This is a genomic window from Flexithrix dorotheae DSM 6795 (assembly GCF_000379765.1).
GTDB classification, from domain to species: Bacteria; Bacteroidota; Bacteroidia; order Cytophagales; family Flammeovirgaceae; genus Flexithrix; species Flexithrix dorotheae.
Genome location: NZ_KB903487.1, coordinates 115,344 through 173,014, shown reverse-complemented (window position 1 = coordinate 173,014; position 57,671 = coordinate 115,344). Strand labels below are relative to the sequence as shown.

The 57,671-nt window shown below is 36.5% G+C and carries 34 protein-coding genes (2 of these 34 cut by a window edge); 22 read left to right on the top strand and 12 right to left on the bottom strand.

Annotation, left to right across the window (positions count from 1 at the left end):
• Positions 1–181, top strand: partial view of a LytR/AlgR family response regulator transcription factor gene (locus A3EM_RS0134340; protein ID WP_083925358.1) — the 3' end only. Its footprint begins 671 nt before the window's first position; 181 of the gene's 852 nt are visible here — the last part of the coding sequence; its start codon lies beyond the left edge, outside the window; it ends in the stop codon at positions 179–181.
• 14 nt (positions 182–195) lie between these two features.
• Here the strand turns inward: A3EM_RS0134340 and A3EM_RS0134335 are convergent, their stop codons facing one another.
• Positions 196–1,446, bottom strand: a complete 1,251-nt coding sequence (locus A3EM_RS0134335; RefSeq protein WP_020532791.1) for an ABC transporter permease — start codon at positions 1,444–1,446, stop codon at positions 196–198.
• 171 nt (positions 1,447–1,617) lie between these two features.
• Between A3EM_RS0134335 and queA the strand changes: the two genes are divergently transcribed.
• The 3 genes from queA to tatC all read left to right on the top strand — a co-directional run bounded on the left by queA (position 1,618) and on the right by tatC (position 19,127).
• Complete coding sequence (queA, locus tag A3EM_RS0134330) at positions 1,618–2,664, top strand: tRNA preQ1(34) S-adenosylmethionine ribosyltransferase-isomerase QueA (RefSeq protein WP_020532790.1); 1,047 nt, start codon at positions 1,618–1,620, stop codon at positions 2,662–2,664.
• Positions 2,665–2,936: 272 nt separating this feature from the next.
• The gene (locus A3EM_RS0134325; RefSeq protein WP_020532789.1) at positions 2,937–18,008 is read left to right on the top strand and encodes an FG-GAP-like repeat-containing protein; all 15,072 of its coding nucleotides are present in this window, start codon (positions 2,937–2,939) and stop codon (positions 18,006–18,008) included.
• Between the two features lie 171 nt (positions 18,009–18,179).
• On the top strand, positions 18,180–19,127 hold the full coding sequence (gene tatC / locus A3EM_RS0134320; RefSeq protein ID WP_020532788.1) for a twin-arginine translocase subunit TatC: 948 nt from the start codon (positions 18,180–18,182) through the stop codon (positions 19,125–19,127).
• A 110-nt stretch (positions 19,128–19,237) separates the two neighbouring features.
• Here the strand turns inward: tatC and A3EM_RS0134315 are convergent, their stop codons facing one another.
• Together A3EM_RS0134315 and A3EM_RS0134310 are read right to left on the bottom strand one after the other, a co-directional pair.
• On the bottom strand, positions 19,238–20,692 hold the full coding sequence (locus tag A3EM_RS0134315) for a hypothetical protein (protein ID WP_157638231.1): 1,455 nt from the start codon (positions 20,690–20,692) through the stop codon (positions 19,238–19,240).
• Between the two features lie 368 nt (positions 20,693–21,060).
• Complete coding sequence (locus A3EM_RS0134310; protein ID WP_020532786.1) at positions 21,061–21,420, bottom strand: spore germination protein GerW family protein; 360 nt, start codon at positions 21,418–21,420, stop codon at positions 21,061–21,063.
• Positions 21,421–21,939: 519 nt separating this feature from the next.
• Here A3EM_RS0134310 and A3EM_RS0134300 point away from each other — a divergent pair.
• Genes A3EM_RS0134300 through A3EM_RS0134290 form a run of 3 tightly spaced genes read left to right on the top strand, consistent with a single transcriptional unit; the run spans position 21,940 to position 24,655 of the window.
• Positions 21,940–22,539: an RNA polymerase sigma factor gene (locus A3EM_RS0134300; protein ID WP_020532784.1), complete on the top strand. Its 600-nt coding sequence runs from the start codon at positions 21,940–21,942 to the stop codon at positions 22,537–22,539.
• A complete protein-coding gene (locus A3EM_RS0134295; RefSeq protein WP_020532783.1) occupies positions 22,529–23,389 on the top strand; it encodes a hypothetical protein in 861 nt (286 codons plus the stop codon). Before A3EM_RS0134300 ends, A3EM_RS0134295 begins: the two co-directional genes overlap by 11 nt.
• A gap of 30 nt (positions 23,390–23,419) precedes the next feature.
• Positions 23,420–24,655: a hypothetical protein gene (locus A3EM_RS0134290; protein ID WP_020532782.1), complete on the top strand. Its 1,236-nt coding sequence runs from the start codon at positions 23,420–23,422 to the stop codon at positions 24,653–24,655.
• A gap of 68 nt (positions 24,656–24,723) precedes the next feature.
• Here the strand turns inward: A3EM_RS0134290 and A3EM_RS0134285 are convergent, their stop codons facing one another.
• From A3EM_RS0134285 to A3EM_RS0134270, 4 genes are all read right to left on the bottom strand, one after another.
• Positions 24,724–26,235 carry an alpha-isopropylmalate synthase regulatory domain-containing protein gene (locus A3EM_RS0134285; protein ID WP_020532781.1) on the bottom strand — a complete coding sequence of 504 codons (1,512 nt, stop codon included), beginning with the start codon at positions 26,233–26,235 and terminating at the stop codon, positions 24,724–24,726.
• Positions 26,236–26,473: 238 nt separating this feature from the next.
• Positions 26,474–27,175: a tRNA (adenosine(37)-N6)-threonylcarbamoyltransferase complex dimerization subunit type 1 TsaB gene (gene tsaB / locus A3EM_RS0134280; protein WP_020532780.1), complete on the bottom strand. Its 702-nt coding sequence runs from the start codon at positions 27,173–27,175 to the stop codon at positions 26,474–26,476.
• An 840-nt stretch (positions 27,176–28,015) separates the two neighbouring features.
• Positions 28,016–28,651: a NeuD/PglB/VioB family sugar acetyltransferase gene (locus tag A3EM_RS0134275; protein ID WP_020532779.1), complete on the bottom strand. Its 636-nt coding sequence runs from the start codon at positions 28,649–28,651 to the stop codon at positions 28,016–28,018.
• Positions 28,652–28,825: 174 nt separating this feature from the next.
• Positions 28,826–31,120, bottom strand: coding sequence for a TonB-dependent receptor (locus A3EM_RS0134270; RefSeq protein ID WP_020532778.1), 2,295 nt, complete (start codon positions 31,118–31,120; stop codon positions 28,826–28,828).
• A 98-nt stretch (positions 31,121–31,218) separates the two neighbouring features.
• Here A3EM_RS0134270 and A3EM_RS0134265 point away from each other — a divergent pair, with 98 nt between their 5' ends.
• From A3EM_RS0134265 to A3EM_RS44550, 11 genes are all read left to right on the top strand, one after another.
• Complete coding sequence (locus A3EM_RS0134265; RefSeq protein WP_026210755.1) at positions 31,219–32,640, top strand: L-serine ammonia-lyase; 1,422 nt, start codon at positions 31,219–31,221, stop codon at positions 32,638–32,640.
• A gap of 89 nt (positions 32,641–32,729) precedes the next feature.
• Positions 32,730–33,959, top strand: a complete 1,230-nt coding sequence (locus A3EM_RS0134260) for an MFS transporter (protein WP_020532776.1) — start codon at positions 32,730–32,732, stop codon at positions 33,957–33,959.
• A gap of 145 nt (positions 33,960–34,104) precedes the next feature.
• Complete coding sequence (locus A3EM_RS0134255) at positions 34,105–35,520, top strand: RagB/SusD family nutrient uptake outer membrane protein (RefSeq protein WP_020532775.1); 1,416 nt, start codon at positions 34,105–34,107, stop codon at positions 35,518–35,520.
• 389 nt (positions 35,521–35,909) lie between these two features.
• On the top strand, positions 35,910–36,173 hold the full coding sequence (locus A3EM_RS0134250; RefSeq protein WP_020532774.1) for an OadG family protein: 264 nt from the start codon (positions 35,910–35,912) through the stop codon (positions 36,171–36,173).
• 144 nt (positions 36,174–36,317) lie between these two features.
• Entirely contained in the window at positions 36,318–38,216 is a 1,899-nt protein-coding gene (locus tag A3EM_RS0134240; protein WP_020532772.1) for a biotin/lipoyl-containing protein, read from the top strand.
• Between the two features lie 108 nt (positions 38,217–38,324).
• A complete protein-coding gene (locus A3EM_RS0134235; protein WP_245576588.1) occupies positions 38,325–39,506 on the top strand; it encodes a sodium ion-translocating decarboxylase subunit beta in 1,182 nt (393 codons plus the stop codon).
• A 99-nt stretch (positions 39,507–39,605) separates the two neighbouring features.
• Complete coding sequence (locus A3EM_RS0134230) at positions 39,606–40,370, top strand: 3-keto-disaccharide hydrolase (RefSeq protein WP_020532770.1); 765 nt, start codon at positions 39,606–39,608, stop codon at positions 40,368–40,370.
• 380 nt (positions 40,371–40,750) lie between these two features.
• Entirely contained in the window at positions 40,751–41,404 is a 654-nt protein-coding gene (locus tag A3EM_RS0134225; RefSeq protein WP_020532769.1) for a DUF7255 family protein, read from the top strand.
• A gap of 46 nt (positions 41,405–41,450) precedes the next feature.
• Positions 41,451–41,795, top strand: a complete 345-nt coding sequence (locus A3EM_RS0134220; protein WP_020532768.1) for a PadR family transcriptional regulator — start codon at positions 41,451–41,453, stop codon at positions 41,793–41,795.
• Between the two features lie 38 nt (positions 41,796–41,833).
• Entirely contained in the window at positions 41,834–42,496 is a 663-nt protein-coding gene (locus A3EM_RS0134215; RefSeq protein WP_020532767.1) for a M23 family metallopeptidase, read from the top strand.
• A 631-nt stretch (positions 42,497–43,127) separates the two neighbouring features.
• The gene (locus A3EM_RS44550) at positions 43,128–44,456 is read left to right on the top strand and encodes a BamA/TamA family outer membrane protein (protein ID WP_169513452.1); all 1,329 of its coding nucleotides are present in this window, start codon (positions 43,128–43,130) and stop codon (positions 44,454–44,456) included.
• A gap of 445 nt (positions 44,457–44,901) precedes the next feature.
• Here A3EM_RS44550 and A3EM_RS0134200 read toward each other — a convergent pair whose 3' ends face one another.
• Positions 44,902–45,126, bottom strand: a complete 225-nt coding sequence (locus tag A3EM_RS0134200; RefSeq protein WP_020532764.1) for a hypothetical protein — start codon at positions 45,124–45,126, stop codon at positions 44,902–44,904.
• Between the two features lie 536 nt (positions 45,127–45,662).
• Here A3EM_RS0134200 and A3EM_RS0134195 point away from each other — a divergent pair.
• Positions 45,663–46,622: a sensor histidine kinase gene (locus tag A3EM_RS0134195; protein ID WP_026210754.1), complete on the top strand. Its 960-nt coding sequence runs from the start codon at positions 45,663–45,665 to the stop codon at positions 46,620–46,622.
• A gap of 65 nt (positions 46,623–46,687) precedes the next feature.
• Here A3EM_RS0134195 and A3EM_RS0134190 read toward each other — a convergent pair whose 3' ends face one another.
• Together A3EM_RS0134190 and A3EM_RS0134185 are read right to left on the bottom strand one after the other, a co-directional pair.
• Positions 46,688–47,506 carry an alpha/beta hydrolase gene (locus A3EM_RS0134190; RefSeq protein ID WP_020532762.1) on the bottom strand — a complete coding sequence of 273 codons (819 nt, stop codon included), beginning with the start codon at positions 47,504–47,506 and terminating at the stop codon, positions 46,688–46,690.
• Positions 47,493–49,118, bottom strand: coding sequence for a hypothetical protein (locus A3EM_RS0134185; protein ID WP_020532761.1), 1,626 nt, complete (start codon positions 49,116–49,118; stop codon positions 47,493–47,495). Before A3EM_RS0134185 ends, A3EM_RS0134190 begins: the two co-directional genes overlap by 14 nt.
• A 526-nt stretch (positions 49,119–49,644) precedes the next feature.
• Here A3EM_RS0134185 and A3EM_RS0134175 point away from each other — a divergent pair.
• Positions 49,645–52,164, top strand: coding sequence for a M14 metallopeptidase family protein (locus tag A3EM_RS0134175; RefSeq protein WP_020532759.1), 2,520 nt, complete (start codon positions 49,645–49,647; stop codon positions 52,162–52,164).
• Positions 52,165–52,206: 42 nt separating this feature from the next.
• On the top strand, positions 52,207–53,481 hold the full coding sequence (locus A3EM_RS0134170) for an ABC transporter permease (protein ID WP_020532758.1): 1,275 nt from the start codon (positions 52,207–52,209) through the stop codon (positions 53,479–53,481).
• Positions 53,482–53,536: 55 nt separating this feature from the next.
• Here A3EM_RS0134170 and gldG read toward each other — a convergent pair whose 3' ends face one another.
• Together gldG and gldF are read right to left on the bottom strand one after the other, a co-directional pair.
• On the bottom strand, positions 53,537–55,243 hold the full coding sequence (gldG, locus tag A3EM_RS0134165) for a gliding motility-associated ABC transporter substrate-binding protein GldG (protein WP_020532757.1): 1,707 nt from the start codon (positions 55,241–55,243) through the stop codon (positions 53,537–53,539).
• A gap of 99 nt (positions 55,244–55,342) precedes the next feature.
• Positions 55,343–56,071: a gliding motility-associated ABC transporter permease subunit GldF gene (gldF, locus tag A3EM_RS0134160; RefSeq protein WP_020532756.1), complete on the bottom strand. Its 729-nt coding sequence runs from the start codon at positions 56,069–56,071 to the stop codon at positions 55,343–55,345.
• Between the two features lie 708 nt (positions 56,072–56,779).
• Here gldF and A3EM_RS46585 point away from each other — a divergent pair.
• On the top strand, positions 56,780–57,671 hold the 5' portion of the coding sequence (locus A3EM_RS46585) for a PAS domain-containing sensor histidine kinase (protein ID WP_020532755.1). Its footprint extends 749 nt past the window's final position; only the first 892 of its 1,641 coding nucleotides appear in the window; it begins with the start codon at positions 56,780–56,782; its stop codon lies beyond the right edge, outside the window.

Sequence of the window (57,671 nt, the reverse complement as noted above, 5' to 3'; positions counted from 1 at the left end):
TCAGGATTTTATTACCAGATGTCACCGGTCTTTCATCATAAATTTAAATCAGGTAGGTGAGGTAAAAAACAATGCCGGCAACCTAAAATTAATTGTGCATTTATCTAGTGGAGAAACCAGAGAAATTCCGGTCTCCCGTGCCATTAAAAAAGATATTTTGGAAAGGGTAAAAACCGGATGAGGGACAGAATTAGTTTATTTTGACCTGATGGCAATTACCGGATCAAGTCTGGAAGCAGAAATTGCCGGAATTATTCCCGAAATTATACCAATACAAAGCGAAATAGCCATTCCGATAAAGATATTGTCTAAACTCAATACGATTTCAAAAGTGTCCGTTGAAAAAATCGAGATGAAATTCACCAAAATAATTCCCGAAACCCCACCCATAAAACTCAAAAAGATGGCTTCAAATAAAAACTGAAGCAAAATAAAATAGTTTTTTGCCCCAAGGGATTTTTGAATACCAATCAGATTGGTCCGCTCCTTTACTGAAACAAACATAATGTTGGCAATACCAAACCCACCAACTAATAGTGAAAATAAACTGATAATGGAGCCTGCAAAAGTCAGAACACCAATAATATTATCAAAAAAATCGGCAATTGCCTCAGGCCTGTTCATCGCAAAATCATCCTCCTCAATTGGCCTCAATCCTCTTATGGGACGCATTAATCCTCTTATTTCATTCTCCAGCTCAATCAATCCTTTATCTTCTGTATAACCTTTTATGGTAATGGATGGGCTTATTCCTCTACTTCTGGAGGCATAAAGTTTGGTGAGTGTTTTAAAAGTAATAAAACAAATTTCATCGTTACTGGGTGCATCAAGCAAGTTCTCTCCTTGCTTTTCCAACACCCCGATTATCATAAATTTCAACCCTTTTATTTTTACTTCTTTTCCCAAAGGTTCCAAATCTCCGAAAAGATCGTTGGCAATGGTGTGACCTATTACAGCTACATTTTTGCCGCTTTCATTTTCCTGAACTGAGAAGAAACGGCCTTTTTCTACAGTGAAGTCTGATACTCTGGAATAAGATTCAGTAGTACCAAATAAATCCACATCGCCAATGCTGCTATTTTTATATTTTAAGGTTGTGCCTCCTTTCACATCCATAATAGAAACAGCTTTTGCCCAGGTAAGATTTTCAGCCAGATGCTCATATTCTTCATAGTCCGGATAAGGTCTGTTCATGTATTTCCACCAGGGATAATTAGGGCCAAAACTCCAGGGCCATTTTTCCACATAAATCACATCATTTCCAAATATGGTAAGGCTGTTTTTTATACTTTTATCCAATGTATCGACTACAGTTAGAATGGCAATAATTGCAAAAATTCCTACTGTTACTCCTAGAAGTGATAAGGTAGTTCTAAGCAGATTTTCCCTTAAGGCGTTATATGCGAAGCGAAAACTTTCCTTGAATAATCTTAAAAAAAGAATCATTATTAAATGATTGGGAATTATTAAATAGTTACAGTAGTAAATATAAAGCTAAAATTAACATAATAAGTAACAAATTGTTATCTTTGCCCCCTATTTTGGATGAGCGGTAGCTTCATTCAATAAACCCTCCAAAAGGGAAATTTTGGTTTCTAGAATTCACAATACTCCAATATGAAATTATCAGCATTTAAGTTTGACTTACCCACTGAATTAATAGCTAAATATCCAGCTGAAAACAGGGATGAATCAAGACTTTTAGTTGTAGACAGAGCAACCGGTAAATTTGAACACAAAGTATTCAAAGACATTATTAATTATTTCGATGAGGATGATGTTTTTGTAGTTAATGACACCATGGTATTTCCGGCCAGGCTTTATGGTAAAAAAGAAAAAACCGGTGCTAAAATCGAAGTTTTCCTACTCAGAGAACTTAATGAGGAATCACATCTCTGGGATGTATTGGTAGATCCTGCAAGAAAAATCAGGGTAGGTAATAAACTATATTTTGGTGATGGCGAATTAGTAGCTGAGGTGATTGATAATACCACTTCGAGAGGAAGAACAATCAGGTTTCTATACGAAGGCAAAGATGAGGAATTTTATAGAATAATTGATGAACTGGGTGAAACTCCTTTGCCAAAAGATATTGGAAGAGCTACAGAGCCAGAAGATCGGGAAAGATTCCAGACTATTTTTGCTGAGAAAAAAGGAGCCGTAGCCGTTCCTTCTGCAGGGTTGCATTTCACTCCTCAGGTTACCAAAAGATTAGAAATTAAGGGAATCAAAAGAACCCCAATTACCCTGCACGTAGGTCTGGGAACATTTAGAGAAGTAGATGTGGAAGACTTAACCAAACACAAAATGGATTCTGAGAACTTTGAAGTTCCTCAACCAACTGTGGATATGGTTAACAATGCCATTAGGGAGAAGAAAAAAGTTTGTGCGGTAGGTACAACCACCATGAGAGCTTTGGAAGCATCTGTTTCCGCTTCAAATTTGTTGAAAGAGAATTCAGGCTGGACAGATAAATTTATTTTTCCTCCTTACGATTTTAAAATTTGCAGTGGTTTAATCACCAACTTCCACAAGCCCATGTCTACCTTATTAATGATGACAGCTGCCTTTGGGGGTTATGATTTAATTATGGAAGCCTATCAGGAAGCGATTAAGGAAAAATATAAATTCCTTAGTTATGGTGATGCCATGTTGGTCATCTAATCATTAAAGATTTAGATTTTATCAATAAATATAAAGGCCGAAGTACTTCGGCCTTTTTTTATGCCCTTTTCCTTCTTCTCCTCATTTTTTCCAGCTGAAAAGGACTTGGAAAATATTTTTTATTCTAATTGTACAAATTACTAAATTTTCATCCTTCCAACTCTTCCAATCTATACGCTTCTAAGAAACAATAAAATTTATCCTTAAGCATTTACCCTTAGTATGTTAACCAGAAAAAGGTTTAACAAAGAGTTTACGTTTTCAAGGAAACCATGATTTTTTATTCTAAGCCAGATTTTTTTTCCAAGGCATTATCTTCTTATTTAAAGACTTTTCTTGCCTTTTTTTTTGTATTATTCATCTCCTCTATTTTTGGGGTAAGTTTTGCCAGCTCTGTTATTGTAAACAATCCGGGAGATAGTGGCGAAGGTACTTTTAGGCAGGCATTGCTAGATGCTGATCCGGGAGATACCATTCGTTTTGAACTGGACCTACCCAACACTATAGCGCTTACCTCAGGAGAGCTTTTGGTTGATAAAAATCTTTTTATTGATGGACCGGGAGCTTCCTTTCTTAGAATTAGCGGGGAAAATATTTCACGAGTTTTACACATAAAGTCTGGTGTAAATGTTGAAATTCATGGGCTTACCATAATGAATGGTTACACTACCGGTGATGGGGCCTCCGGAAACGGAGCAGGAATTTTGAATGAAGGCGATTTAATCCTTTACGATTGTGAAATCACTCAGAATAAAGTGGATGTTTCCATCAGTGCCGGTTCAGGAGGAGGTATTCTTAACACAGAAACCTTAACCATGCATTATTGCTTAGTTGCTGATAACCTTATTCAAACCCCGGGAAGTGGCACTGGAGGGGGAATAAAAAATGAAAGAAACCTGTCAATTTTCAATTGTGATATTTCAGCCAACCAAATTAATGCCGAGAGTGCAGGCTCAGGGGGAGGAATAAATACCAATAGCGGCCTGCATACATTAGTAATTGAAAACTCCACCATTAGGGGAAATTCAGCAAAATTTGCAGGAGGATTATACATCGGAAACAATGGGAGTTCATATCTTACCAATTGTACTGTAAGTGGAAATAACGCTGAAAATAATGGGGGAGCAATGGCAGTTTGGGGAATGGTAGAAATAAAAAGTTGCACCTTTGCCAACAACCTCAATGAAGGAATTAGATCCGCAGGAGTAAATGCCGATATTTTACTTGTCAACACCATTCTGGATAATAGCTCTGTAGGGAATTTTATTTATATCAATGGAGTTGTTAACTCTTCACATACTTCAAGTAGCGATTCTTACTATACTTTTTCCGGACCAGGAGATACCTTTGGAGACACCGAAATAAAACTGGGGCCCTTACAACAAAATGGTGGATTTGCGCCCACACACGAACTTCAGGCTGGCAGTACTGCAATTGATAACGGAGATAATGGAGAAGCTCCTGTATCTGACCAGCGAAAATACGATAGGATCAAAAATGGAACTATTGACAGAGGAGCCATAGAAATGTTTGGGATAGCTACTGAACCGGTCTCCTTCCCCAACAACTTGTCCTTTCCTTTTGTATCAACTTCCTCGCTTTTTTTGCAGTTCGATGAAGCATCTGGTTTTCCGGAAGGCTATCTTGTTCTGAGAAGATTGAGCATTACCCCTCCAACTTTACCTATGGATGGAGTGGAATACATCGAAGGAAATGTATTTTCAGGTCAAACAATTGTTTCACTTGGGAATTCAACATCTATTATAGATGATGATTTAATGTCTGACACCGAATACATTTATGACATTTTTCCTTTCAATGGAGAAGGAACAGAAATCAATTACAATACCAGTAGTCCATTAAGCCAATCTGTTACCACAGCTAAAACTCCAAGAATTGATGCCATCAATCCTGTCTCTGCTAAGTCTGATTTTGGGGATATAACCATTTCAGGGGCAAATTTTGCCAGTGACCCATTTAATAATATCGTGTTTTTGGACGGCTACAAAGCTCCTGTATCAGGGGGAAGTAGTTCCTCTGAGGTTAAGATAAGTTTACCGGAAGGTATTTCTTCAGTTTCAACCTTTACTGTAATAAATACTGAAACCGGGCTTGCAGCTAATTCTCTAAATTCAGGAACTCCCTATTTTAATTTAAAATTCGATAATGGACCAATTCATCCAGGACTTTTCAATTCGGATAATTATTCTGGTTCTTCCAATCCCCTTTGTATCGCAGCAGGAGATATTAATGATGACGGCCTGGTAGATCTTATTGCCGGAGGGAACAATCAAATTGAAATTTTTTACCGAACTTCTGAAAATGATGGATTCGAAGTTCCTGTAAGTTTTGCAGTGACTTCCAGTCCCGAGAAAATAGTCATCACCGATTTCAATCTTGACGGTTTGCTGGATTTGGTATCAGTGGGAACCGGAGATCCAGGTTATGCGGCTGTTTTTATCAGAAAACCGGATAATACTGATTTCCAGCCGGTTGAGGAATTTGATATTGTTTCCAATGCTTTTGGGTTGGGTATTTCCGACATGAATGCTGATGGATTTATGGATATTGTAGCCTCAGGAACAGGAGCAGGTGGATTAGTCTCCATCCTGTTTTGGAATGATGCAATAGGCTCTTTTGACCCTGCTTTTGAGGTTTCTTTGGGAGAGACACCCTATGGTTTGGTTACAGGGGACTTTAACAGGGATGGCTTTAATGATTTTGCCATTTCCATGGAGCAATCCACTGATAACCTGAAAGTTTATTTAAGAAATAACGAAAACACAGATTTTGATGAAGGTAATGTTTTTACCATTGGAGAATCTCCCAATACCATCAGCATAGGCGACTTTAATAATGATAATTATTTCGATGTGGTTGGTGTAAATTCGTTTAATGATGAAATCACTGTAATATTTGGAGACGGAAGTGGAAATTTTTCCGGGGCTATGCCATTCCCAACCGGAAGTTTTCCCCTGGATATGGCCATAGGAGATTACAATGGCGATGGAAATCAGGATATTGCAGTAGCCAATTCGCTGGATAATTCCGTAAGAATTTTGGCCGGAGATGGAAATGGGGAATTCCCAACTATGGAGGATTTTTTCGTAAATGACACTCCTGAGGGAATTACCACTGCAGATTTTAATCAGGATGGGAAACCGGATATTGCTACTAGTAATTCAGGGACAAGTGATATTTCACTTTTGTACACCAAACCAGAATTTGAAGTTAGAAGTATCTCCCCAAATCAAAATACTTCAAATTTACCTGTAATTACAGACAATGATATTATTATAGAATTTAACCAGAAACTGGCCCCCTCTGCAGGGCAGATTGATAACATTCCCATAAGAGGAAGGTACTCTGGCCTGGTTACAGATGTTTCAACTTTTATCAACGATTCCATTGTAAGGATAACCCCAAGGCCTTCTGTACAGGACTTTTTGCCCGGAGAAAGAGTGGATTTTACCGTTTCCAGAAAAGTACTCAACGATGTGGGAGATTCATTACAGGGAAGAGGAAGTGCTCAGTTTTTTATGGGAGCGGAAAAGGCCCCATTGCAATTTGAAGAATGGACTCCTTTTGTCACAAATGATGAACCTGTTAAAGTGCTGGCTGCAGATTTCAATAATGACCGCATTGTGGACCTGGTAACTCTAAACAAAACTGCAGAAACAGCTTCAATCGCCCTAAATGACGGTTTCGGGGATTTTTCTGATAATGGGGAAATCTCTCTGTTTAATTCCCCAATTGATTTTGTAGTTGGAGATTTCGATAATAATGGTAGCCCTGACCTTGCCTTTTTAAATAACAACACAGAGGAAATCCAAATAGAATTTAATGATGGAAGTGGTAATTTTTCGAGTGGAGACATTCTTCCCTTACCAGGAGGGAGTGACCCCAGGTTTATAACCACTTTTGATTTTGATGTAGATGGAGATTTGGATTTTGTGGTTACCAGAGCTGGAGATGAGATATTTTCAGTTTTAAGAAATGACGGCTATGGTTCATTTTTCCCCGAGGAAGAATTCCTTTCCGGGGGAAGCTTTCCTGCCGATATCGTGAATGCCGATTTTGATAATGATGGAATCTTGGATTTTGCCATTGCCAACAGAAGTTCCGATCAACTCATTATCTATTTTAAGGAAAAGGATAATAGCTTTTCACCGGTTGCTATAACAACATCCTCCATAGAGCATCTGGCTACAGGAGATTTTAATAATGATGGATTGATGGACCTGGTTTGGAGTAACAATTTAAATAATGATACCAGGGTGCATTTAAATAATGATAACCGCACATTTAATCCTCCATTTACGGTTTCAGTAGCCGGAATTCCTGCAAGCCTTGCGGTTACTGATATCGATGGAAATGGCTGGATGGACATCATTTCTGCAAACCCTGCCGAAAATAATATTTCCATTCTGGCAAATAACAGTGGTTCTTTCGAATCATGGCCTGATATCCCTGTGGCAGGCAATCCTACTTTCATTGATTTTGCCGACCTGGACGGTGACTTCACGCTCGATCTACTTGTTGCTAATTCCGGGAATAATGAAATTTCAGTTTTATTGAATAAAAAAGGACAGGTTAATATTTCTCAGGAGTCGGTAGTAAGTGAAGATATTGTTCAGGGAACTCCTAACACCATTATCAAAAAGATAAAACTGGATGTTTCTGGTAATGATGTGAGTTTCAACGAACTTAAAATAAAACTTGGTGGAAATTATGTTTCTTCCGATCTGGATAATCTAAAACTTTTTTATTCAGAAAACAGTGAATTGGATACCTTATCAGATGTATTACTAAAAGAACTTAGCACTATTCCAACAGCTGGGAATGAAATTACCTTCGATAATTTTCTAGTGAGTAACCCCATATTAGAGGAGGATTCCACAAGCTACCTATTCATTACCACCTCAATTGATTTTTCGGCAATTGTAAATAATACCGTTTTTGTAGATGCTATTTCCCTAAGCGATTTTGATTTTCCTGGTGCAGAATATTCAGGTACAGATCCTATGGTAGTTGGAGCTACTAAAACTTTTGTGGCGCCTCTGTCAGAACCGACAAACCATCTGACTGGGTTAGACGCCACCATTACCTCCGGAAGTGCCATTCAATTAACCTGGCTCGATGCCACAGGCGGACAGGAACCAGAAAAATACTTAATTGTTGCCAGAAGAAATTCAGGCACTTTCCCCACCTTTTGGGATGGAATGCAGCCTGCTCCTGATACGGTTTGGAGTGATGATAATGCGCTTGTATTTGTAACACATACGGGATTTGCTAACAGTTACGAATTTACAGGCTTAACAGCAGGCCAGACTTACTTCTTTGAATTATATCCGCTTACCAACTCAGGAGTCCATACAAATTATAAGACTGATGGAACAGTCCCTGCCATTTCGAAAACTATTTACTTAGAACCATCCACTCAGGCAGGAAATATTGTCTTTTCCAATCTGGAATCTAATAAAGTCACCTTAAATTGGATAAATGGAGATGGAACAGATCGTTTGATTGTAGCCAAGGAAACTTCACCCGTGGATGCCTTTCCATCTGATTTTTATGGGTATAACGCAGATAGTTTATTTGGTGCTGGAAATCAATTAGGTTCAGGGAATTACGTGGTTTATGATGGAACAGGTAATTCCGTAACTATTACTGGTCTCACTTCCGGAACACCATATCATTTCAGGATTTTTGAACATAATGGTACCGGGGAAGATGCAAATTATTCATTGTCCACCTGGTCTGGAAATCCTAAAAGTATTATCACCTTAAATGATGAACCTACTGAACAACCCAATGGTTTGAGTTTCGCCAATATCACACCCAATACCCTCGATTTGTCATTTACCACCCCGGGGTCAAATCCCGATGGTTATTTGGTTTTGAGAAGAACAGGAGCTTCAACTCCTCCCCAGGACGGAATAGTTTATCCTGAGGAAAGTTCTTTTGCCGGGCAAAAAGTAGTGTCGAATTCATCAGCATTCAGTACTGCAGATGACACTTTAAATCCAGGAACAACTTATTATTATGATGTGTATAGTTTTAATGGCTCAGGCCCCACAACCAATTACTACCTCAATTCTCCATTATCGGGAATTGTGACAATGCCAGCCACAGAGCCTACCGCTCAGGCAGGTTGGATCAAATTCAATAATGTTTCTTCCAACTCGATAAATGTCTCCTGGATCAATGGAAATGGAAATGAAAGAATTTTATTGATCAAACAGGGTGCTACAGTGGATGGAAGTCCTGTTGATCAAACTACCTATTCAGCCAATGCAATTATTGGAAATGGATCGGCTATTGGCTCAGGAAATTATGTAGTCTATAAGGGCACTGGCACAAGCGTAACTGTTACCGGGCTTTCAGCAGAAACAGAATATGCTTTCAGACTATTTGAACTAAATGGATCAGCAGGTACAGAAAATTATTTAACCAACACACAGACAGGAAATCCAAAAACCAGGGAAACACTTCCACTCATAAATAATATTCAGAATATTAATAATGCAGCACCTGCCGGGAATAATTCTGGTGGTCTGGTGGTTTCAAGTGGCACAGGACCCGGAGATTTTTTACAGGATACAGGAGATGAAATTTATTATGGCCATGATAATCAATTGGCCTCAGTAATAAGCTCCGATTTAACCGGAAATATTTCCAACAGATGGAACAGGACATGGTTTTTTGAAAAAACTGATATTGTGGGGAATCCCCATGGAAAAGTAAAATTTATTTTCGATTTCAGTGATGCAGGATTTGTCACGAGTCCCGATAAAGATTTAAACTACTTCTTACTTTACAGATTAGGAACTTCCGGGAATTTTGATGTCGTGCAGACGCTTGGGAAATATCTGCCTGCTGCTAATGATAAAATAGAATTTCTGCTCGATGCTCAATATGCACCGACCGGATATTTCACACTGGGCATTACCGATGGGGTCCCATTTGCCGAAAATGCCTTAAATTTTGATGGCGTAAATGATTTTGTGGACACAGGTTCCGGCTTCACCTTTGGAAATAATTTCACTGTAGAAACCTGGGTAAAATTAGACGATGTTTCCGGAGAAAATCCCATTATTGCCAAAGGCACAAACGCCACTAATGAAGAAATAAGGCTTTCCGTAATTAATGGAAGTATTTATTTCGACTGGGGAGCTTCCGGGCTTGGGAATTACGTTTCAAGCGATAATTTAATTTCTGCCGGAAAGTGGTACCACATAGCAGCCACTTTGGACATAAGTGGAAATGCCGCAAAAATTTATCTAAACGGGCTGTTAGTCGCTGAAAATTACGGGGCTACAGGACACATTTATTTAGGGGGGTCAACATTTATCGGACGATCATTTTCCGGGTATTTCGATGGGCAAATGGACGAACTAAGGATTTGGAACCATACTAAAACCGAAGCCCAAATCAGAAGTACTTTATTTGAAATGATTAGTGGAAACGAAAGTGGACTGGATGCTTATTACAAGTTTGATCAGTCGAAATGGAGAAACCTGCCTGATCACAGTTCTTGGAGCAAAAAGGGAACACTTGAAGCATCTATGTACGATAGTGATTGGGTGGCTTCAGGGGCAATGATAAAGCCTGATATCACCATAAATGGAAGTAGCGGTGCCTCAAATGCTGCTCAGGGAGAGGTAAATCATGAAGTTTATAGATTTCGGGTAGATGTGGTCAGTACAGATGCTAATCCCACCGAAATAATTGCAAATATTGAGGGAGACTTTACTCCAGGAACTGATATTTCCAATCTGCAATTGTATTATTCCGATGATTCCAATTTGGATATCACTCAGGATTCCTTACTAAAAACTATTTCAGCACCATGGCCGGGGAACACAGCTACTTTTGACAATTTTTACTTTTCCCCAATTATTCCTTCTGGTAATTCCGGTTACTTTTTTATCACTGCAGATATTCCTATTAATGCTACTATTGGGAAAACAATTTATGTTAATCTGCCCACTATCGGAGAAGTTTCATTTATTGCTGGAAATAAAAATGCAGGTACATTAAGTACAGGCGGATTAAAAACTATTATTTCTCCCTTTGAAGTTTACAATACCAATGATAATGGCAAGGGTTCATTAAGATGGGCCATCAATAATGCCAATAACAGTAATAATGAAACCATTTCCTTTAATATAGGCGGAGCTGGTCCATGGGTAATTTCACTGGCTGATACCCTTCCCACTCTCAAAAAAGAAATGATTTTGGATGCCAGTACTGAAACAAACTGGACAAAAGACAACCTGATCGTTTTAGACGGAACAAGTAATGGAATTTCAGAGGGATTGGTAATTAAATCCCCAAATGTGGAAGTTTTTGGATTTGAGTTTCATGGTTTTAACCGGGCAATTGTTGTGAAAGGAGAAAACTCTGATAACTTCAAAATCGGGGCTTTGAATAAAGGAAATGTAATCCGTAGCGGAGTAACGGGAATTGTGGTAGATCAGGCGGATTGGGGATCCATTCAGGGAAACTTAATTGGGACCTATATTGATGGAGAAACCATTGCTGCCAATTCAAATTATGGTGTATACTTATTGAATGGAGCAGAAAATAATACCATTGGAAGTGTCATCAATGGGTTGGAAAATCTGATTACAGGAAATACAGAAAAGAACATTTTCATTGAAAACTCGCCCAACAATACCATTGTGGGAAATATTATTGGAGCGAATAAAACAGGAAATACCGCCCTGGGAGGAAAAGTTGGTATACATCTGACAGGAAATTCCAAGTACACACAAATTGGAGGGAATTTAGCTGATCAAATGAACCTGGTTTCCGGCCATTCGGAATATGGTATTTTTATAGAAAGTGATTCCAATACAGTTTATGGAAATTACATTGGGACGGATATTTCCGGAATTAATAATTTGGGAAATAGTTTGGAAAATGTTCGGGTAAGAGGAAGTCACAACAATATTGGTGGAGTGGCTTTTGGAGAAGGAAACCGTATTGCTTATGGAGGAATTGGTGTAAATGTAGATATAGCAGGAGCGCAATTCAACTTAATCAGGGGAAACAATATTTTCTGTAATACCAATGGAATTAACCTTGCCAATGGCGCAAACAACAATATAAGCACTCCAATAATATCCTATGCCAATAAAACTGAAATTAAAGGAATCAGTGAAGCCAATAGTCTGATCGATTTGTATACCGATAGCCTTTCTGCCTGCACGCCTGAGCAGGGAAAATACCTGATTGGTTCTACAGTATCCGGACCTTTAGGCAATTGGTCTTGGTCAGGCAACTTTGCCCATAATCATGAAATCACGGCAATTGTTACTGATGGTGCAAAAAATTCATCTCAATTTTCTATTCCGGTTGTAGTGGATACCCTTCCCCCAAATGCACCTTCACAACCAGTCTCAGATGCAGGTAACGAAATTAATTATGCAGAAGAATCCTCCGGGTTTAATATAGAAGTAAGCCTTTCAGGAACAGGAGCTGTAGTGGGAGATAGTATAGAATTATTTTTAGATGGTAGCCATTTTCCTTCTCCTCTGGCTCAAATCATCAGTTATACAGACTCGGTTACAGGTAATGTTAATTTCCCAATTATATCAGGACAATTAGGTGATAATGGAACAAAATCCATTACGACAAGAATAATTGACCAATCCATGAATTTTGGACAGGAAAGTATACCCCTAATTCTTAAACTGGATAAGATTATTCCTCCTTTACCAGTTTTCCTTAGTTTCTCGGATAATACAGGAAGTTCTTCAGTTGACAATATTACAGCTGATAGTACACTGATTTTTAGTGGTATTGGAGAACCGAATCATTTCATCAACTTGTTTGTAGATACCAACCTCATTGGAACTTCAATTATAGATGCAGGAGGAAACTGGACTTATGACAATACTGCCAATAATTTTGCCTCAGGGGCATACACCATTAATTTTTCGGTCACTGATAGTGTGGGAAATGAAAGTACCTGGTCCAGTAACTATACTTTAATCGTTGATTTAATCCCCCCACTTACTCCGGCTATTTCCGGAATTTCTGATGATACATCCATACCGGGAGATGGTGTTACCAACGATAGAACTTTGATGATTGACGGTACAGCTGATGCCAATACCCAGGTGGAAATATTGTTGGATGCCTCTTCAATCGGCTCGGTAACCTCGGATGGGGAAGGAAGCTGGACTTTTGACTACACAGGAACTTCCCTGGCAGATGGTATCTATACTATTGAAGCTCAGGCTATAGATGAGGCTGGAAATATCAGTAGTTTATCCGCTGCTTACCAGTTTATTGTTGATTCAACCGCTCCGGCTGCACCAGTAATTACTGCAATTGCGGATGATTCAGGTCCGGCTGATGGCATTACCCTGGACTCTACTTTGTGGTTTTCTGGTACTGCAGAGCCTGCTACTTTAGTGGATATATTTTTAAATAATGTATCTATCGGTTCAACTTTAACTGACTGGTTTGGGGATTGGAATTTTGATTATACAGCAAATCCACTGAGTGTGGGGAATTATGCTTTGACTGCAAAATCAACTGACAGTCTTGGAAATGAAAGTCCGATTTCTGCTGCATTCAATTTCCAGATTGTAGCTCCGCCTACTGTTCAAGCTTCTGACATCTCATTTTCCAATATTAATCCTACTTCGGTAGAGATTTCTTGGCAAAAGGGTAATGGCGAAAAAAGAATGTTGGTAGGTTCGGAAATTTCCCCTGTAAGTGCCAGCCCGGCTGATTTTACAGTCTATACCGCCAATAGTAATTTCGGCAGTGGAGATGATTTGGGTACTGGAGAATTTGTAATTTTTGCCGACACAGGAAATATAGTAACAGTCAGTGGTTTGAATCAGGGAACAACTTATCACTTTAAATTATTTGAATTTAATGGCTCAGGAGCTTCTTCAGTCTACCTGGATACTGTTGCATTTGGAAACCCTGATAGTGTACTCACTCCGGTTACAGAGCCACTTGTTCAGGAAAGTGAATTGGTATTTTCTGGTAGAACCAGCACCTCAGCTACTATCAACTGGACCAATGGAGATGGGGCCAATCAGCTGATATTAGTTAAAGAAGGCAGCCCTGTTGATGCCATTCCATCCGACTTAACCAGTTACACCGCCAATTCTATGTTTGGCACTGGTGATCAGATTGGGTCAGGAAACTTTGTGGTGTTTAATGGCAATGGGAATACTTTAACCCTTTCTAATTTAAGTCCTGATAAAATTTATCATGTCAGAGTTTTTGGCTACAATGGTACCGGAGGAATTGTAAATTACCTCACCTCAGTTGCTATTAATAATCCTGACAGTTTTTATACACTCGCACCAGAACCAATAGAACAGGCAGGAACAGTTTCCTTCAATAATATTCAGTCCAATAGTGTAGAAGTGAATTTCAGTCCTCCAGGAAGTACTCCAGATAGTTTTATTGTTTTAAGAAGAACCGGTGCTGCAAGTGCACCAGCAGATGGAACCGCATATAATTTAGGGGATAACATTGGGGGAAATACCGTAGTTTACATCGGAAGTTCTAACAGTTTTACAGACAACTCAGTGACTCCGGGAACTACTTACAATTATGATATTTATGCTTTTAATGGAGCAGGAGAGTCAGTAAACTACTTAACTGCCAGTCCAGCAAATGGAAATGTAACTACCTTAGCCACTGAACCAACTGTTCAATCCAGTAATATTATTGCTGTGAACAGGCTTGCAGCACAAATGGAAATTTCCTGGACCAATGGAAATGGAAGTCAAAGACTTGTAGTAATAAGAGAAAATGCAGGTGTAGATTTGTTCCCGGCAGATTTTACCAGTTACTCCGCAAATTCAGTTTTTGGAATTGGGGATGACCTGGGTAATGGAATCTTTGTGGTGTATGCAGGAACTGGAAATTCTGTGACTATCACGGGATTAAACCCTGCTACCAGTTATGGGGTTCAAATTTTTGAGTTTAATGGAAATGGCATTTCTTCCAATTATTTAACAAGTTCTGCAGGAAATAATCCAAATGCCTTCCAGTCTTTATCGCTTGAACCTACTTTACAACCAGAAAACTTCACCGTAACTTCTATTCAGGATTTCTCCCTGGGTTTCCAGTTTACCCAACCACTGGTTAAACCTGATGGATATTTAGTGGTAAGAAGAACAGGAGCGAGGGTATTACCCACAAGTGGAAATGCCTATAACATTGGAGATGTTTTTAGTGGAAATACCGTAATAAGCACAGGAACAGATACTTTAATTCTGGATAACTCAGTTTCCTCAAAAACCACTTACAATTATGACATTTATGCTTTCAATGGTTCTGGAAATACCATCAATTATTTCACCTTAAGCCCATTGAATGGAACCATCACCACTTATGATACTGAACCCGGAGCACAACCGACTAACCTGGTTTTTGATACCATTACTTCAAGTTCAATATCGGGAAGTTTTACCCCAATTGCCTCCGGTGCGGATGGATTTGTGATTTTATACTCCACAAACCCAAATCCTTCCGGTACTTTGGCTGATGGCACTTCCTATTCAGTAGGGAATAATGTGGGAGATTTTACAATTGCCCAAATCAGCAACCAGACTGATTTTGATATTACCGGTTTAAACATTGATACACCTTATGCCATTAGAATTTTGGCTTATAAGGGATCAGGTATTTTTACCAATTATAAAACCGATAATCCTCTAGCCGGATCAGCTACTACTTTCAATAATAATCCTTATGAGCTGGTACTTTCAAATGCATTAATTACTGAAAATCTGCCTGTAGGATCACTTGTTGGCACATTCACTACAGGAGATATTGACCCGACTGATAGCCATACTTACAGTTTGGTAAGCGGAACCGGGGATACAGACAATTCCGATTTCACCATTACTGGAAACCAGCTACTGGTCAATAATATTTTACTTGCAGCCGATCAGGAAATTTACCAAATCAGGGTGGCAACCGATGATCCAAATGGAGGAACATTAGAAAATACTTTCACCATTACTTTAGATGAAATTCCTTTAAGCCTATCCGATTCTACTAATTTAGTTGCCGTTTATGATAGTGCTGGAATTCTTCCCTGGGATCTAAGCACAAGAGTAAAAACTTGGCAGGGAGTCACAGTAGTGGCAGGAAGTGTTACCGAATTAAACCTTTCAGGTTATAATTTAAGTCATATTCATTCCCAGGCCATTGGGAATCTGACTTCACTGGACTCTCTGGATATCAGCGGAAATAACCTTACTTTCGATTTCATTGAACCACTTGTGGGTAACTTTCCAAAGTTCAATTATATTCCTCAGGGACGATTTGGAATATCGGATACCATTGTGGTCTATAATGAAGATCCGGTAACTATTTCCATTCCTATAAAAACTTCAAATGAAAGTTATCAGTGGAAAAAAGGTGGTTTCAATCTTTCAGGAGCCAATTCAAATGGTATTTTCATTTCCAATGCCAAAAAGGAAAACTCGGGAGTTTATACTTGTGAAGTAATCAGCAGTGTGGCTTCGGGAATTACTTTAACCAGCCAGCCAATTGTTTTAAAAGTTGTAAATGTGATTAATTCCCAGGATTCACTTGCTTTACTTCAGGTAATGGATTCCATATTAACTGGTGATTTGGCAGCAGCTTTTAACCCAGAAGACCCGGCAGGATCATGGCCGGGAGTTGTGGAAGAAAATAACAGGGTTGTGGAAATTAACCTGAGTAATGAAGGGGTTTCTGGCTCCTTAAGCTCCTCTTTAGGGCAATTAACAGAGCTAAGAAAACTGAATTTATTTAACAATGCAATTTCAGGAACCCTGCCAAAAGAGATTGGTCAATTGACCAAACTAACCTACCTGGATTTAGATAGAAATGGACTTGAAGGACCGGTTCCAGAAGAAATTGGAAATTTAACCAACCTGAAAACTCTTTGGCTTTCCAGAAATGCCTTTACTTCACTGCCAGAATCTTTTGGTCAATTGATTAACCTGGAATTTTTATTCCTTCAAAATAATCAGTTGGAGACTCTCCCTGCTTCGCTTGGAAATTTAGGCAGTTTGAAAGTATTGGATTTAAGTGAAAACTTATTGGTTGAATTTCTGGATGATATGAGTGGATTGTCCAATCTGGAAAGATTGGATTTATCGCACAATAAATTGACAGAAATTAGTCCAAACTTTTCTCAACTTACAGCAATCATTGAATTGGATTTAAGCAACAATAACCTGCTTGATCTTCCGGGAGATTTCAGTAATTACCCAAATCTTCAGACTTTAAGTATTTTCAACAATAAACTCACATTTGAAGATATTGAGCCACTTGACTTGTCCGGCTCCACTTATATGTTGGGCTATGCCCCACAGAAAGCAGTAAGTCCTAATTATGATACACTGGTAGTGGTTGGTTCTCAATATAACCTTTCCATGGAAATTGGGGGGAGTAATAATGTTTATCAATGGGAAAAAGACGGAGAAACACTGGACTCCTTATTGGGAAGTGAATTCTCTACTTCAAATTTTGTTTTGGCAGAATCCGGGGTTTATACTTCCAAAGTTACCAATGATGCTATTCCGGGATTAACTATTCAAAATAAACTGGTAAATGTGTTGGCGGATTGTGGCAATCAAACCAGTGTGAATATTACCACCGAATTTGATACAACAGTTTGCGAAGGGAAAAATATTTTTATAGAACTCATTTCGGAGGAAGTAAGTGGAAGAAAATACAGCTGGAGAAGAAATGGAGAAACACTTGCACTGGCCAACGAATCGAAATATGTAGCGTATGAACCTGGAAATTACAGGGTTTTCATTACTGATGAAAATGGTTGTTCGGCTAATTCCAATATTATAAAAATCACCTCTGTTCCAACTCCGGAAATAGAAATAACCATGCTGGACAGCACTACTTTTTTGGCAAAATCATCAGCCAGTACCGGATTTTTCAAATGGTACCTGGATGGAGAATTGATTCCGAACGAGAATGATTCTATTTTGTCCGTAAGTGGATCAGGATTGTATAAAGCAGGTTTTGAAAATGAGTTCGGTTGTGAGGGTTTTTCAGAGGAAATGCCGTTTATCATTACGGCTCTGGAAGATGAAAAGCTTTCTCAATCCATTAGCCTTTTCCCCAATCCAAGTGATGGTAATATTGAATTGAGGTTTGGCAATATCGCTTCAAAAAATATTGAGGTCAATGTCTTTTCCGCTTCCGGGAAATTAATGGAAAGTTTCGTCTACGGAAATAAAGAATCCATTCAAATGGATTTGAGTAATCTTCCCACAGGAGTTTATTTCCTTAGCATAATTACCGATCAGGGTAAAGCCATGAAACGAATGAATAAGTTTTAAAAACTGGACTTTCTGAAATTTGCCTTATATTAATTTCTAAAAATTCATCCTTTGTCATTTTTGGGTTTTGTAATGGTGATTTATTTTAATCTACGGATTTATTAGAGATTAAAATAGAAATCTTTAACTTAAGCTATAATTCCAAAATATTATCAACTGATTTCTTTAATTATGGCTACTTTACCTGATCAAAAATTTGGAGAAGAACCTCATTCTCCGTCTGAAAGAGAAATGACTTTTTTAGATCATTTGGAAGAATTAAGATGGCATTTAATCCGCTCTGCTATTGCCCTAATAGTATTTTTCATCATAACCTTTTCCTTTCCAAAGTTCTTTTTTGATACGGTAATTATGGGACCATCAAAAATTGAATTTGTGACCTATACAGCTTTTTGTAATTTAAGCAGTGCAATTGGAATTCCTGACCTTTGTATTGACCAGTTAAACTTTGAAGTACAAAACAGGAAAATGCATGGACAATTTACCATGCATATATTTTATTCCTTTATTTTGGCATTGGTTTTTGCCTTTCCATACCTCTTCTGGGAGATTTGGAGATTTATTAAACCTGGCTTATATGAAAATGAAATTAAGGCGACAAATGGTGCTACTATTTTTGTTTCCCTTTTATTTTTAGTAGGAGTTTCTTTTGGTTACTTTATTGTTTCCCCAGTAGCCATTAATTTTTTGGGTAATTATCAGATTGTAGAAGGAAGCAATATCCTTAATGAAATTGACCTGACTTCCTATGTGGAAACTGTAGCCATGTTAGTTTTAAGTTGTGGCATTGCCTTTCAGTTACCAATTGTAATTTTATTTTTATCCCAAATAGGTGTGGTAAACCCAAAAATTTTACGGTCTTTCCGAAAACACGCTGTGGTGACAATTTTGGTGATCAGTGCGATTATCACCCCTCCAGAGCCTACTTCTCAGTTATTCCTTGCCCTTCCTCTTTATTTATTGTATGAATTCAGCATTTGGATTTCTGCCTGGATAGTGGATAAAGAAGCCACAAAAGAAAGAATAAATAACAACCTGATTATAAGTATCATTTGGGCTTCAGCTTTGATTGGAATTCCAGGGAAACTACAACAACAGCGGAAAGCTCAGGTATATTAATTTGGATAGCGTCTCGCTGTTTTTGAAATTGACAAAGTTCAGCGAGACGCTGAAAATCATTTTTAAGCACAAGCAGATACTTGCACTAGTTTAACTCCATACTTTTAAACCTAATACTCCGGATTCACCATAAATTTAGAAATGGTAAAAATGGTTTTACCGGAGGTCAGGTCATTTGGATTTACCCGGTCTTCTATTCCAGTATAATAGAATGTCCCACTATTGGTATGGTAAAGTTTCTGGTCAAAATAGGCATGAATTTCCAGTAATTCCTCATATTCTCCTAAAAAGAACTCGCTGAAATTGTCTGTATAATCTTTCAAACCCGAAGTTTTAAAGCGGTAAATATTATTGATTTTCTGGATAAAAGTAAGTTGCCCGTGGCTGGCTTTTATATCGGTCAGGTCAAAAGGTTCGGATGAAACCAGTTCCTCATGCGGATAGAAAATAGAATTATCCCATCTCAAATTTCCATTCTTATCAAATCCCAGCGCAAAAGTGTTGATATACTTGTAAATAAATTCACCATCTGTTTTTATACTTTCATAAGCATTGGCTGTCAGTACAAAAAAGTCCTCCGTCTTATCCACATTTTTGGGCATAATGGCATATTGAATATTCAAAGGTTTTTCCCTCGCTCGCTTTCGGTCAATTTTTTCAGCCAGACTTTCCCTTTCATCTTTTGGTAAAAATTTAAAAAAGTGCTTAAACCTCCCAAAATCATAATACTTGAGGGAATTTATTTCTCTGTCCTTCAAGTGCATTGCATATATGCCCAAGGCATTGTAACCCTCGGCCTTATTTCCATAAGCTCCAGTAATCAGCAACTCACTCTGGTTCATCACGGTAACCTGATGATTGAGCAAAAAATAGGTAGAGGGAATGTCAAAACTATAATGGAAAAGGGCCCTGCCATCCAGGTCGTAATTATTCACATAAATTTGAGGATGGATTGCACCTTTTGGTGATTTCAGGAAAAAACTTACCAGATTTTCCTCTTTATCTAGAGTGATAGAATGAATTTCAGATTTATCCCGGGAATTATGGAATAGAAAATTAGATTTCCCGGTAGCTAAATCATATCTAAAAGCCGAAGCATGATTCTGCATTTTCCCTCCCAATATCAGTTGAGTTTCTGTGGCTTCAAAATGGGTAATGGAAAAATCTTCCAGCGTATTGAATGCCAGATTTTTAATGTCTTTCTGAATTAAATCCACATCCCATAATTCAAATACTGCTTCTTTTTCTCCCAGAATATAGATATGAGTAGCTGTGCTTTTTACATCCTTTATTCTGAACCAGGAATCAATAAAAAAACTTCTCTCCCAGCTTTTTTCCAGCATAGGATTGTAACTCACTACACTCAATAGGGACTTATTTTCCTGAACACCATTTAGATACAGAAAAATGGTCCCTTCGAGACCAAGATCGATCAGACGGTAATTATTGCCTGCATTGCCAATTTCCAATTCAACTTTTTGTACCCTTTGCAATTGTGCAATTGCACCAAAGTGCATGAGGGAAAAGCCAATAAATAATAGTGGTAGTAATTTTTTCGCATACATGATATTAGATAGTTAATTTGACACAGACTTCAAGGTTCAGATTTCTGAATTATCAAAAATCATTTTACCAAAAAGTTCCTTTACCACAATCCTCAAATAAGATTTCACTTATTTTGAGCTTGTGGTATCGGGATATTGCTTTGAGATTAGCCCAAGAACCGGCTTAACCCTGATTGTTGTGAGTTGCGGTAAAAAATACGATGTGGTTTTGTTGTCATCCGAATATGAAAATTCGGCTAGTTAAAATAATACAGGCGAGTTTAAAAATTGGAATTGCCTATGAGTTAAGGTTAAAAAGCCTTACCTGAATGTACTTTTTTTTTATGCCATTTTAAATCAAATATGAGAAGACCGGTAATAATTTTATGTTAAAGGATTTTTTTTAAGACAATCCCACCAACTATTCCTAAAAGAAAGGCCTTAATGATCTTTTTTCTGTTTTCTATGGGGATAAATTTTGTTTCTTCTTCAGTAATTTCCAACATTCCAATGGGGTGTGCTGTAATTCCTCCACCCAGCCCAAGTCCCTCTCCCCGTCCTCCATTAGTTTGTTCAGTGATGTCTGAAAACTTTGTGTTTCCTCCACCTCCACCAAAACCGTAGGCCACACTGGAAACTTCTATATAAGTTTTGCCTTTTATCTCGAAAGGCTCGCCAAATACAGTTTTCACACTGGAGTTTTTCTGAAGGTTTTCAACAATTGACTGAATTAATTCTGCAGCATTCATGGGGTTGAGGTTAGATTAGTTTCAAAAAATAAAATCGGAAATTAATATGAAAAACAATATTTTGATATTTAAAAATTTGGTTTAAATCTGCCTCTTATTCTTTTTGCCTGATCAAAAAGTAACAAAAAATTAAGGCTGTGTACAAATAGCTACATTACAGTTCATTTCGCTAAAACCTTCCAAACTCGGTCAGTTTTCACAAAACTTATCTCAAACAGGAAAGATTTCTTTACGCTACATTCCCGGAAATGCTTAACGCCATTTGAGCAAGGACACTTCTTTTCTTAACTATTGGCTTAATTAAAAAAATAAACACCTTTCTCGATTCCAATTTAGTAAAAATTTCCACCCAATTTAAAACTTTTTTTCGATGGGTTTCATCATAAAAATATAAGTGGTTATAAAAAACATCACTTAGATTGCCACAACTGATTAATGATGTCATAAAATTCCTCATTTACTAAATTAGTACTGGTACTTAAACAATTCACGAAATTCAATAAAATTAATACCACTGGCGTGCCTGATCAAACAGAAACACTCATTTTAAAAGCTAAAAAAGGAGACAAGGTAGCCTTTAACCGGCTGGTTGGCGAGTGGTACAAACGTATTTATAATTTCGGATTCAAATATTTTTCGGATCATGATCAGGCCATGGACATTACTCAGAAAACATTTATTGCAGTTCATAAAAATCTGGAAAGGCTTGATAGTCCTGAAAAATTCAAAGGATGGCTATACAAAATAGCCCTTAATTATTGCCGGGAGGAGGACAGAAGACAAAAAAAGAAATGGATTTTACCATTTGTCAATTTTAAAAAGGAGAGGGAAGAATTTGTTTTTAATGCCTTTGAAAGTCAGTTGGACAATCCGGAGAAAAGTTTTCAGAAGGGAGAATTAGCCGATTTATTGGCAAAAGCGCTGAGTAAATTGAATGCAGATCAACGGGCTGTAATCATCATGAAAGAATATGAATGTTTGAAATTTAAAGAAATTGCCGAGGTGCTGAATATCTCGGAAAATACAGCCAAATCAAGGCTTTATTACGGATTAAAATCACTGAAAGCCATTCTAAGTAAATGGAATATAAATAAAGAAACTATTAATTATGAGCAATAGACCTGATCAATCGACTTTAATTTCCTATTTGTACGGGGAACTGGACGAACAGGAAAACCAAAAGGTAAAAGCTTTTCTGGAAGAGAATCCTGAAGTTTTTCAGGAATTAACCTCACTTCAAAATACCCGAAGTTTACTTTCTCAACTGGAAGATGTTCCGGTTAACCAGCCACTCATCCTGAATACAGAAAACGCTAGGTTTACCACACAAAAAAACAAACAAATTTTATGGCAAAAATGGTCTGGTGTGGCTGCTGCACTTTTCGTGATTCTGGTAAGCGTAACCATTTGGAAACTGAATTTTGCATTTGAAGACAATCAATTAAAAATCAGTTTTCAGGGCCAGAAAATTCAGAAAGCTCCTGCTATTGAAAAAGATTTGGGTAATTCGGGTCAGCAATTACAAGTACAGGAAGAATATTTAAAAATGCTCATTGCCCAGGTTTTAAAGGAAAAACAAGAAAATGAAGGGCTGGAGCTTGAAAACTGGAAGGAAAATATTCATCATGAAGTAAATGCTTTAAAACATGCATTATCACAACAAAAAATGGCAGTTCAGGCGGCTCAAAAAACTATTTCGAATCAGGAACTTGGAGAATTATTCAATCAGATAAGAGAGGATAATTATAATGCCATGGTGAAACTACTGGAATTTTCAAATGAGCAACAAAAAGTTTATGCCCAGGAAATGCTCACCAACTTCAATGATTACCTGGAAAATAAAAGGCAAAAAGACCTGGAGGTAATTGAATATGCCTTAAACAACCTCAAAACTAGGACAGATCAGAAACAGGAAGAAACTGAAATCATGATCGCCAAACTCATTACCCAGCTGAACGAAGAGCGGTAAAAATTTTAAAATTCATCAAACTAAGCAAAAATGAAAAACTTAAAATATAGCCTGATTACCTTATTTTTTTTATCCCTTTTTTCAGCTGTTTTTGCACAGGATGACAGGATGGAAAAGGATTTAAAAGTAATGGAGGAAATACTCACCGAATTATTTATGTCCAAATTTGGTGATGGAAGAAATAACCACTTTGGCGAAAAAAAGGCTGAAGCCAGTTATATAAAGGGCTACGGAATTATGCTAAAACTTCCACAAATTAGTCAGTATAGAGGATTTACCTATTCTTCCAATTATGTGATTTCCACAGGTAGAAATACAAAAAGAAATAAAGATCCTGAATATTCCTTTAAATACGATTTGGATAGTTTAACGGAGGCACACAATGCAAAAGTTATTGCGCTCATGAAGTCTTTTCTATCCCTATACGGTGATTTGGCAGGAGGGCTTAATCCTGATGAAAAAATATTTATTCAATATAATCCCAAAAATACTCCGGGTAATGGATTTAGCACTTATCATGTTTCTGGGAATCCCGATGTGATAATTGCCTCTGTGGATGATTTGGAATCTAAATCTACAGATCAAATCACTGCAGAAGTTAAATACCAGGATATTTTACAGTTTAAGTCAGGGAAACAATCTAAAGAAGCTTTTGAAAAAAAGATCAATATTAAAAGCATAGGAAAAAACAATGAGGAGCAGCTTGAATACAAGATTTTATCCAGAATATTCCAAAGTATATTTGAAAAGGAACAAGAAGGAATGTTCTCTACTTCCGGTAAGCCTTTTCTTAGCCCGCAGGAATCGGCTGTGAGTTTTCAGGTATTAAGTGGATTTGGGGTAGTTTATAAAATCCAGCTTTATTATCCTAGCCAGGTGGTGGTAAAAAATAAGGGAAATGATGATGACTTTGCCATTACAATAAAAAATGGGAATGAATTAAGTGAGAAAAGAGATCAGGAAATGGAAAAAGCCTATCCCAAATTTTTGGAAGAAATAAAATCAGGAATAGTGGAATATGGCAGAACGCTAAGGAGTGTCAATGCGGAGGAAATGTTGTTGGTTGAAGTGGAAATTCCTGCCTGTAAAGCTTGTGAAATTCCCTCCAGAGTAGTCCTGTCTGTAAAAAAATCCATTTTAGAATCCTACGATTCCAGAAAGATCAGTCTGGAAGAAGCAAAGAAGAAAATAAATATTACCCCTGCAGGTAAAGCCTCTGAAAAAAGGGAAAATGGATTTCCCGCAGTAATTTGGGACCATGATTAAAAAAAGATCCCGAAGCAAATTCAAATCTGGTTCGGGACTTTTTTTAAGTTTAAATGAGGCAACGCTTTTTAATCATTCTCAATTACATTGAGCATTTTCAGGGTAGCAGTTATCGCTGCTGAAGCCTGGTCCGAATCCAATCCTCTGGTGATAAATTCCTTGCCATTCGACCAGGTAATAATTGTTTCCACCAAGGCATCTGTTTTTCCTCCTGGTGGTATGGTTACCGTATAATCCAGCAATGTAGGAACTTCTTTTCCCAGTTTTTTATAAATCCTTTTCAGGGCCTTCATAAAAGCATCATACTGACCATCACCTGTGGAAGTTTCCTCGTAAACCTCCCCATCTATTTCTATACTTAAAGTAGCACTTGGTTTTAGGTTATGCACATGCGTAAGGCAGTAATTCTTGATTAGAATTTTCTCCTTTATAATCTCACTTCCAAGCACATCGGAAATGATATAAGGCAAATCTTCTTTGGTAATTCCCTTCTTTTTATCGCCAAGTTCCACCACTTTTTTGGTTACTTTCTGCATGGAATCAGGAGAAAGGGTAATGCCAAGTTCTTCAAGGTTCTTTTTAATACTGGCCTTTCCGGAAGTTTTTCCTAAAGCATACTTCCTTTCCCTTCCAAATCTTTCCGGAGTTAATTCACTTACATATAAATTACCTTTGCTATCCCCATCGGCATGAACACCACAAGTTTGGGTAAATACATGCTCTCCTACAATAGGTTTATTGGTCGGGATTCTTGAGCTGGAAAAAGCCTCTACCATTCGGCTGATTTTATTCAGTTTACTTTCATCCACAGCAGTTTCTTTTCTCAATTGATCGTGCAAAACAGCAATCACACTTGCCAATGGCGCATTTCCTGATCTTTCTCCTAATCCATTAACGGTAGTGTGCGTTCCTCTGGCACCTACCTGAACCGCAGCCATTACATTGGCAACAGCAAGGTCATAATCATTATGTGTATGGCAATCAAAATGAAGGTCGGGGAATCTGGTTACCACTTCTTTAAAATAAGTAGCTGTATCAAAAGGATTTAATACACCCAGTGTATCCGGCAACATGTAGCGCTTAATATTCTCATACTGAAGTCCTTCCAGCATATAATATACATAATCCGGAGAAGTTCGCATACCATTAGACCAATCTTCCAGATATACATTTACACTGATACCAAGGCTATTAGCGTATGAAATTGCAGCCTTAATTTCAGTAAGATGTTGTTCCCTTGTCTTTTTTAACTGGCCTTCCAGGTGATTCAAAGAACCTTTGCACAGTAAATTAATGACTTTTGCCCCGGCCTGATGAATCCAGTCTAAAGATTTATTTCCATCGACAAACCCAAGTACTTCAATTTTATCCAGGTGACCCTTTTCCTCCGCCCAGGCCACAATTTTCTTTACACCTTCAAATTCGCCTTCAGAAATTCTTGCCGAAGCTACTTCAATTCGGTCAACCTTAACTTCATCTAATAAGATTTTGGCAATATTTAATTTTTCAAGAGCAGTAAATGCAACACCAGAGGTTTGCTCCCCGTCCCTCAGGGTGGTGTCCATTATTTCAACTTTCATTGTGATATTATTAATCTCCTTTCAATTATGAACCCGCAGTGTTCTTTCTAGTTCTTTTATAAAATTGGTGTTTATTTATTGATCAGGTCTCCAAAAATAGTTTAAAAATTTGAGGGTAAGCAATTTATAGCTACAGACTATTATAATTAGGCTGTATTTCCCCTAAAATCAGGACCTTAAATAGAAAAGGAATCTATAACATTTATTCTCCCTTTTGTAAAAAATTCAAAATGGAATTTTAACCTAAAAGGTTTTTGCTGGACTTTTTCGTGAGAAATTCCTTTAAATAAAAAGGCTCGAAATAAGCCAGATCTGCATATTCTTTTTTTATAAATAATTCATTAGCCAGGACACCTAAATAATTTGCTGAGGGCTGAATTCCCGGTATTAAATTAAAACGGTTTTCTTTTTTCAATACCGCTTGGCATTTTTCTGCCCCATATCCGAAGTAAAGGAATTGATCTGTTTTTTTAATAAGATCATCAAAAGCATTTTCATCTATAATTATAGCCTCAACATCCTTTATCTGCTCCATTTTTAAACTATAAATGGATGCATAAACCTCCATTCTTCGGGCATCCAGCATTGGACAAAGAAGAGTGTTTTTCGGTAAAACATTTGCCATCTTAACAGACACTTCCAAAGCCATTGCCTCTAATGTAGACACAGCGATTAAAGGAAGATCCTCTGCAAAACAGATTCCTTTGGCAGTGGAAGTTCCAATTCTTAGTCCTGTATAGGACCCTGGTCCTTTTGAAACTGCCACAGCTTGTAAATCGCGAGTCGTCAATCCTGCATTACTTAAAAGTTGACTTACACAAACTGCCAATAGCCCTGCATGAGATTTTTCCTGATGCAATTCTGAATTAGCCACCAATTTCCCTTCATTATGTATAGCCACTGAACATATAGGTGTGGAAGTCTCAATACTTAAAATCATATTTTCTTTTTTTCAATAATAAATAAAAGGATGTTATCCAGCTTAAAAAAGTATTTGGGGGGAAATTTTACTATTAAGTCCCAGTAAAAACACTAAAATTCAAAAAAACAAATTTAAATCAATTTAAAACCGTATAAGCAAATATACAATTTATTTTACAAAAAGAATTTTATTAAAATAAAACTACAAAAAACAGAATATTACTTTATTAAAGTAAAACAAAATCCAATTATTTAACAGATAAATAAAGCCAACTATAGAATTTGCTTTAACAAATATACACTATCAAAATCTCTATTTTGTAACATTTAGTTAACATTAAAACCTATTTGTAACATTAAGTTAATGATTAGTTAATAATTTTTCAGCACAAGAAGTTGAAAATTGATATATGTTTGTAATGTAATCAATTGATAATCTCTTAAGCGGGTTTAAAAATTGAATACAAATTTGGATAAAGAGTTATATAAATTTATATATATATATAAAAGACATTCTTTAATCTAAGAATTTATGTTTTGGTAATAAGGATAAGGTGAAAGTAAAAAAATGCTGGTCTATGACCGGCATTTTTTTTTGCATTAAATCTACAAAAATTTGCCTTATTGAAAATATCAAGTTGTTAAGAAAAAATCCTCTCTATTACACTTCTTAAGCAAAATCAAAAAAAATGAAATCAGTGTAACGTTTACTGGTTCGGCAGGTAATCTTTAAAGTTGAGTAAGGTAAGTATTACTTTCTGGTGTGAAAGTCGACTGATAAATTCAGTACAAAATATAGAAACACTAGTGTCGGATTAGGAACAAACCAGGCAGAATGATTTCCACCTGGTTTTTTGTATTATTCAATACTTCTTGCCGGATTTCCCAGAACGATATCATTGGCATCTACATTTTGCATCACCACTGATCCTGGAGCAACCTGTGCATTCCTGCCTATTTTCACTCCCTGAGAAATAATAGCTCCAGCGCCAATAAGCGCACCAGTTTCTATTTTCACTTTTGATCCAATTATACTTCCTGCACCTACCTGTACGTAGTCCTCCAGTTCAGCTTCAAAATCAATTGTTGCATTGGAATGGATAATACAATGGTTTGGTAATTTCGCCCCTGCACCAACAACCGCTCCGGCATTTATTAAATTTCCATATCCCAAAAAAGCATGATTTGAAATGATGGCAGTATTGTGAATGGCATTCACCGGCATTACTTTTCGCCTCACATTCAACATACCCACTATTTCTCTCCGGGTAGTGATGTCATCTATAGCCACAAAAGCTTCGCATTTTTTGCCAATGTATTTTAGGAAGCCATCATCTTTCATGCTCCCTAAAACTGTAATGTCATTGATCTCTGTATTGTGTAATTCTTCATTATCATCCAAAAAACAATAAACCACAATATCTTTACTGGTAAAAATATCAAGGGCGGCTTTTCCCAGACCCGATGCTCCAAAAATTATTACAGGATTTTCCATTAACAGTTTAAATTTTTGTTCAAATTATTTGAAGCTGCAAAAGTAAGTGGTTGGATAGAAATAACAACTTTAACTTTTGCCACAACTAACTGATATTGAGTTAAAGATACTCAAAATAAAAAAAGTAGTAGTACTTAGTGTATAATTATGGCAATCAGTAGTTTTTATAAAGTTCTAATTTTTGGAAGTTGAGTTAAAATTATATTTCAGGGTGAAACCTCCAAAGTAATTACGAGGAAGCCCGGGGTAGTAATACCTTGGGGCGCTTCCCCCGAAACCACTTGCATTTACCGCAATCATTGAGGCATATTTTTCATCGAGTATATTATTAAATCCGCCATAAATATCCACCGAAAAGTTTTTGGCAAATTTGAGTAAATAGCCAACCTTGGAGTTTAAGAGGCTATAAGAATCGGTATATACAGAATTTTCATCGTTCAATGGCATTTTTCCAGTGGCCTGAAAACTTAAGTTGGCATACAAGCCAAACCGGGTTTCCAAATCCATTCCAGCCGTGAAATTAGTTTTCGGAGTTCCGGTCAAATCATTTCCAGAATAATCATTGCCTTCATTAATAAATTCCTTGAACTTATAATCACTATAAAGCAAATTGGCATAAACCCTTAATAGGTTAACTGCTTTTTCCTGGCCACTTATTATATTATAATTACCCCTAAACTCCAGTCCATTGTGGGCTGTTTTCCCGGCATTTACACCTACAAATACATCATCGCCAACCCGCTGAGCCACCAGCAGATTTTCAATTTGCATGGTATAAAGAGAGATATCATAAAAAAGTTTACCAGAAAATAGCTCCCCCCTGCTCCCAATTTCATAATTCCATCCGGTTTCTGGCTGGATATCGGGATTCAGTTGTCCTTCAGGAGTTAAAGTTTCTTCCAGAGAAGGTGGAGAAAACCCATGACCAATTCCTCCATGTACAGATATTTCCTTACTAATTTTATGGTTTATCGCAAGTCTCGGGGAAATTTGATTTTCAAAGCTATAATCTCCAGAAAGGTTGGTATCGTCACCAAAAAACAAGTCGCTGTACTCGTATTTTGTATTATTCATATTGAGTCCACCAGTAAGATAAGTTTTTGAGCCCAGTTTCAAATCCAGCTGCACAAACAGGTTATAATATTTTCTATACTCCTCATTATCGCTCAGAATTGGACCATAAACTCCACCATCTGTTTCGTAGGTTTTCCAGGCATAAAACTCATTGAAATATTCTCCACCAAATATTAATTTATGGGAATTCCTTCCTCCAGGGAAAAAATATGTAAATGCCGTCCTGGCTCCATGGGCATTGGTTGTTTCCCTCAAGTTGTTAAAAGGTCGGATTTCCTCCGCATTTCTGAAGTTTGTAAAAACACTTGTTACATTTTGGAAATTATCATTAAAATCATGATTTACGGACAATCCAAACAATCCTTTTTGATAATCTTCATTTCCTTTCACTGAAGCCCAGTTCCCGGCAGCGGCACTTGGGTTGGAGGCAAAAGTTGCACTGTCAATAGAGCTGGGAATAAAAGCTTTCAAATTAATTAAATTTCCTAAAAAACTTACGGTGGTTTTCTCTCCGGCATAGAAATCGGCTAAAGCTGTTAAAGAATTTCTGTCATATTCATTATTCTCCCGGTAACCATCACTGTGGGTAGTATTCTGAATAATGCTCAGGTTAAACCGATCATTACTTGTTCTGAATGAATTCACATTTCGAAACATTCCGAAAGAACCTACAGAAACTCCTGAAGCAATCGAGGTTTGTTTATAAGAGGATCTTTTTCCCTTCAAATTAATTGTTCCGCCTAATCCTGCACCATAAATGCTGGAAGAGGGCCCTTTTATCACTTCCACCCTTTCCAACAAACTTAAATCAATATCTTCAATGGTAGTTTCTCCGGTTCCTGTAGTTAATGGAATATCATTGATGTAGGCCCTGATTTTCGCTGTAGAAAATAGTGATCTTGCGCCAATTCCTCTAATGGTAATTCTGTTGGTATTCAGTGCACCTGATTGCATAAATACACCGGGAATTCTATTCAGTGCAGGGGTAATGATCATATCATTTCCTGTATGGATTTCCTTTTCTGAAATAAGGGAAATGGCTCCTGGCACATCCAAAAGTTTTTGGTTATATTGAAAAGCAGCTACTACTACTTCACCCAGCTGAACTTCTGATGCCTGAAGGCCAATATTGTAAAAACTTTGACCATCAATGGGAGAAAAAATTTCCTTTTGGTATCCAAGGTGGGAAACCGTAATTTTTGTATTTTCAGTAACAGATTCAGAAATTTCAAAAAGACCATTCAGGTCAGTAATTGTGCCTTTGTCCCCATAGGTAATCGCTACACCTTCAATAGGCTGGGAATTGGAAAAATCAAACACTTTGCCTTTTATCTGGGCAAAAACCTGATGGCTGATCAGGATAATAAAAAGTATGGGCAGTAATCTTCTTACCATGAATTTTTACTTAGAGTAATTGATATATTAAGAATATTGGTTCAAATTTACGCTCTATTCTAATAAATCACACCACTACGACACAAACTGAGATATTAATGGAGAGAATCAGTGTATTTGACATGCTAAAAATTGGAGTGGGCCCTTCCAGCTCCCATACATTAGGACCATGGCTGGCTGCCAGGAGGTGGCTGGAAGACTTAAAATCTACCGGAGATTTCGATAATATTGAAAAAATAAAAATATATCTGTACGGCTCTCTGGCACTCACCGGTAAGGGACACTACACTGATAAAGCGATTTTATTAGGACTTTTAGGTGAAAACCCCAGAACTATTGATACCTCCTCTATCAATGAAAAAATCAATAGTATTAAAAAAAATGATTCTATAAAGCTATTGCACGAAAAAGATATTGTTTTTTCTGTATCAGATGATCTTTGTTTCCTTTATGGTAAAAAACTGCCATATCATGCCAATGGGATGAAGTTTTCCTGCTGGATTAAGGGAAATGAGGAAAGCCAGATTTATTATTCTATAGGTGGTGGTTTTATTGAAAAAGAGGGAGAAAGTATTGCTGAGCAATTTCAGGTGACCCTGCCTTTTCCCTGTGATCAATCAGAGGATTTGCTAAACCATTGCAAAAAGCACAAAATTTCTGTTTCAGAAATGGTTTTTGAAAATGAAAAGGCCTGGAGAACTGAGGAAGAAATAAAATCGGGCTTGATCGGCATTTGGCACGTAATGGAAGAATGTGTTTATAAAGGCTGCACTACTTCAGGTATTTTGCCAGGTGGCCTGGGTGTAACCCGAAGAGCTGCTGTGCACAACCAAAAGCTAATGAAGGGAATTTCCTATACTAACTCTATGGAATGGATTGCTGCCATAAAAGGAAAAAGTTTCGATTTCCAGGAAGTTTTGGAATGGATCAGTTGCTTTGCCATGGCCGTAAATGAGGAAAATGCAGCCATGGGAAGAGTGGTTACAGCACCTACCAATGGAGCTTCTGGAGTCATTCCGGCTGTTTTGATGTATTATTTCTGTTTCCAAAATCCCAATGTGACTGATGAAGATATCGTAAGGTTCCTGATGGTAGCAGGGGAAATAGGGAGTTTTTTCAAAAAAGGAGCAACAATTTCTGCGGCTATGGGTGGATGCCAGGCAGAAATTGGGGTTTCTTCAGCAATGGCTGCTGCTGCTTTAACAGAAATTCAGGGAGGTACACCAGCTCAGGTTTTAATGGCAGCGGAAATTGCCATGGAACATCACCTGGGCTTAACTTGTGATCCCATTGGCGGACTAGTACAAATTCCCTGTATAGAAAGAAATTCAATGGGAGCTGTAAAAGCCATTACAGCCAGTAAAATTGCCATAGATAGCGATCCGGCTTTAGCCAAAATTCCTCTGGATAAAGTCATTAAAACCATGTGGGACACGGCTAAAGATATGAATGTAAAATATAAGGAAACTTCAGAGGGAGGATTAGCGGCCAATATTTCTGTAAATGTCCCGGAGTGTTAAGGCTAATTTTCTTCACCAAAAATAATTGTACTCCTTATTTTTCCACTTTATATTAGCTCATTCTATTCAGCCTGATTTTTCTGCCAGTTATGGTAAATTTTTTTTCCGGGACTCTTCGATTATATAAAGATGCCTATTCGGGCCATCCCAGGGAAATTTGGGTGTTGGTAATGCTTACCCTGATCAACAGAATGGGCATGATGGTGTTACCATTTCTTACGGTTTATCTGACCACAGTTTTGCACTTCCCTTTAGATGAAGCCGGACTTTTAATCAGTGCATTTGGCTTTGGTTCATTAGGAGGCTCATTTATTGGAGGAAAACTATCCGACAAAATCGGGGCAAATAAAGTAATTGCTTTAAGTCTTTTCCTTGGGGGCTTTTTTTTAATGACCATTCAATTTGCACATACTTTTTCCTCTTTATATGCACTGATTTTTACTTCATCCTTATTTGGAGAAGCCTATCGCCCAGCCTTAATGGTTGCTGTGGGCAATTATGTCCCGAAATCCGAATCGGGACGAGCCATCTCATTTATACGACTGGCAATTAATATTGGATTTAGTCTTGCTCCTGCCATTGGGGGTTTTATTGCCGCCACATTCAGTTATAGTTGGTTATTCTGGATAGATGGAACCACCTGTGTGTTGGCCGCCACTTATTTTTGGATAGAATCCAGAAACTGGAGCAGAAGAACCATTAATAGAGCAGAAAATTTAAATTCATTAGAAGAAAATGTTCGTCCTCCTTACAAAGACTGGTTGTATGTATTCATGCTCTTTTCCTCCTTTTTATATGGCTTTGTCTTTATACAATGGTTTCACAGTGTGCCGGTTTTCATCAAAACTGATTGGGGATTTGATGAAAGATATATAGGACTTCTCATGGGAACAAGTGGTTTTTTAATCACCCTTATCGAAATGCCAGCCATCCATTCTGTGGAAAAAAACAGAAAAATTAATCCTTCTATCCTCTTAGGTGTAGTGCTTTTGGCATTTAGCTTTATTCCCTTTTTATTGCCCTCCTCATTATTTTTAGCATTTATGGCCATGTTCTTTTTTACTATTGGGGAAATTTTCTATTTACCATTAATAAATGCAACTGCCTTAAATATGAGTCCTGATGCCAAAAGAGGGGAATACATGTCCTGGTATTGGATGATGTGGTCTATGGCTCATATTACAGGCCCAACTGTAGGACTTTCTTTTATTGAAAAAGCTGGGTTTTCTACATTTTGGTCCTTTACCATCCTTATAACAATGGTCAGTTTCTTTCTCCATCATATTTTTTTAAAAAAACTGGAGAATACTCCACCTTAAGGTTATTCTTCCCGAAATGAGGGTTCAAAAAACACGCACAGGCCTTCCAAATCTTACCTGAGATAATTCCCCTGATTATCCCCGAAAGTAATAATCTGCTGGTTTCTCCATTTTTAGGTTAACTTTTATTTACACTCAGCCAGCTATGAAAAAGATTTTTAAACTATTACTTCCGGGGCTGTGTCTTTTTTTACTTAGTAATTGCACGCAGGAAGATGATTTGGAGATTACTCCACCCAATCAGATAGATTTCAAAAACTTTATAACTGATCAGCATACTGCCCATCAGGCACTTAATAGTGTTTATGCGGCATTAAATGATGTAGCATTTAGCAACTATTCCCTACAAATGGTATGTGATTTTCCCGCACTTTCTGTTTCTGACAATAAGGCTGATGAATTCGGTAGAGAGTTGGATGAATACACCTGGGACGCACAGAACAGAGCCTTGAACAATGTTTGGGAAGCATTAGCGGAAGGCATAGGCAGGGCAAATGTAGTGATCAATAAGATCCCTGAATTATCAGAAAATGAGATTGATTTAGAGCAAGCAGAAAGAATGGTTTTAGAAGCCCGGTTTTTAAGAGGCTATTACTATTTCATGTTGAAAGGGCTATTTGATAAAGTGCCATTATTTGAACCTAATCAAACTGGAAATTCAACTTATTCTAGCAATGTGGGTACAGATGAAGAGGTATGGCAGCTGATTATAAACGATTTAATTGCGGCTGAGAAATTACCTGCCAATTATGGGGATGTGGAAAAATTTCGTGCCACAAAAGGTGCTGCCAATGCCATGTTGGGACAGGTTTATTTGCACAGATCAGGAACCGGAATTGCCAATGAATGGAGTTTGGCCGCCAAAAAATTCAGGCAGGTAATAAATAGCGGCAGATATATTATGATGGAAAATTATGCAGATTTATTCGAATCAACCAATGCCAATAATTACGAAACCGTTTTTGCTATCTATCCTGATCAGGAAAATGCGGGGTTGGGAAGTTTGGGAAAGTCTGGCAGTTATGCACCCGGCACAATGCTCTGGTTTTCCAACCCTTCATTCGAGCAACTTTTCGATCAAAATGATAGTCGGAAAACGATGTTGTTTAGCCTGAATGAAACTGGAGAAAATTCACCAAATATTTTTCAAAAATATGGTCATGAGGATTTAAATCAGTCTCCATTATATGCCATCAGGCTTGCAGATGTGTGGTTGATGTATGCTGAAGCTATTAATGAAATAGATGTAAACGACAGGTCCAGATTAACCGGAATAAACCTGGTAAGAGCCAGAGCCGGACTTTCCCCCATAAAAAACAGTATTTCTCAGGAGGAATTTAGAGAAGTTTTAATGTTGGAAAGAGAAAAAGAATTATGTCTGGAACAAAAATCCATATTTGATTACAGAAGATTTGGCCTGGAAAAAATGCAATGGATTACAAAAAAATCCGGAGCAAAACTTGATATTGAATCCAAACATTTAGTATACCCGATCCCCCAGTCTGTGTTGGACGAATCAAAATCTAGTGCAGTAGTATGGGAACAAAACCCGGGATATTAGCAAACCCAGTGTGGAGTATTTTTCACTAATATTCGCGGTGTTTATTTTGCTATAAGTCTTTCACCAGCAACACTTAATAATAACTAAATTTAACCTAACCTCTGGCAAAATCAGATATTCTGATTTTGCCTTTTTTTATTCGCTCCTGGGCCATGTTTAGCGTCTAAATTAAAACATGACAAAAATCATATTAATCATTCCTGATTCCTTCCTAACATTCTGACAAATCACTTCTTTTAAAGAAGGATTTTTTTAACTTTGGAAAAAACACCTTATCATATTTTTTAAGCTTTTGTGGTCAATCAAAATAAGATTATTTTTTTGCTTGAAAATTTTTTGAATCAAAATAGCACGCAAATGCTTTTTAATTTTTACTTATTTACATAGCTATGGAAGGCGAATTTGGTTCGGCATTAATGCTTTTAGTAGTAGGGATGGTAACCGTATTTTCAATTCTTTTTTTGGTTGTAATTTTTGGGAAATTACTCATCTCTACCGTAAATAAATATTTCCCGGCTCCGGAAATTCAACCTATTTCAACACCTTCTCATTCCTCCGATTTAATTTCAGCAGGAAAAATGGCTGCAATTGTAGCTGCAGTAGATATTGTTTCTGATGGTAAGGCCAACATTAATAAAGTTGAAAAGCTGTAATATCTTAAAAGGATAGTTAAATATTTTTAGGGAAAGCACCTTGGGAAATTCAATCAGGCTGCTTTATTCACTTTTAAATGAATTATTTATCCAATTTCAAATAAATAATTCCACGATTTTTAAAATCAGAAAAACATTAAAAAAATGGGAAGAGAAATAAAATTTTCTTTGATGTACCGGGACATGTGGCAATCCTCCGGGAAGTATATGCCCAGGGTTGACCAATTGGTAAAAATTGCACCGGTAATTGTGGATATGGGATGTTTTGCCAGAGTAGAAACTAATGGAGGTGGATTTGAGCAAATCAATTTGTTATTCGGAGAAAACCCAAACAAATCAGTAAGAGCATGGACACAACCCTTCAATGATGCAGGTATTTTAACACACATGCTGGAAAGAGGACTTAATGGAATAAGAATGAGCCCAGTTCCTGCCGATGTGAGAAAATTACTTTTCAAAGTAAAGAAAAAACAGGGGACAGATATTGCCAGATCATTCGATGGGCTGAATCATGCACCCAATATCATTGATTCCATTAAATATGCAAAAGAGGGCGGGATGATCGCACAGGGCACACTTTGCCTCACACATTCTAAAATACATACCGTAGAATATTATATTGAGCTGGCTGAAAAATTAATTGCTGGTGGTGCGGATGAAATTTGCCTGAAAGACATGGCTGGAATTGGCAGACCTGTTTCCTTGGGAAAAATAGTAAAAGGAATAAAGGTCAATCATCCTGATATTATTATACAATATCACGGTCACTCAGGACCAGGGTTTGCTCCTGTTTCTATTCTGGAAGTGGCCAGAGCTGGTGCAGATATTATTGATGTGGGAATGGAGCCACTTTCCTGGGGAACGGGTCATACAGATTTACTTACCGCCTATGAAATTCTGAAAGATGATGGGTTTTCAGTTCCTGATATTAACATGAAGGCTTATATGGAAGCCCGATCCTTAACTCAGGAGTTTATTGACGATTTCCTTGGATATTACATCAACCCAAGAAACAGGTATATGAATTCTCTGCTCATAGGACCAGGACTTCCGGGAGGAATGATGGGTAGTTTGATGGCTGATTTAGAAAATAACCTGGCCAGCCTGAACAAATGGATTACCAAAAGAAATAAACCAACTGTTACTCAGGATGAATTACTGGTAAAATTATTTGAAGAAGTGGAATACATTTGGCCAAAACTTGGTTATCCCCCTCTTGTTACACCATATAGTCAGTATGTGAAAAATGTGGCCCTTATGAATGTCATTCAGATGTTTAAGGGAAAAGAAAGGTGGTCGATGATTGCCGATAATATTTGGGATATGATTCTAGGCAAGTCCGGCCAGCTTCCCGGCAAGTTAGATCAGGAAATTATTGATTTGGCCAAAGCTCAGAATCGAGAATTTTTCTCAGGAAACCCTCAGGATCTTTACCCTGATGCATTGCCTGAATTCAGAAAGGAAATGGAAGAAAATGGCTGGGAATTTGGCGAGGATGATGAAGAATTAATGGAACTGGCCATGCACCCTGAGCAATACAGGGCTTATAAATCCGGAGCAGCGAAAAAGGCTTTTGAAGAAGATTTACAAAAAAGAAAAGGAGAACAGGATAGTTCTTCAGAAGCAAAACCTGTGGTTTCTCAGGATACTGCTCCTTCCCCAAAAACCATGAATATTGATGTGAATGGTGAACAATACCGTGTAACCGTATCTTACGGAGATCATAATGGAAGTGCTCAGGTAAATAAAGGAAATACACATACCACAGCAGTACCTTCCACTCCTACCCCCACTACATCAAACAATGGACATCTGGAAGAAATTCTGGCTCCAGTGGAAGGGAAATTTTTTAAAACAAAAAATGCTTCTGAAACTGCAATTAAAATTGGAGATCAGGTAAATGAGGGGGACATTATTGGATATATTGAATCGATGAAAGTATATAATGCCATTTCTGCAGATAAATCAGGAAAAGTGGTGGAAATCTGCTTTAATGACGGGGAGTCAGTAGATGAGGATGATGCTTTGATCAAAGTTCAATAATTATTAAACTAAACTAATTTGAAAATTACAGCAAATTAAGCTTTGCGTGCAATTGAACTGTGATTTTCTGCTCATACAGCAATGGAAATTATTGAGAATTTGTATGAAATGACAGCCTTTAGTAACATCATTGCTAAACCAGGAACATTGGTGATGTTGCTAATCGGTTTCATTTTATTATTTCTGGGCATAAAAAAACAATTTGAGCCTCTGCTCTTAATACCCATAGCTTTTGGTGTTTTGTTGGCTAATTTCCCTGGTGGCGAAATGGGTGTTGTGCCTTCTACTGAGGAAAATGGAATTATGCACAAAACACTGATAGAGATAGCCAAGGATCACGGCATCATGAACCTGATTTATTATTCCTTGATTAAAACAGGTTTTTTACCCCCAATAATTTTCATGGGAGTGGGTGCACTTACCGATTTTGGTCCTATGCTCAGAAATTTAAGACTTGCGCTTTTTGGTGCAGCAGCCCAGATCGGTATTTTTTCGGTTTTATTTGGTGCATTGGCTGTTGGTTTTTCATTGAAAGAAGCCGCAGCATTGGGCATTATTGGTGGAGCGGATGGACCTACTGCCATTTTCACAACCATAAAATTAGCCCCACATTTGCTCGGACCTATTGCTATTGCTGCCTATTCTTATATGGCATTAGTTCCGGTGATTATTCCATTGGTAGTTAAATACACCACTACCAAATCGGAATTGAAAATCAATATGAAACTTCAGGATAAACTATTTCCCAGTAAAACTCCTATTAAAAATATTAAAACCGTTAAAATAATTTTCCCCATCATGCTTGGGGTTCTTGTGGCTTTATTGGTACCTTCTTCTGTACCCCTGGTTGGTATGTTACTGTTTGGAAACCTGATCAAGGAAGTGGGTTCTTCTACTGAAAGGCTTCACGATGCAGCCTCAGGACCAATTATGAACACTGCCACCATTTTTCTGGGACTTTCTGTAGGAGCTACTATGACAGCCGAATCATTTCTTGAAACCAAGACCATTCTTATCATTGTAGGAGGATTTGTGGCATTTGCCATTTCAATTGCCGGAGGTGTTTCTGCTGTAAAGATTTATAATATTTTTGCAAAGAAAAAAATTAATCCATTAATTGGCGCAACCGGACTAAGTGCTGTTCCTATGGCATCCAGAGTAGCCAATGAAATTGCTTTAAAGCATGATCCTAAAAACCACATTTTGCAGTATGCCATGGCCAGCAATATTGCCGGAGTGATTGGTTCTGCTGTTGCAGCCGGAGTATTAATTACCTTTTTGGGAAATTAATTTTCTGATTATAATTATTTGTTTTGGCAAAATACCTGTTTCTAATGCATTTTTAAAGTTTCAGTTTTTTCTAACAAACGATATCACCCCAATAAGAAAATGAAAAGAAATCAAATACCTTTTTTAGCTCTGTTTTTTTTAATCGGTTTTAACGCCTTAGCACAGCAACCAAGGGCACAGATCGATCCTAAAGCTACCGAAGTTTGGGAACCGGAAGTTCCAAAAGTAGATCCGGGTAAAGATGTTTATTCTCCTCCTTCTGATGCGATTGTGTTATTTGATGGCAAAGACATGTCGGAATGGGAAATTGGAGACCATACTAAATGGGAAGTAAAAGATGGGGTTGTCACCATTCAGGAATCTGATAAACACAGACAATCACCTACAAGTATTTCTACTAAAAAAGCCTTTGGAGATATGCAGTTACACCTGGAGTGGAGATCACCTGCAGAAGTGAAAGGAGGTGGACAAAGAAGAGGAAATAGTGGTATTATGTTACAAGGTAAGTACGAAGTTCAGGTTTTAGATTCATATGATAACAGAACTTATTCTAACGGACAGGCAGCAAGTGTATATAAACAATATTATCCACTTGTAAATGCTTGTAGGAAGCCTGGAGAATGGCAGGTTTATGACATTGTTTATACGGCCCCCAGATTTGATGAAAATGGAGATTTAAGGTCTCCGGCAAGAGTTACGGTAATTCACAATGGTGTGTTAGTGCAGAATAATGTGGAAATCCAGGGAAGAGTGGCTTTTATAGGCCCCGCAAAATATTCAGCTCATGACTTAAAACAACCTTTACATCTTCAGGACCACGGAGATGCGGTGAGCTACAGAAATATTTGGGTGAGAGAATTATAAGCCTATAACTCATTGAAAATGAGCAAATAAAAAAGGAATTACATCATTTTGTAATTCCTTTTTTTGCTTGAAGTTCAAAAACACCAAAATAAGATTAGTTAATAGTGGATTTTCTTATTTGGTAGTTAGCAAAGTCTTAAACTCATTCCAATATCCAGAAAATATTCCTGATATTAGTAAAGTCGTAAAGTTGAATTGAAAAGTTTGTAAGTATGTGGAATAGTCGCTTAAAGTGACGTGAAATATCGTATTTGGTATAATTTGAATCCAATTTAAACTTAAAAAAGTTAAATTCCAATTTGGAACATTTTTTTTCTATAAAGAAAATCTAAGTTTTTCTTGATTAAATACTAAGTGTTTGAAAATCAAAATTTTATAAAATGTCATTTAAAGCTGAAAACCTGAGGGAAATTCTACTAGAACATTATAAATTTCCTATTGATCCATTGCCAAAAGTAAGCTGGAAACAGCTCAAGAAATCTCCGTATTTGGCTATGATAAAATATGTTTATGAAGAATTAGGAGGAACTGGTGACATGCAGGAAATTCAGCCTCCTCAATGGCAACTAGAATTTGAGGGATTAGCAGTGGAGCTGGATGAACAACTTCATTTTAATAAATACAGAAGAACCTCACTGAGATCTCAGGTTTATGACGACTATAAAAGTGTTTCCGTCAATAATTATCGAACATTTTGCAGGAAGTTCGATAAGGAATGTTTAAAATCCGGTCTTTCGGGGAGTAATTGGACAGATTCATTTGCGGAAAAACACTTTGGAAAAGCAGAAGAAAGAGGCGATCTTGGTGGAAATGGTTCACCCAAATGGAAATTAAGAGCCTTTCAGGATTTTCTTAAAGATGTTTCTGCCAGGATTTTACCAATTAGATTTATTCGAATAGCCATTTGGGAAGAAATTATGATTAATCGGCAGCTTGTGAAGGTAAATCAGATACTAACTATGCCTACAGAAGATACCAGAAAAGCCTTATTCCAACATATCGAAAGAAAAATTAAAATTCTGGAAGCTCAATAAAATTTCCGGAATTGCATTACCTAGGTAATTAATGTATATTTGATTTATGTATTCAAAAGAATTGCTTAAAGGGACCTTAAGGACGATTATCCTTAACCTTTTGTCGGAAAATGGGAAAATGTATGGATATGAAATTACACAGAAAGTTAAGGAATTATCCGAAGGAAAAATTCAATTGACGGAAGGTGCCTTATACCCTACCCTACATAAACTTGAAGCAGAAGGATTTCTCACTACTGAAACCATGAATATCGGTAAAAGGGTGAGAAAATATTATACACTCACAGAACTGGGTTCGGAAAAATCTTCAAGCAAAATAAAAGAGTTTTCCGATTTTGTGGCCACAATGCAGGTAGTTCTAGGTGGTTTTAAAACTTCTGACAGCAAGTAAATTATCACATCTTTTTTTAGCCAAATGAACATAGTATCATGGTGGAGTTAAATGAAAATCAAGTAAACTTTATTCTGAAGGATATAAAAGAAAAAGGTTTACCACAGTCTAAAATAACCGATGAATTGCTGGATCATCTTTGCTGTGGAGTTGAAGTGGAAATGGATGCAGGTTTAAATTTTAGTGAGGCTTACCATAAAACAATACAGAAGTTTGGCCCAAACGGACTAATTCATACACATCGGGAAAGTAAATCTGCAAAGGAAAAAATTGCAATACAGAAGAAAACCAAAACATTTGGCTCAATGGTGGCTGCCTGTCTGGTATTTCTCGTTTTGGCTGTAAATGCCAAAGGAAAAGCTGAAATCTCTCCGGTTTCAAAAGACAGGATCTATACTCATTATTCCATTGAAAATTTAATTTACTTTCATGTTCTCCCAAACTCCCCGGTTTTTGCCACTGAGGCCGGAGAGGTCAGTCATATATATAGGAGGAAAGATGGGTTATATACAATAGAATTAGAAACTTCCAACAATAAAAAACTGGTTTACGATTTAATGACCGATTTATTTGTGACAATTGGTAGTGAAATTCAAAAAGGGGAAGTGATGGGAAAAGCAGGAAAGTGTTCAGGTACTCATTCTATAGAAAAAATAAATTTTTTATTCGAAACTAAGCCAGGTTCTCCTTCCTATGAGTGAAGTTGCCCAAATAAGGGATTTCCAAGCAAGAATGAGTGAGATTTGATTCAAACTATATAATTTTGCCAAAAATAACAGAGATCATTGAAGGAAAAAGGGTTGGGGGCTATTGCCAGGACGCTTGGAACAAAATCAGTCATACTTAGCCGAAAAGATTAACTTTATACAACTTCACTAAGTTGATTTTTGAATAAATTCCCTCCATTAAATTATTTTAAAAAAGATTTTCTCAAAAAAAAACCAACTTTTCCTTTATTCAGTTAATCTTTAAATATATTTCAAGGTTTTTGGATTGGTCAATTGCCAAAACCAAAGCAATTTTTTCCCGCTGGTATTGTTTAAATCTAAGGAAATCAGGAATATTTTTTTTTCAATATTAATCAGGTATTTTTCAGTTATTAAGGCTTTGTTAAAAACTTGTAAAATGCCCATTTTTTGTATTTTTTTCAACATTTTTGGTTAATTCATTTAGTTTTTAGGAAAGTTGCGGCCTTTCAGTTTTTTTCATATCAAAACCATTCAATTAACACTTCTAATTTTTTTAATTAGCCAGACGGTTATTGCCACATCTTTCCAAATTTCAGCCTCAATTAATATCCCTAGTGATACCCTCTCCAATTATTATTTTGAAGTGGATAGTGTAGAAATTGATGAAATAATTCTGGTAGGAAATAAAGTTACTAAAGATAGAATAATTCTAAGGGAACTTGATTTCAGAATGGGAAGCAAAATATCCACTAATAATCTGGAAAATTATCTGGAGCAGGAAAAAAATAAGGTATTTAACACTGACCTTTTTGTCACAGTAGACCTGAAAGGCTACCCGGTAGATAAAGATAAAGTGAAAATTGTAATTGAGGTAATTGAAAGGTGGTATATCTATGCTGTTCCTTTAATCGACTTTGCAGACAGAAACTTTAATGAATGGTGGAAAGACAGAAATGCAGATCTAAGCCGATTGGAGTACGGAATTAAATTTAAAACCAGAAACTTCCGTGGCAGAAAAGAAAACCTAAGGGTTGATTTGTTGTTTGGATTTACCAAAAACCTCTATTTCAAATATGACATACCTTTCATCAATAAAAAACAAACTACGGGAATGTCATTTGCCACCGGCATATCTCAAAACAGAGATGTTGCTTATAAATCCACAGGTAACAAACTAACTTATGCTTCAGCAGATGAAGTGCTAATAAGGAGATACGGTGGTGAAATTGGTGTAGGCAGAAGAAGCCACTTTTATAATACTCATAATTTAATTTTAAAATATTCCCACCAGATCATTACCGATTCCATTGCGGAATTAAATCCGGATTATTTCCTGGATGGAAGAACACAACAAAAGTTTTTTGAGCTTTCATATACCTTCACCCGTGACCTTAGAAATATGTCCGGATACCCGACAAAAGGTTTTTATACCGCTTTTCAAATCACAAAGAAGGGGTTGGGAATTTTTGATGACCTTAATCTCCTGCAAGTACACGGCACCTACTCCCATTTCTTCGATCTGGGAAAGAATTTTTATTATGCCACTGGTGCAACAGGAAAGATGTCTTTGCCAAAAGTCCAGCCTTATAACCAAATGCAAGGCCTGGGCTATGGACAGACCTTTGTAAGAGGCTTTGACCTTTATGTGATTGAAGGGCAGGCGTTCGGGCTCTTAAAAAATACCTTACGATGGAAAGCACTTTCAGGCAGACAGTCCATCAAGAAAATAATGCCTTTAAAGCAATTTAGTGTAATTCCTTATTCAATTTATCCTAAATTATTTTTTGATACCGGGTATGCAAAAAATTCCCTTGTGGAAATTGAAAATGAAGCACTTACAAACAAGCCTATATGGGGAACAGGCGTTGGCTTAGACCTTGTTTCCTTCTATGATTCCGTATTCAGAGTAGAATACTCCCTGAATTCAAAGATGGAAAAGAATTTTTTCTTCTATTTTTCGGCCTCTTTCTAAGTAAAGAAAAAAATAATTTTCATTTTCTACTTGCTCTTTTTACCGATAGCTTCGGCTAGCCATCCATTTTTTTTCGTTGTGAAGCACTGCAATGCACCTAAAAAAACGTGAAGTCTTGAGCCAATATAGAAGTTTATAAAGGAGAGTTTTATTTATTCAACTTTACCTACTTTCCTGAGCTTAAATAATCTTACATCACTTCCACAATTACATGATGGCCAAAGCTTAAGTTCTCATGAGAAACTCAGGATACACGATCAACCACAATGTGTTTTTGAAAGTCAGATGTACTTTGACCTTCCCCAATTAAAATATTTGTTGGGAGTATCAAGAGCTAGAAAATAAAATTTGTGATCAGCAAATAATGCTGACCTGTAAAATCACCTTAGGAATAAGTTTGTGGTAAATTTATTCAAAAGGAAATAAAGTAATAAGGAAAGTAAAATTATGCTGAGAGTAATTCTTTAGTTCTAATGTTAGAAGTAATTTCCACTACATTAGTAAATAATTGTTTGAGAAGATTTTCTCCGGATTCAGGAGATTTAATGGTTACAACCACTTCATTGCATTTCAGATAATACGCATTTTCATCTTTTAAGATACAGGCATTGAAATTAAAAAATTTGCCCAAATGCTTCTGCTGATAATTGTATTCTTTGATAGTTTCCATAGTGAATTTAATTTATCTCCGTACAATAGTTTCTAAACGAAAGTCATGAAGTTTGGTTCAAAAAAAATGATGGTAAGTTGCTAATTATCTATGTAAAAGGTATTCTATTTTACTGTAAAGGGCATTTTTATTTAAGGGTTGTTTACAAATGCCCCTGCACTCTTAATCATGGGTTTTCGATACCTTAAATTATTTTAATTGTGCAATTCCATTATTATGGCCAATCTTCATTGGCTTTTCATCCGGAACTACAATCTATTAAATTAGTAATTGAATAATACTGAAGTGAAATTTTGTTTACGTGTTGTTAAATATATTGAAATTAAAAAGTTAATTCAAGTTTTTTTCAATAAAAAAATCTAAAAATCAGCTTACCAAAGCTATTCTATTTTCTTTTAATTAATATCCTAATTTTTAGGGATATTAAAATTAAATTTTACAATCATCTTTGAACATATCACGGAATAATAGTCAATACCGTGTTTTATTAAATCCAACTTAAATTTTTACCAATAAATAAATTTTTTGAATGGCAAATGATGAAATTAAAAATCCTTGTTGTTTTGGCAATTCTGCTATCTCAAATAAGTATAAGTACTTATTCCAGAACTATAATTGAATTACCCGGTCAAAAGGAAATTTCTTACCAAAACCAGCTAAACACCGAAAGCAAAAATGAAAGTTTCTTCCAAAACGCTAACTTAGTTTTTTTAGGAGTTACAGGACTGATTTCTCTGATTATGATTGGAGTGATCATCAACTTTATTAACCTGAAAAAAAACCTGCAAAACTCTTTTCAGGTGAAAGATTTTGAACTGGAACTTAGTAATCTTGAAAATGAGCTAAGAGGAAAGGAAATTACCAACCTTCAAAATTTAATAACAAGCCAACAAAAAGAAAGAGAACGAATTGGTAATGAACTACATGATTTTTTGGGAGGAATGATTTCCTCAGCCAAGCTTAATCTCACTTCTATAAATCCTGAAAATGATTTCCAGAGTTTTCCTACAGTAATTGAAAAATTTAACCGAATCGAAACTTTACTTGACGATTCTTTTAATCAGATTTGGCGCCTCCATAAGGATATCACTACCAGTAAGAAAATAGGATTTAATCTATCCTTCATTTTTAAGGATTATTTTGAGCAAATTGATGGCTTAAATGGAATAAGATTTCATTACCATGAATCTGCTATTCCCACAGCCATTGAAACTGACTATGCCATTATTATTTACAGAATTGTGAGAGAATTAGTCCTAAACACCATCCTCCATTCTGAGGCAAAATCAGTTTCGGTTCAGCTTACCGGGAATCAAAAAAGTATTCAGATTTTAGTAGAAGATGATGGCAAAGGATTCATACAAAGTAAGGAGAAGGCCAAACACTGGAAAGGTTTGAGAATAGTAGAGCTGGATGCCATGAAACTAAATGGTAGTGTAAAAATTGAGACTAAACCCAAAGCCGGAACCCTGGTTGTAGTAAATGTGGAAGTCTAACCTTTTTTCAATGTAGCCTGACATGGAAAAACTTTACTTTTCTGCGTCCTTCTAAAAGAAGAATATTAACCATTCCAAACCATTTCTCTAATAATTCCTCTTAGCTTTTCCCAATTTTCTGAAGAAAGGTATTGTTTAGCTACAATTAAATGATGTATTTTTTTAAAAAAAGGTTGTTGCAATGGAATAATTTGCCAGTTACTTAAATTATTTTTTTCTTTCAATCTTTTTATTCCTTTCAAACTTACCAGTTCATCTTTGGGGTCTACAATTATTTTGGTGGGAATATTTAGGTTTTTTAAATCATGCTTGTTTAAAGTATTTATCAATCCTAATAGGTTTTGATATGCCCTTACTGGAGTAAAGGTATTTGCTTTGTACGGCCTGGGAGTTATATTGGGCAATAATAAACCCGGAGGAAATGCTTTTAAAAGCCGAACTATGGACGAAAAAAGAGTAAGTGAGAGGGCCGGAGCAAACAACAAAATTTTATTGTATCTCATTTTTTCATTTTTAGTCATGGATACAAGGTTCAATAAAGCTCCAAGGGAAAATCCAACAAAATATACAGGGATGTTCTGATGGTTTTGAGAGATATTTTTTACGGTGGAATAAGCTTCTTCCAGATCATTAAGCCAATCTTTTATTGTTGCCTTATTTATTTCGGATTGGCCATTATTTCTGTGTCCGGTTAACTGAAGCTGAATTACCTCAGAACCATTTTCAGATAGTTCCCGGACTATATCATCCATAATGGATGATGTGTTATTTAAACCATGCACCACCAGAGTTATCCCAACAAGATTATTAACCATTGCAGGGAAGTGCTGTATCCAGGGGCTTCCAACCAGTACCTTACTTTCCTTTTCTCTAATTCCCTTCAACGGCTGTTTTTTTTCTGGGGATGTAAACTATTTTCTGCAGGAAAAATACTTCTCTTGTCAGGTCATTATTGAACTTGTGCTTTATTTTTCTAATTCCAGAAGCCAGGAAATTTGGCCCATACCAGTCAATCACTCCCCCATTATCGAAATAACTTGATTTTTCTTCCGGCCTGAGGTAAGCAATTGAATCCACAGTGACACTATCTGTGAATTCTTTTAAACCAGAAATTTTATATCTCATCAGATCCTCTTCCACCTGTAAAAACACTGCTGAATCATAATCTGCATATACATTGGAAATTTCAATAGGATAATCCACCTCAATATCTTCATCGGAAAAAGTATTGTCCCAAAGCATAACACCATCCTTATTGAACCCACAGGCAAAGCTATTTACATGAGTAAAGCCATAAGAAATGGGTTGATTCTTCGGAATAGGATCTAAAATCATGGCTGCAGGGACAAATTCTCCATCAAATCCTTTTCCTTCAGTGGATACCTGCCTGAAATAAGGGTCCCGCCATCCTGTATAATATCCGTTGAAATAAGAAAGTGATGAATTTGAAGATTCATTTATAGGTTCATAGATATCACCTGAAAAAACTATCTGGTCATTTACCACTTTTAAATTGTGGACAAAGACATCAAACCTCAAAGGATAGATTTTATCATTTTCACGCTTTTTTACAATTTTAGCCATCATTCTATCATACCGTTTCTCCTCCAGATAATTGAAAAAATTCTTGAAGTAACCAAAGTCATAAAACCGCAAATATTCCAGATGGCTGTCTTTTGTTTTTAAAGCATACACTCCCTGAGTTTTATCATCTGAATTTAAGGCATAGGTGCCCAAAACCATCATTTCATCTTCGGCTGTAACCATTGGTCTGAAGGTGAGAAAATTATAATCGAGGCTCCGTTCTAAGGGGAAATTAAAAATTAGTTTTCCTTCAAGATCGTAGGTGGCAATATAAACTGAGTGGTCATTAGAACGATTTTTACTTTTTAACACCACACTTACCACCCCATATTCTTCATCCACCTGCATGCCTACTATATAAGCCTTTAGCTGATTTATAGATGGTGTCACAACAGAATTTCCTGTTTTATAATTATACATGATTACTGCGGGTGAATCTTTTACCATGCCACCCAGAAATAATACACTATCCAACACAGAGAAATCAGTAACATAAAAATTCTTCACTTCTTCATAGGTGATGATCTCATTGCTTCCATCATTTACATTTATTCTGAGCACATGATATTTATTAGATGGCTTTTCAAAAAGTATATAAATATTTTCCTTAATGTATTGGTAATCAATAAAATCAAGGGTATTATCCACCAAATATGATTTTTCCCAAACCTTTTCCAGTGAGGTATCCAAAAAAGTAACATCAAGGCTTCTTTTAGAATTTTTCTGAAAGGAAGTGTTGGCCAGAATAACCGCAACTCCTTTTTCTTTGGCGGTTATAACCTTATAATCTTCTCCATTTTTATCCTCTATTTCCCATTCTTTGTATTCCTTCTGAAATACCTGACCTTGAGCAAAACTGCCCCAAAACAGGAGAAATATAAGAATTAAATAGTTTTGTAAAATATTTCCCATAAACCTGTATTTCTTATTGAATTCTAAATTTGATTATTAGAGATGTTTATATTTTTATTATGGCACTGCAAATGCGCACAAAGGAAAAATCAAAATTTGAAACAAGGATTGAAAGGACTTTGATCAGATCAAATTTATTTCTATAAATAAATCAAATCCAAATCATTTTTTCCAAACCTTTCCTATAATTTAACCAAAAAATATTAAATCTAAAACTATTTTCCTCCTCGTTTGGCAGTGATTTTAATAGGAATTACTGAATTGTAATTTAAATTTGACCAATTCTGGAAAATAGTCACCAATTAATTTTGGGAAAAGGGGCAAATAATTTCAATACCAATAAATACTAAATATTTTTTTCTTAAAAAAGTTACAAAACCTGCCGCTTTTTTCGATACAAACCCTTTTGAATACAATCTTAGTGATATTTTTATTTTAATAAGAGGTGTTTGAAAACTATTAATGGAGACTTTTTCAATCCAAAAGCACAAATCATTAAAAATTAAACACATTCTAAACTCAAACGATGAAAATTCTTAGTGCTCTTTTAATTTTATCACTGGTTTATGTTAATCTTTCGGGACAAAACCTGAAATCTCCTGAAGAATTTTTAGGGTATTCCCCAGGAAGTAAGTTTACTTTTTCCTATCAGGTGGTAAACTATATAACCCACGCCACTGAGCATTCAGATAAAGCAAAATTACTGAAATACGGAGAAACCAATGAGGGAAGAGAATTGCATTTGGTATTTATTTCATCCCCTGAAAACATTCAGGATCTTGAAAATATCAGAAAAAATAATCGGATCAGTACAGGTTTGGAGGAAGGAAAAATTTCTGGCAAACAGCTGCCAATAGTCTGGCTTAGTTATAATATTCATGGAAACGAATCGGTAGGAACCGAAGCTGCCATGTCTGTTATTTATACACTATTAGCAGGAAACCAACCCAAAATTGATAAGTGGCTTTCTGAGGTGGTTGTAGTGATTGATCCCTGTGAAAATCCTGATGGGAGAGACAGGTATGTGAACTGGTACAAACAAACCAGAGGTTCGAATTACAATCCAAACCCAGAAACCTGGGAACACAATGAGCCTTGGCCTGGAGGAAGGTTCAACCATTACCTTTTTGACCTGAACAGAGACTGGGCATGGCAAACACAAAAAGAAACCAAAGCCAGAATAAAAGTTTATCATCAATGGATGCCTCATGTTCATGTTGATTTACATGAAATGGGCGTTAATTCCCCTTATTTTTTTGGTCCTTCAGCCGAACCTTTTCATGATGTCATTACTCCATGGCAAAGGGAATTTCACCAAATTTCCGGGAAATATAATTCTAAGTACTTTGACAAAAATGGCTGGTTATATTATACAAGCGAAGTATTTGATATGTTCTATCCAAGCTATGGTGATACCTGGCCTACTTACAATGGCGCAATTGGGTTTACCTATGAACAGGGAGGCTCAGGAAGAGCAGGACTTGGTGTGATTACCAGTTCCGGAGATACACTTACACTTAAGGACAGGCTGGATCATCATTATACTTCAAGCCTGGCCACTATTGAAGCAGCCTTTGATAACAAAGACCAACTAATTTCTGAATTTGAAAATTATTTTAATGAAGCCAGGGAAAAGGGAATTGGCGAATACAAAACCTACCTCATTAAACAAAATGGTAATTCGGATAAAATCAAAGCATTTCTTCAAATGCTGGACAATCAACAGATAATTTATGGTTATCCAAAGCTCATAGGAAAATCAAAAAGTTTTTCGGGGTTTAGTTATCAGGAAGGAAAAGTATCAAATGTGGAAATTGAAGAAGAAGATCTGATCATTTCTGCATACCAGCCCCAATCCAGAATGGTGAAAGTACTCATGGAACCCCAATCAAATTTTAGTGACTCCCTCACTTATGATCTTACCGCCTGGGCATTGCCTTATGTATTTAACCTGGAAACTTATGCGCTTAAGGAAAGGGTGGATGTGACTTCTGCTGAAATCAATTTTAATAACCAAAACGCTACTCCATCATCCAATACTTATGCATTTTTTGTAGAATGGAAGGACTTTCAGGATGTAAAGTTTCTGGCTGCCCTGATTAATAATGGAATAAAAACAAGATTTACAGAAGAACCTTTTCAGGCAGAAGGAAAATGGTATGACAGAGGAACTTTAATCATCACAAAAAAAGATAATTTGCATCTTAATGGTCAATTTGTAAATAAGGTACTGGAAGTAGCCAACCAAACCGAAACAAAAGTATTTGCCTCTCAAACGGGGCTCATGAGTGAAGGCAAAGATTTAGGTTCTTCTAGCGTGGGGTTGATTCATCCCCCCAGGGTTGCCCTAATAAATGGTGATGGTGTTTCCCCCACAGCTTTTGGAGAATTATGGTATTATTTTGATCAGGAATTAAACTATCCGGTATCGATTATTAATACCAAAGATTTAAGTTTATCCAGTCTATTTGATCAGGATATTTTGATTTTACCTAGCGGAAGGCTTTCCAAATTTTCCAGCACTTTCTACCAGTTTTTGAGAAATGGAGGAAAAATAATAGCCCTTGAAAACTCAGTAGAAATATTCGCAGGAGAAAATGGAACACTATTGAGTGCGGCTAAAAAGAATATGGAAGCAGAAGAAAAGGAGGAGAATAGTATTAATCTGCTGAAAAAGTATGGTAACCGGGAAAGAAAAAATTTATCAGAAAGTGTAGAGGGAAGTATTTTTAAGGTTTCTCTTGATAATACGCATCCTTTAGCTTTTGGAGAGACAAGCCAAACTTTTTTAATGAAGAGAAATTCCAAAGTTTACCCATATTTACCCGAAGGCGGCTGGAATGTTGGAGTTTTTAAAGATGATAGTCATGTGAGTGGATTTGTGGGCTATAAAATGAAGAAGAAAAGTAAAAACACTCTGGCAATAGGAACCGAAAGTTATGGCAGTGGTAATATAATTTACTTCAGCGATTCCCCTATCATCAGAGGATTTTGGCATTCAGGTAAGTTGCTATTGGGAAATGCCGTATTTTTTGTAGGTCAGTAAAATTTTTATTCTGAAACTGAGATCTTTTAACATTTTGAATCAATGAATCTTCCTTTAATAAGTCTTAAATATTTGATAGCAAAACCTTTAAGTTCATTCTTAAACATCCTAATTCTGTCCTTAGGCATCGCTATTATTATTTTGTTGCTTTTGGTTAGCCGGCAATTTGAAGGAGAACTTTCCAAAAACTCTAAAGGGCTGGATTTGGTTGTAGGCGCTAAAGGCAGTCCCATGCAATTGGTCCTTTGTAATATTTTCCATATTGATTTCCCCACTGGAAATATTCCCTTGCCAGAAGCTGAAAAATTAGCCAAAAACCCCATGGTGAAAAAAGCCATCCCTTTGGCTTTGGGAGATAGTTATGAATCATTCAGAATAGTAGGTACAAACTACAAATATCCGGAACATTATGAAGTAGAATTAGGGGAAGGAGAGCTTTGGGAACATGAATTGGAAGTAACAATTGGCTCCTCTGTGGCCAGAAAATTAAATTTAAAAATTGGGGATACTTTTAATAGCGCCCATGGAATGGGAAATGCAGTAGGACATGAACATGAAAATGCGCCTTTCGTAGTGAAGGGAATTTTTAAGCCTTCCGGTTCTGTGATTGACAACCTTATCCTCACCAATATTCAAAGTATCTGGGCGGTTCATGAACATCCGGAGGAAGAGGAAGAAACCGAAAATCACAAAGACCATGATGGCCATGATCATCATCATGAAGCTCATGAGCAAAAATTTTCCCCAACCGGTTTGCCTATTGGTGGTGATGATGAAGAAATCACTTCGCTTTTATTAAAGTTTAAGTCTCCAATGGCAGCTATCACCATGCCTAGAATAATTAATGAAAATACCGAAATGCAGGCAGCTTCTCCAGCCTTCGAAATCACCAGACTATTTAGTCTGCTTGGAGTAGGCATTGACATTATGGAGGGTTTTGCCTATTTGATGATTTTTATTGCGGTCTTAAGTATTTTCATCGCACTTTTTAATGCCTTAAAAGAGCGAAAATATGATTTAGCCATTATGCGTTCCCTAGGTTCTTCAAAAAGCAAATTATTTGTTCTGGTGATCATTGAGGGAATCCTTATTACCCTATTAAGTGCAATATTGGGTTTAATGCTTGGCCATTGCGTGGTTGAATCCATAGGTTATTTCCTGGAAGAGGGTCAGAAAACCGGAATTACCGGTTTAATATTTCTTCCTGAAGAAATTCTAATTGTTTTGGGAGCTGTTTTCATTGGAATATTTACAGCTTTTATTCCAGCCGTTCAGGCTTATAAAACAGATATTTCCAAAATATTAGCTCAGGGCTGATTTATGACATAAATTAGTTTATTATGTCTTTTTGCAAACTAAAGTCAGGTTAATTTTAGGCTTTGGCTTTAGGCTTCAAAAACCTATTGGATTCATATTTTTTCTTTCTCCAATAGTATCGTGCAATGCCAAATAAAATAATCATTAAAACTGGTGCACCAATATTCAATATTTGCCAGAATAATTTTTCTTCTTTTATTCTAAAATTATCCAGAGGCCTCAGGGTTACCTGTTTCGCTCTGGACGTGATTAATCCATCCTCATCCACCAAATAAGCGATGGCATTTAAAAAGAACTCTTTATTTGATAATGATTGATTACTGCTTTTATCAAAATCAATAGGCAATGGATTTTTACTTTGTTTATCAAATTCGTTCCTAATGACATCTCCATCAGACATTACCAGAATTTTAGCTGGTTCCGATTGATCAATTTTACCTTTTGTATCAATTCCTTTTGGAGCAAACCTGGTAGCATAGTGAGATTTAAAACTTCCTTCCAATAGATAAGCCACCGGGAGGAATGATTCTTTGTACAATCCCTGGTTAAGATCTTCCCGCAATTCATTCAGATCAACCATTGTGGGAGCATTTTTCACCCTGGTGTATTGAGAAGTAAATATCAGGGGCGTTTTTTGTATACCCGGAGCTTTCACCGTATCTACTGTACTTAAGAATTTACTGTAAACTACATCAAGGTTTTTTACTATCGGATGCTTGCTAAAAGTATTGAGAAAGGTATAATAAGGCCAGGGCAACTTATTTATGCTAGGTTGATCACCAAAATTACCTGTATAAACTTCAATGGTTCCGGATTGTACATCCTGAATAAGATCAGTATTCACCCTTACGCCATACCGGAAAAGCAAATCCTCAATATTTAAATCATAGCCAAAAGCATAGGTTCCTCCAAGCGCAATACTATCCAGGTTCATTTGGATGGCGTCCATCAGCACCATTGCCCTTCCTCCTTTCATGATATACTGATCAAAATAATATTTTTCTTCTTCCGAAAAAGCTGATTTTGGTTGAGCAATAATGACCGCCTGATAATTATTGAGCTGAGGATTATCCAGTTTAATTCGATCTACGATATAATTTTCCTGTAAAGCGTTGGTAATTTCTATCAAATCAGCGGGTTGTAGTTCATTGTGGCCTTCAATAAATGCTATATTTTTCTTTTCCACAATGCTTAAATTTTCAATGACTGAAGCTATTTCATACTCCAATCCTTCCACAGATTGATTAAGCCTCTCAGTTGCGGAAGAAGCTTTGTTTCCCTTTAGAAGTAATACAGGTTTTTCCTTATTCCGGTAAGATATAATGGCACCTGGGAAAATTACTTTTTGGGTTCTTTTTCCATCAATATTATCATAAAGTGTGGTGGGTGGTAAACCTTTTTGTGCCAACTGTTGATAAAAACGATCTCTGGCCGTGGGATTAGGGGCTTCTCCGGGATCCACAAATTTGTACTCAAGGTTGCTTCCTGCATATACTTTAAATTCATCCAGTAATTCCCGTATTGATTTTTGAAGTCTTTTAAATCCAGAGTTTAAATCTCCTTCCAGATAAACCTCAATATATACGATATCATCCAGGTTCTTAAGCATATTTTTAGTGGCATCAGAAACAGTATATCTTTTTTCCTCAGTCAGATCAAACCTTAATGGAACTCTCCTTAGATTTGTATTCACTAAAAGGATGAATAAAAAAATGGCGGTAAAACCCAATATATTTTCCCATTTTTTCAGATTTCCAATCATACTAAATATTTAGATTTTGCAGGACAAGAAGCTTGTTTATTACTTGTCACAGTTTTTAGAAAACAGTTAAAAAATTAAAAATTGAACATCAACAAAAAATCACCACTTTCTGCTTTCCAACACCATTTTCGTCAGAAATACCATTAGCGTGACCAGACTAAAAAAATAGGCTAAATTTCTAATATCAATCAGTCCTCTGCTTAAAGACTGGTAATGATAATCGATACCAAGCTGACTGATAAAGAATGAATAATCTGACCAGACATTTATGGAAGCAATCGAGGAAAAACCATCATAAAAAATAAAACACAAAAATATGGCTAACACAAAGGCCACTATCTGATTGTCAGTAACTGAGGATGAAAAAACGCCTATGGATGTAAATACCGCAGCAAGCATTAATAACCCAATGTAAGAACCTGCCACAGCCGCAGTATCAATATTTCCGGCTGGGGTTCCCAACTCATAAACTGAGAAATAATAAATGAGTGTGGGAATTAAAGCAAATACAACTAGGAGGAAGCTGGCCAAAAACTTTCCTAAAACAATTTGTAAATCAGTCAATGGCCGGGTAAGCAACAACTCCATAGTTCCGGATTTGGTTTCTTCCGCAAATGTCCTCATGGTAATCGCAGGAATTAGAAATAGAAAAACATATGGGGCCATGTTAAACAAAGGATCAAGATTAGCAAATCCATAGTCCAAAATATTGGATTGTGGAAAAACCCAGGAAACAAGCCCAATTCCCACCAAAAAAACTATAATAACGATATAGGCTACCAGAGAATTGAAAAAATTATTTATTTCTTTTTGAAGTATTCTTAACATTAAATGAATATCAAGGGAAATTAAAAAATCAGGTTGAAAAGAAAATTGAAATAACTGAATAAAAAATTTATGGATAATATCTAAAAAATTTCAATTTCCATTGAAGTTAAATTCTAAATGTATTTTAAAAAATTACCTACATTTTATAACAGCTGAACACTATTATTCTGATAAAATTGGGGATAAAAAATTAAAAAAAGTAAACGAACTACCACAAATATTCAAAACACCTCTAATGCATTCCCAATTTGTGGTCTGAGAAATAAAAACAGGTAATTGTTTCCATTCTCCCAATCCAGTTTGCTCCTATTATATCCCATCTATTAATCTATGTTAATGGATTTATATGCTTTTAAGTAGAGGAATGTAATATCTGAATTGATTCTTTGGGTGCTTTAAACGTGTTAACATCATAATTTGAAAATCCTGAAAATTAGACATGATACTTGAATATATAAAAGCATAAATGAAGGAGAATATTCATTAAAACCAAATTACCATCTAACCATAATTAACTGATTATCAATAAACAAACAATACTATAATTTAAAAATGCCAATATTTCAATTAAACACCAGTTTCCAATCGAATCAGATTCAAACAAAAAGTTTTCATCTTAATGCCGGTTCAATATCGGGTAATTATTCCTGATATGGGAATTAAATCTGTTTTAATTGAAATTTATTAAAAAATCCAATCTCGAAGGCAATGAAAAATTTTGATGTAATAAATCTGGAACAAAAACATAGACAACTTCAAACTGAATTAATCCAATTGCAAAAAGAAAAAGAAGCAATTGAAAGCCAATTAGAAAATATTGGGATACCCGAACAAAAAATGGAATCAGGGTTTTCTAATATGATTTCTACCCTCCAAATGGAAGAAAAAAGTAATCTTCTGCTGGATAACAATATATTAAGGGCACTTGTCAATAAACTGGTTGAACCCCTTTACCTTAAGGACAATTCTCTTCGGTATATTTTTGTGAATGAACAATTTTCCGACCTTATAGGATTAGAAAGACAACATATCATTGGGAAAACAGACTTTGATCTTTTTTCAGAAAGACAAGCAAGAGAAACCTGGGAAATTGAAAGCAAATTGCTGAATACCGGGATAGAAGTCACCAAGGAAAGAGCAATTACTACTTTGAATGAGGATGTAAAAAATGTAGTGGTAAAGAATTTTAGGGTAAATGATTTCAATGGCCATTTATTTATCCTTGGCAAAGTTACCGATGTCACCAAGCAAATAAAATTAACACAAAAATTCCTGGAGCAAAAAGCTACCATGCAGGCGGTATTGGATAATACACATGAACTTATCTGGTTAGTAGACAGGGACAAAAGACTGAAAGGTTTTAATAAAAAATTTACACATTTCTTTAAAAAACAATTCAATGAAACACCTAAATTAACTATGCCATTTTCCAATTTTTTGGATAATGGTCATTTTAGGAGGAAGTGGAATAAAGGATTTAGGCAATCCTTAAGTGGGAAAACCTGGTCATTTGTTCAGGAATTTAATTTGGAGGGCAAAGAATTGGTATTGGAAGTCATCATGTCTCCAGTGGTACAAGGAAACAGTATTTCGGGAGTCT

Bases quoted from the DNA above. Each gene is read 5' to 3' on its own strand.
- A3EM_RS0134335 (WP_020532791.1), bottom strand. From the start codon at position 1,446: ATGATTCTTTTTTTAAGATTATTCAAGGAAAGTTTTCGCTTCGCATAT.
- queA (WP_020532790.1), top strand. From the start codon at position 1,618: ATGAAATTATCAGCATTTAAGTTTGACTTACCCACTGAATTAATAGCT.
- A3EM_RS0134325 (WP_020532789.1), top strand. From the start codon at position 2,937: ATGATTTTTTATTCTAAGCCAGATTTTTTTTCCAAGGCATTATCTTCT.
- tatC (WP_020532788.1), top strand. From the start codon at position 18,180: ATGGCTACTTTACCTGATCAAAAATTTGGAGAAGAACCTCATTCTCCG.
- A3EM_RS0134315 (WP_157638231.1), bottom strand. From the start codon at position 20,692: ATGTATGCGAAAAAATTACTACCACTATTATTTATTGGCTTTTCCCTC.
- A3EM_RS0134310 (WP_020532786.1), bottom strand. From the start codon at position 21,420: ATGAATGCTGCAGAATTAATTCAGTCAATTGTTGAAAACCTTCAGAAA.
- A3EM_RS0134295 (WP_020532783.1), top strand. From the start codon at position 22,529: ATGAGCAATAGACCTGATCAATCGACTTTAATTTCCTATTTGTACGGG.
- A3EM_RS0134290 (WP_020532782.1), top strand. From the start codon at position 23,420: ATGAAAAACTTAAAATATAGCCTGATTACCTTATTTTTTTTATCCCTT.
- A3EM_RS0134285 (WP_020532781.1), bottom strand. From the start codon at position 26,235: ATGAAAGTTGAAATAATGGACACCACCCTGAGGGACGGGGAGCAAACC.
- tsaB (WP_020532780.1), bottom strand. From the start codon at position 27,175: ATGATTTTAAGTATTGAGACTTCCACACCTATATGTTCAGTGGCTATA.
- A3EM_RS0134275 (WP_020532779.1), bottom strand. From the start codon at position 28,651: ATGGAAAATCCTGTAATAATTTTTGGAGCATCGGGTCTGGGAAAAGCC.
- A3EM_RS0134270 (WP_020532778.1), bottom strand. From the start codon at position 31,120: ATGGTAAGAAGATTACTGCCCATACTTTTTATTATCCTGATCAGCCAT.
- A3EM_RS0134265 (WP_026210755.1), top strand. From the start codon at position 31,219: ATGGAGAGAATCAGTGTATTTGACATGCTAAAAATTGGAGTGGGCCCT.
- A3EM_RS0134260 (WP_020532776.1), top strand. From the start codon at position 32,730: ATGGTAAATTTTTTTTCCGGGACTCTTCGATTATATAAAGATGCCTAT.
- A3EM_RS0134255 (WP_020532775.1), top strand. From the start codon at position 34,105: ATGAAAAAGATTTTTAAACTATTACTTCCGGGGCTGTGTCTTTTTTTA.
- A3EM_RS0134250 (WP_020532774.1), top strand. From the start codon at position 35,910: ATGGAAGGCGAATTTGGTTCGGCATTAATGCTTTTAGTAGTAGGGATG.
- A3EM_RS0134240 (WP_020532772.1), top strand. From the start codon at position 36,318: ATGGGAAGAGAAATAAAATTTTCTTTGATGTACCGGGACATGTGGCAA.
- A3EM_RS0134235 (WP_245576588.1), top strand. From the start codon at position 38,325: ATGACAGCCTTTAGTAACATCATTGCTAAACCAGGAACATTGGTGATG.
- A3EM_RS0134230 (WP_020532770.1), top strand. From the start codon at position 39,606: ATGAAAAGAAATCAAATACCTTTTTTAGCTCTGTTTTTTTTAATCGGT.
- A3EM_RS0134225 (WP_020532769.1), top strand. From the start codon at position 40,751: ATGTCATTTAAAGCTGAAAACCTGAGGGAAATTCTACTAGAACATTAT.
- A3EM_RS0134220 (WP_020532768.1), top strand. From the start codon at position 41,451: ATGTATTCAAAAGAATTGCTTAAAGGGACCTTAAGGACGATTATCCTT.
- A3EM_RS0134215 (WP_020532767.1), top strand. From the start codon at position 41,834: ATGGTGGAGTTAAATGAAAATCAAGTAAACTTTATTCTGAAGGATATA.
- A3EM_RS0134200 (WP_020532764.1), bottom strand. From the start codon at position 45,126: ATGGAAACTATCAAAGAATACAATTATCAGCAGAAGCATTTGGGCAAA.
- A3EM_RS0134195 (WP_026210754.1), top strand. From the start codon at position 45,663: ATGATGAAATTAAAAATCCTTGTTGTTTTGGCAATTCTGCTATCTCAA.
- A3EM_RS0134185 (WP_020532761.1), bottom strand. From the start codon at position 49,118: ATGGGAAATATTTTACAAAACTATTTAATTCTTATATTTCTCCTGTTT.
- A3EM_RS0134175 (WP_020532759.1), top strand. From the start codon at position 49,645: ATGAAAATTCTTAGTGCTCTTTTAATTTTATCACTGGTTTATGTTAAT.
- A3EM_RS0134170 (WP_020532758.1), top strand. From the start codon at position 52,207: ATGAATCTTCCTTTAATAAGTCTTAAATATTTGATAGCAAAACCTTTA.
- gldG (WP_020532757.1), bottom strand. From the start codon at position 55,243: ATGATTGGAAATCTGAAAAAATGGGAAAATATATTGGGTTTTACCGCC.
- gldF (WP_020532756.1), bottom strand. From the start codon at position 56,071: ATGTTAAGAATACTTCAAAAAGAAATAAATAATTTTTTCAATTCTCTG.